This window comes from Salmonella sp. NW722, from assembly GCF_051702785.1.
GTDB lineage: Bacteria > Pseudomonadota > Gammaproteobacteria > Enterobacterales > Enterobacteriaceae > Salmonella > Salmonella enterica.
Genome location: NZ_JAMMIN010000014.1, coordinates 1 through 50,207 on the forward strand (window position 1 = coordinate 1; position 50,207 = coordinate 50,207).

47 protein-coding genes and 2 pseudogenes are annotated in these 50,207 nt (G+C 53.3%); 20 read left to right on the top strand and 29 right to left on the bottom strand.

Annotated elements, in window-relative coordinates:
* From NA330_RS22315 to NA330_RS22330, 4 genes and pseudogenes are all read left to right on the top strand, one after another.
* The coding region (locus NA330_RS22315; protein WP_032483119.1) for a dihydropteroate synthase at positions 1 to 388 on the top strand (388 nt) is incomplete at its 5' end.
* A gap of 127 nt (positions 389 to 515) precedes the next feature.
* Positions 516 to 1,016 (top strand): GNAT family N-acetyltransferase, encoded by a 501-nt coding sequence (locus NA330_RS22320; protein WP_000376623.1) that lies wholly within the window; start codon positions 516 to 518, stop codon positions 1,014 to 1,016.
* A 320-nt stretch (positions 1,017 to 1,336) separates the two neighbouring features.
* A pseudogene (locus NA330_RS22325) lies at positions 1,337 to 1,405 on the top strand (EAL domain-containing protein); the annotation flags it as partial.
* A gap of 117 nt (positions 1,406 to 1,522) precedes the next feature.
* On the top strand, positions 1,523 to 2,287 hold the full coding sequence (locus NA330_RS22330; protein ID WP_001389365.1) for an IS6-like element IS6100 family transposase: 765 nt from the start codon (positions 1,523 to 1,525) through the stop codon (positions 2,285 to 2,287).
* Positions 2,288 to 2,426: 139 nt separating this feature from the next.
* Here the strand turns inward: NA330_RS22330 and NA330_RS22335 are convergent.
* Positions 2,427 to 2,492 (bottom strand): annotated as a pseudogene (locus tag NA330_RS22335) (EAL domain-containing protein); the annotation flags it as partial.
* A gap of 142 nt (positions 2,493 to 2,634) precedes the next feature.
* Here NA330_RS22335 and NA330_RS22340 point away from each other — a divergent pair.
* The 5 genes from NA330_RS22340 to NA330_RS22360 all read left to right on the top strand — a co-directional run bounded on the left by NA330_RS22340 (position 2,635) and on the right by NA330_RS22360 (position 7,186).
* Positions 2,635 to 3,264 (top strand): hypothetical protein, encoded by a 630-nt coding sequence (locus tag NA330_RS22340; protein WP_001145449.1) that lies wholly within the window; start codon positions 2,635 to 2,637, stop codon positions 3,262 to 3,264.
* A gap of 309 nt (positions 3,265 to 3,573) precedes the next feature.
* On the top strand, positions 3,574 to 4,761 hold the full coding sequence (locus NA330_RS22345) for an MFS transporter (RefSeq protein WP_017465850.1): 1,188 nt from the start codon (positions 3,574 to 3,576) through the stop codon (positions 4,759 to 4,761).
* Positions 4,730 to 5,689: an HTH-type transcriptional regulator YidZ gene (gene yidZ / locus NA330_RS22350; protein ID WP_000749365.1), complete on the top strand. Its 960-nt coding sequence runs from the start codon at positions 4,730 to 4,732 to the stop codon at positions 5,687 to 5,689. The genes NA330_RS22345 and yidZ overlap by 32 nt, the downstream gene beginning before the upstream one ends.
* A gap of 157 nt (positions 5,690 to 5,846) precedes the next feature.
* Positions 5,847 to 6,602 carry a 4'-phosphopantetheinyl transferase family protein gene (locus tag NA330_RS22355; protein ID WP_000190678.1) on the top strand — a complete coding sequence of 252 codons (756 nt, stop codon included), beginning with the start codon at positions 5,847 to 5,849 and terminating at the stop codon, positions 6,600 to 6,602.
* Positions 6,602 to 7,186: an NADPH-dependent FMN reductase gene (locus NA330_RS22360; RefSeq protein WP_001527038.1), complete on the top strand. Its 585-nt coding sequence runs from the start codon at positions 6,602 to 6,604 to the stop codon at positions 7,184 to 7,186. Before NA330_RS22355 ends, NA330_RS22360 begins: the two co-directional genes overlap by 1 nt.
* Before the next feature lie 44 nt (positions 7,187 to 7,230).
* Here the strand turns inward: NA330_RS22360 and adeP are convergent, their stop codons facing one another.
* Positions 7,231 to 8,568, bottom strand: coding sequence for an adenine permease AdeP (gene adeP / locus NA330_RS22365; protein WP_023242092.1), 1,338 nt, complete (start codon positions 8,566 to 8,568; stop codon positions 7,231 to 7,233).
* A gap of 205 nt (positions 8,569 to 8,773) precedes the next feature.
* Here adeP and NA330_RS22370 point away from each other — a divergent pair, with 205 nt between their 5' ends.
* Entirely contained in the window at positions 8,774 to 9,583 is an 810-nt protein-coding gene (locus tag NA330_RS22370) for a WG repeat-containing protein (RefSeq protein ID WP_001805485.1), read from the top strand.
* Between the two features lie 12 nt (positions 9,584 to 9,595).
* Complete coding sequence (yieH, locus tag NA330_RS22375; RefSeq protein WP_023242093.1) at positions 9,596 to 10,261, top strand: 6-phosphogluconate phosphatase; 666 nt, start codon at positions 9,596 to 9,598, stop codon at positions 10,259 to 10,261.
* A 94-nt stretch (positions 10,262 to 10,355) separates the two neighbouring features.
* On the opposite strand, the gene phoU is transcribed toward yieH, so the two are convergent.
* The 7 genes from phoU to NA330_RS22410 all read right to left on the bottom strand — a co-directional run bounded on the left by phoU (position 10,356) and on the right by NA330_RS22410 (position 17,388).
* Positions 10,356 to 11,081 (bottom strand): phosphate signaling complex protein PhoU, encoded by a 726-nt coding sequence (phoU, locus tag NA330_RS22380; protein ID WP_000377800.1) that lies wholly within the window; start codon positions 11,079 to 11,081, stop codon positions 10,356 to 10,358.
* Between the two features lie 14 nt (positions 11,082 to 11,095).
* A complete protein-coding gene (gene pstB / locus NA330_RS22385; RefSeq protein ID WP_000063118.1) occupies positions 11,096 to 11,869 on the bottom strand; it encodes a phosphate ABC transporter ATP-binding protein PstB in 774 nt (257 codons plus the stop codon).
* A gap of 86 nt (positions 11,870 to 11,955) precedes the next feature.
* On the bottom strand, positions 11,956 to 12,846 hold the full coding sequence (gene pstA, locus NA330_RS22390) for a phosphate ABC transporter permease PstA (RefSeq protein ID WP_000212197.1): 891 nt from the start codon (positions 12,844 to 12,846) through the stop codon (positions 11,956 to 11,958).
* Entirely contained in the window at positions 12,846 to 13,805 is a 960-nt protein-coding gene (pstC, locus tag NA330_RS22395; RefSeq protein WP_000741630.1) for a phosphate ABC transporter permease PstC, read from the bottom strand. The genes pstA and pstC overlap by 1 nt, the downstream gene beginning before the upstream one ends.
* 135 nt (positions 13,806 to 13,940) lie before the next feature.
* Positions 13,941 to 14,981 (bottom strand): phosphate ABC transporter substrate-binding protein PstS, encoded by a 1,041-nt coding sequence (gene pstS, locus NA330_RS22400; protein ID WP_023242094.1) that lies wholly within the window; start codon positions 14,979 to 14,981, stop codon positions 13,941 to 13,943.
* Positions 14,982 to 15,147: 166 nt separating this feature from the next.
* The gene (locus NA330_RS22405) at positions 15,148 to 16,521 is read right to left on the bottom strand and encodes a fructose-specific PTS transporter subunit EIIC (RefSeq protein WP_023242095.1); all 1,374 of its coding nucleotides are present in this window, start codon (positions 16,519 to 16,521) and stop codon (positions 15,148 to 15,150) included.
* Positions 16,522 to 16,569: 48 nt separating this feature from the next.
* Positions 16,570 to 17,388: a shikimate 5-dehydrogenase gene (locus NA330_RS22410; protein ID WP_000166709.1), complete on the bottom strand. Its 819-nt coding sequence runs from the start codon at positions 17,386 to 17,388 to the stop codon at positions 16,570 to 16,572.
* A gap of 94 nt (positions 17,389 to 17,482) precedes the next feature.
* Between NA330_RS22410 and NA330_RS22415 the strand changes: the two genes are divergently transcribed.
* Positions 17,483 to 19,240, top strand: a complete 1,758-nt coding sequence (locus tag NA330_RS22415) for an SgrR family transcriptional regulator (RefSeq protein WP_023242096.1) — start codon at positions 17,483 to 17,485, stop codon at positions 19,238 to 19,240.
* Between the two features lie 150 nt (positions 19,241 to 19,390).
* Here NA330_RS22415 and glmS read toward each other — a convergent pair whose 3' ends face one another.
* The 16 genes from glmS to asnC all read right to left on the bottom strand — a co-directional run bounded on the left by glmS (position 19,391) and on the right by asnC (position 35,513).
* Positions 19,391 to 21,220, bottom strand: a complete 1,830-nt coding sequence (gene glmS, locus NA330_RS22420) for a glutamine--fructose-6-phosphate transaminase (isomerizing) (protein WP_000334067.1) — start codon at positions 21,218 to 21,220, stop codon at positions 19,391 to 19,393.
* A 188-nt stretch (positions 21,221 to 21,408) separates the two neighbouring features.
* Positions 21,409 to 22,779 carry a bifunctional UDP-N-acetylglucosamine diphosphorylase/glucosamine-1-phosphate N-acetyltransferase GlmU gene (gene glmU, locus NA330_RS22425; protein WP_023242097.1) on the bottom strand — a complete coding sequence of 457 codons (1,371 nt, stop codon included), beginning with the start codon at positions 22,777 to 22,779 and terminating at the stop codon, positions 21,409 to 21,411.
* A gap of 319 nt (positions 22,780 to 23,098) precedes the next feature.
* Positions 23,099 to 23,797: a Bax inhibitor-1/YccA family protein gene (locus tag NA330_RS22430; RefSeq protein ID WP_000009900.1), complete on the bottom strand. Its 699-nt coding sequence runs from the start codon at positions 23,795 to 23,797 to the stop codon at positions 23,099 to 23,101.
* A 229-nt stretch (positions 23,798 to 24,026) separates the two neighbouring features.
* Positions 24,027 to 24,446, bottom strand: coding sequence for a F0F1 ATP synthase subunit epsilon (locus NA330_RS22435; protein ID WP_001251971.1), 420 nt, complete (start codon positions 24,444 to 24,446; stop codon positions 24,027 to 24,029).
* Positions 24,447 to 24,466: 20 nt separating this feature from the next.
* A complete protein-coding gene (gene atpD, locus NA330_RS22440; RefSeq protein WP_000190499.1) occupies positions 24,467 to 25,849 on the bottom strand; it encodes a F0F1 ATP synthase subunit beta in 1,383 nt (460 codons plus the stop codon).
* A 26-nt stretch (positions 25,850 to 25,875) separates the two neighbouring features.
* The gene (gene atpG, locus NA330_RS22445) at positions 25,876 to 26,739 is read right to left on the bottom strand and encodes a F0F1 ATP synthase subunit gamma (protein WP_000896506.1); all 864 of its coding nucleotides are present in this window, start codon (positions 26,737 to 26,739) and stop codon (positions 25,876 to 25,878) included.
* A gap of 50 nt (positions 26,740 to 26,789) precedes the next feature.
* A complete protein-coding gene (gene atpA / locus NA330_RS22450; protein WP_001176751.1) occupies positions 26,790 to 28,331 on the bottom strand; it encodes a F0F1 ATP synthase subunit alpha in 1,542 nt (513 codons plus the stop codon).
* Between the two features lie 12 nt (positions 28,332 to 28,343).
* Positions 28,344 to 28,877: a F0F1 ATP synthase subunit delta gene (gene atpH / locus NA330_RS22455; protein WP_001288957.1), complete on the bottom strand. Its 534-nt coding sequence runs from the start codon at positions 28,875 to 28,877 to the stop codon at positions 28,344 to 28,346.
* A gap of 14 nt (positions 28,878 to 28,891) precedes the next feature.
* A complete protein-coding gene (gene atpF / locus NA330_RS22460; RefSeq protein ID WP_001052212.1) occupies positions 28,892 to 29,362 on the bottom strand; it encodes a F0F1 ATP synthase subunit B in 471 nt (156 codons plus the stop codon).
* Positions 29,363 to 29,421: 59 nt separating this feature from the next.
* Positions 29,422 to 29,661: a F0F1 ATP synthase subunit C gene (gene atpE / locus NA330_RS22465; RefSeq protein WP_000429386.1), complete on the bottom strand. Its 240-nt coding sequence runs from the start codon at positions 29,659 to 29,661 to the stop codon at positions 29,422 to 29,424.
* A gap of 46 nt (positions 29,662 to 29,707) precedes the next feature.
* On the bottom strand, positions 29,708 to 30,523 hold the full coding sequence (atpB, locus tag NA330_RS22470; protein WP_000135632.1) for a F0F1 ATP synthase subunit A: 816 nt from the start codon (positions 30,521 to 30,523) through the stop codon (positions 29,708 to 29,710).
* A gap of 8 nt (positions 30,524 to 30,531) precedes the next feature.
* Positions 30,532 to 30,912, bottom strand: coding sequence for a F0F1 ATP synthase subunit I (gene atpI / locus NA330_RS22475; RefSeq protein WP_000116685.1), 381 nt, complete (start codon positions 30,910 to 30,912; stop codon positions 30,532 to 30,534).
* 615 nt (positions 30,913 to 31,527) lie between these two features.
* Entirely contained in the window at positions 31,528 to 32,151 is a 624-nt protein-coding gene (gene rsmG, locus NA330_RS22480; protein WP_001519938.1) for a 16S rRNA (guanine(527)-N(7))-methyltransferase RsmG, read from the bottom strand.
* Positions 32,152 to 32,253: 102 nt separating this feature from the next.
* Positions 32,254 to 34,143 (bottom strand): tRNA uridine-5-carboxymethylaminomethyl(34) synthesis enzyme MnmG, encoded by a 1,890-nt coding sequence (gene mnmG, locus NA330_RS22485; protein ID WP_001651089.1) that lies wholly within the window; start codon positions 34,141 to 34,143, stop codon positions 32,254 to 32,256.
* A gap of 378 nt (positions 34,144 to 34,521) precedes the next feature.
* Positions 34,522 to 34,965: an FMN-binding protein MioC gene (gene mioC / locus NA330_RS22490; RefSeq protein WP_000763722.1), complete on the bottom strand. Its 444-nt coding sequence runs from the start codon at positions 34,963 to 34,965 to the stop codon at positions 34,522 to 34,524.
* 89 nt (positions 34,966 to 35,054) lie between these two features.
* Positions 35,055 to 35,513 carry a transcriptional regulator AsnC gene (asnC, locus tag NA330_RS22495; protein ID WP_000433018.1) on the bottom strand — a complete coding sequence of 153 codons (459 nt, stop codon included), beginning with the start codon at positions 35,511 to 35,513 and terminating at the stop codon, positions 35,055 to 35,057.
* Between the two features lie 150 nt (positions 35,514 to 35,663).
* Here asnC and asnA point away from each other — a divergent pair, with 150 nt between their 5' ends.
* The gene (gene asnA, locus NA330_RS22500; protein WP_000845123.1) at positions 35,664 to 36,656 is read left to right on the top strand and encodes an aspartate--ammonia ligase; all 993 of its coding nucleotides are present in this window, start codon (positions 35,664 to 35,666) and stop codon (positions 36,654 to 36,656) included.
* A gap of 4 nt (positions 36,657 to 36,660) precedes the next feature.
* Here asnA and viaA read toward each other — a convergent pair whose 3' ends face one another.
* Together viaA and ravA are read right to left on the bottom strand one after the other, a co-directional pair.
* Positions 36,661 to 38,112, bottom strand: a complete 1,452-nt coding sequence (gene viaA / locus NA330_RS22505) for an ATPase RavA stimulator ViaA (protein WP_000956588.1) — start codon at positions 38,110 to 38,112, stop codon at positions 36,661 to 36,663.
* The gene (gene ravA / locus NA330_RS22510) at positions 38,106 to 39,602 is read right to left on the bottom strand and encodes an ATPase RavA (protein ID WP_000940975.1); all 1,497 of its coding nucleotides are present in this window, start codon (positions 39,600 to 39,602) and stop codon (positions 38,106 to 38,108) included. The genes viaA and ravA overlap by 7 nt, the downstream gene beginning before the upstream one ends.
* A gap of 347 nt (positions 39,603 to 39,949) precedes the next feature.
* On the opposite strand from ravA, the gene kup reads away from it, so the two are divergent.
* The 7 genes from kup (at position 39,950) to rbsR (ending at position 47,897) form a co-directional block, all read left to right on the top strand.
* The gene (gene kup, locus NA330_RS22515; protein ID WP_000102338.1) at positions 39,950 to 41,818 is read left to right on the top strand and encodes a low affinity potassium transporter Kup; all 1,869 of its coding nucleotides are present in this window, start codon (positions 39,950 to 39,952) and stop codon (positions 41,816 to 41,818) included.
* Between the two features lie 196 nt (positions 41,819 to 42,014).
* A complete protein-coding gene (gene rbsD, locus NA330_RS22520) occupies positions 42,015 to 42,434 on the top strand; it encodes a D-ribose pyranase (RefSeq protein WP_000715944.1) in 420 nt (139 codons plus the stop codon).
* Positions 42,435 to 42,441: 7 nt separating this feature from the next.
* Positions 42,442 to 43,947 carry a ribose ABC transporter ATP-binding protein RbsA gene (rbsA, locus tag NA330_RS22525; protein ID WP_000339361.1) on the top strand — a complete coding sequence of 502 codons (1,506 nt, stop codon included), beginning with the start codon at positions 42,442 to 42,444 and terminating at the stop codon, positions 43,945 to 43,947.
* A gap of 5 nt (positions 43,948 to 43,952) precedes the next feature.
* Complete coding sequence (gene rbsC, locus NA330_RS22530; protein ID WP_000211345.1) at positions 43,953 to 44,918, top strand: ribose ABC transporter permease; 966 nt, start codon at positions 43,953 to 43,955, stop codon at positions 44,916 to 44,918.
* Positions 44,919 to 44,942: 24 nt separating this feature from the next.
* Entirely contained in the window at positions 44,943 to 45,833 is an 891-nt protein-coding gene (gene rbsB / locus NA330_RS22535; protein WP_001056260.1) for a ribose ABC transporter substrate-binding protein RbsB, read from the top strand.
* A 132-nt stretch (positions 45,834 to 45,965) separates the two neighbouring features.
* Positions 45,966 to 46,895, top strand: coding sequence for a ribokinase (gene rbsK / locus NA330_RS22540; protein WP_000844728.1), 930 nt, complete (start codon positions 45,966 to 45,968; stop codon positions 46,893 to 46,895).
* Between the two features lie 3 nt (positions 46,896 to 46,898).
* Entirely contained in the window at positions 46,899 to 47,897 is a 999-nt protein-coding gene (gene rbsR / locus NA330_RS22545) for a ribose operon transcriptional repressor RbsR (RefSeq protein ID WP_000224487.1), read from the top strand.
* Here the strand turns inward: rbsR and mdtD are convergent.
* Together mdtD and NA330_RS22555 are read right to left on the bottom strand one after the other, a co-directional pair.
* The gene (mdtD, locus tag NA330_RS22550) at positions 47,863 to 49,290 is read right to left on the bottom strand and encodes a multidrug transporter subunit MdtD (protein WP_000202071.1); all 1,428 of its coding nucleotides are present in this window, start codon (positions 49,288 to 49,290) and stop codon (positions 47,863 to 47,865) included. The genes rbsR and mdtD overlap by 35 nt on opposite strands.
* Positions 49,291 to 49,301: 11 nt before the next feature.
* Positions 49,302 to 50,006 carry a FadR/GntR family transcriptional regulator gene (locus NA330_RS22555; protein WP_023242098.1) on the bottom strand — a complete coding sequence of 235 codons (705 nt, stop codon included), beginning with the start codon at positions 50,004 to 50,006 and terminating at the stop codon, positions 49,302 to 49,304.
* Positions 50,007 to 50,207 lie beyond the last annotated feature (201 nt).

Sequence of the window (50,207 nt, forward strand, 5' to 3'; positions counted from 1 at the left end):
GTTCTTCGAGGCGCGGGTTTCCGCCTTGCGACGGAGCGGGGTCGCTGCCGACCGGCTCATCCTCGATCCGGGGATGGGATTTTTCTTGAGCCCCGCACCGGAAACATCGCTGCACGTGCTGTCGAACCTTCAAAAGCTGAAGTCGGCGTTGGGGCTTCCGCTATTGGTCTCGGTGTCGCGGAAATCCTTCTTGGGCGCCACCGTTGGCCTTCCTGTAAAGGATCTGGGTCCAGCGAGCCTTGCGGCGGAACTTCACGCGATCGGCAATGGCGCTGACTACGTCCGCACCCACGCGCCTGGAGATCTGCGAAGCGCAATCACCTTCTCGGAAACCCTCGCGAAATTTCGCAGTCGCGACGCCAGAGACCGAGGGTTAGATCATGCCTAGCATTCACCTTCCGGCCGCCCGCTAGCGGACCCTGGTCAGGTTCCGCGAAGGTGGGCGCAGACATGCTGGGCTCGTCAGGATCAAACTGCACTATGAGGCGGCGGTTCATACCGCGCCAGGGGAGCGAATGGACAGCGAGGAGCCTCCGAACGTTCGGGTCGCCTGCTCGGGTGATATCGACGAGGTTGTGCGGCTGATGCACGACGCTGCGGCGTGGATGTCCGCCAAGGGAACGCCCGCCTGGGACGTCGCGCGGATCGACCGGACATTCGCGGAGACCTTCGTCCTGAGATCCGAGCTCCTAGTCGCGAGTTGCAGCGACGGCATCGTCGGCTGTTGCACCTTGTCGGCCGAGGATCCCGAGTTCTGGCCCGACGCCCTCAAGGGGGAGGCCGCATATCTGCACAAGCTCGCGGTGCGACGGACACATGCGGGCCGGGGTGTCAGCTCCGCGCTGATCGAGGCTTGCCGCCATGCCGCGCGAACGCAGGGGTGCGCCAAGCTGCGGCTCGACTGCCACCCGAACCTGCGTGGCCTATACGAGCGGCTCGGATTCACCCACGTCGACACTTTCAATCCCGGCTGGGATCCAACCTTCATCGCAGAACGCCTAGAACTCGAAATCTAACGTCCGTTCGGGCATCGAGGTCCATGTCGGGGTGGGACGGGCCCGTGGCTTCAAGATCACTTGCAGTCCGACCGCGATGTCTTGGTTGCGCGAGAGGTTGTCGATATCCTCCACTTCCATCATCAACCCTGGATAATGCCGCCGCCGTCATCGCCGCCGACGCCCGTGCCGGGCTTTTCGGGCCTGTCAGGCTTGCTCGGCCTTCAGCCTGCCTGGGCGAGATCTCCGGCGGACGGATTAACGGCGGAGCTTCGCCGCCTTTCGTGCGTGTGAAGGCCGAAGATAGTTCTCTCAAAAACATCCGTTTATGAGAGATACCAAATGTCATTTTCAGAAGACGACTGCACCAGTTGATTGGGCGTAATGGCTGTTGTGCAGCCAGCTCCTGACAGTTCAATATCAGAAGTGATCTGCACCAATCTCGACTATGCTCAATACTCGTGTGGGCTCTGTTGCAAAAATCGTGAAGCTTGAGCATGCTTGGCGGAGATTGGACGGACGGAACGATGACGGATTTCAAGTGGCGCCATTTCCAGGGTGATGTGATCCTGTGGGCGGTGCGCTGGTATTGTCGCTATCCGATCAGCTATCGCGACCTTGAGGAAATGCTGGCGGAACGCGGCATTTCGGTCGACCATACGACGATCTATCGCTGGGTCCAGTGCTACGCCCCGGAGATGGAGAAGCGGCTGCGCTGGTTCTGGCGGCGTGGCTTTGATCCGAGCTGGCGCCTGGATGAAACCTACGTCAAGGTGCGGGGCAAGTGGACCTACCTGTACCGGGCAGTCGACAAGCGGGGCGACACGATCGATTTCTACCTGTCGCCGACCCGCAGCGCCAAGGCAGCGAAGCGGTTCCTGGGCAAGGCCCTGCGAGGCCTGAAGCACTGGGAAAAGCCTGCCACGCTCAATACCGACAAAGCGCCGAGCTATGGTGCAGCGATCACCGAATTGAAGCGCGAAGGAAAGCTGGACCGGGAGACGGCCCACCGGCAGGTGAAGTATCTCAATAACGTGATCGAGGCCGATCACGGAAAGCTCAAGATACTGATCAAGCCGGTGCGCGGTTTCAAATCGATCCCCACGGCCTATGCCACGATCAAGGGATTCGAAGTCATGCGAGCCCTGCGCAAAGGACAGGCTCGCCCCTGGTGCCTGCAGCCCGGCATCAGGGGCGAGGTGCGCCTTGTGGAGAGAGCTTTTGGCATTGGGCCCTCGGCGCTGACGGAGGCCATGGGCATGCTCAACCACCATTTCGCAGCAGCCGCCTGATCGGCGCAGAGCGACAGCCTACCTCTGACTGCCGCCAATCTTTGCAACAGAGCCTCCGTCGCCATGCTCACCTCGCTTTGGTGCACACGAGTATTGAGCATAGTCGAGATTGGTGCAGATCACTTCTGATATTGAACTGTCAGGAGCTGGCTGCACAACAGCCATTACGCCCAATCAACTGGTGCAGTCGTCTTCTGAAAATGACAACTTGCTAAGTTATGAACTGTTAAGAAAATGGTGGTTTGTTGAACAAGAAAATAAAAGCTCGGCTCTTTCTCTGAAAAACTTGATCTATATAAATAATCATATATAGTTCTATATATAGTTAATCCTATGGAGGTATTAAGATGCCAGTCACTATTAGCATTTCCGATGATGTGTACCGCAGATTGGAAGCGTTGGCTGTCGGATTCGACACACCAGAGAGAGTTATCGAGCGATTGCTCGACTCGGTTGAGGAGGGCGGACCCAAGTCAAGCGAAAACAAACCGTCCCTAACCTTTGTCCCTGATGAGACTGCTTTCAAAAATGAGCTGATAGCTCGCAAGAAGGCACAGGTCGTTCTTCATTTGAAAAACGGTGAACGAGATGTCATTCATTGGAATGCGTCTAGATTCCAACCCAGTTCAAATCTTCGAGCTAATTTATGGTCTGGCATTCTGAGAAACTGGAAGGATAAAGGGATCACCTCTGCTGAACTTTCGGTTCTACCCAGGAGCCACAATCATCCCGACGACAATACAGATCTATTAATAGCTATTGCCGGAGAAGTTCATTGGACGCTCGAAGAGGTAGAGCAGTACTTCGTTGATTACGATCTGGTAGGCAGTGACGACGGCCATCCTTACTATTACCTAGCGACGTTCAGTGATGAGACACCTGACGAGCTGAAGCGAATTGCAGGGCTGAACAGCTCAAATCAACTTCACATGGGTCTAAACATAGTTCCGGATGAAGATCAGGGAGAATTCGAGTAGAGTAATATCTTCATATAATCAATACTTTATGTGTTTTGTGATTGGTAAGTTTTACTCCACATTTACTCCAAAAAACATATAATTTATTGATTTAAAATAACTAATTACTTTCTGTATTGGTAAGTAACGTTGTGTAGCCCAGTGGCGCGATGCTTACCGGGCCTACAAAACCCGTAAGCCGGATAAGGCGTTTACGCCGCCATCCGGCAGCAATGATTTCCCATGCGGAAATCACTGTTGTCCAAATGGCAACTCGTCTCGCGCAACGTCGCCCCGTATTCTTAGCGCCACATTTTTCGTGAGGCCGCTATGAAACGTTTTCTACTGTGTAGTTTTGCCCTGGTTTTACTCTATCCTGCCGGTATTGATATGTATCTGGTCGGTTTACCGCGTATAGCCGCCGATCTGAACGCCAGCGAGGCGCAGTTGCATATCGCCTTCTCCGTTTACCTGGCCGGAATGGCGACGGCCATGCTGTTTGCCGGGAAGATAGCCGACCAGTCAGGCCGCAAGCCGGTCGCGATCGTCGGCGCGATCGTCTTTATGATGGCCTCACTGCTTTGTTCACGGGCGTCGGAAGGCTCGCTATTTCTGAGTGGGCGTTTTCTTCAGGGAGTAGGCGCAGGCGGCTGCTATGTGGTGGCGTTCGCCATTCTGCGCGACACGCTTGATGAGCATCGCCGGGCGAAAGTGCTGTCATTATTGAATGGGATTACCTGTATTGTGCCGGTACTCGCCCCGGTGATGGGGCATTTGATTATGCTTCGTTTCCCCTGGCAAAGTCTGTTCTATACGATGTCCGCGATGGGCATTATTGTGGGCCTGTTATCACTGTTTATCCTGCGCGAGACGCGCCCGGCAAGGCTGGCTCCACGCGATTTATCACGATCGTCGCCCGCCGCCGAGTCGCTGGTTAACCGTTTTTTCGTTAGTCGACTAGCGATCACCACCCTTAGCGTGTCGGTGATCCTGACCTTCGTCAATGCCTCTCCAGTGCTGCTGATGGAGGTGATGGGATTTAGTCGTGGCGACTATGCCATTACCATGGCGCTCACCGCAGGCGTCAGTATGGTCGTCTCTTTTTCTACCCCTTTTGCGCTTGGGTTATTTAAGCCGCGAACTTTAATGCTCGTCTCACAGGGGCTGTTTTTGACGGCTGGCGTGACGTTAAGCCTTGCTCATACCAATACCGTCACGCTCTTTGGCCTGACGCTTATCTGCGCCGGATTCTCGGTTGGTTTTGGCGTCGCGATGAGCCAGGCGCTGGGGCCGTTTTCGCTGCGCGCCGGTGTGGCCAGTTCCACGCTGGGTATCGCGCAGGTTTGCGGTTCATCACTGTGGATTTGGCTGGCGGCAATACTCGGTATCAGCGCGATGAATATGCTGATCGGGATTCTGATTGGTTGTAGCATAGTGAGTATTCTGCTGATCTTCTCCGTCGCGCCCAACAGGTCCGTAGCCGAGCATGAAGAAATCCCTTACCAATCTCGATCTTAATCTGCTGTTATGCCTACAGTTACTCATGCAGGAGCGCAGCGTCACTAAAGCTGCAAAACGGATGAACGTAACGCCCTCGGCGGTCAGCAAATCGCTGGCGAAACTCCGGGCATGGTTTGACGATCCGCTGTTCGTCAATACGCCGCTGGGCCTGGCGCCGACGCCGCTGATGGTCAGTATGGAGCAAAGTCTGGCGGACTGGATGCAGATGGGGAACCAACTGCTTGATAAGCCGCATCATCAAACGCCACGCGGTTTAAAATTTGAGTTGGCGGCAGAGTCGCCGCTGATGATGATTATGTTTAATTCACTGTCGCAGCAGATTTATCAGCGCTATCCGCAGGCTACCATTAAGGTTCGCAACTGGGATTATGACTCGCTGGAGGCGATTACGCGCGGGGAAGTCGATATCGGATTTACCGGACGCGAAAGCCATCCCCGCTCGCGAGAATTGCTCAGTCTGTTGCCGCTCGCGATTGATTTTGAGGTACTGTTTAGCGATTTACCGTGGGTCTGGCTGCGGGAAGATCATCCGGCGCTGCGCGAAGCGTGGGATCTGGACACTTTTCTGCGCTACCCGCATATCAGTATTTGCTGGGAGCAAAGCGATACCTGGGCGCTGGATGATGTCCTGCAAGAAATGGGACGCAAACGCCATATTGCGTTGAGCCTGCCGGGGTTCGAGCAGTCGCTCTTTATGGCCGCCCAGCCGGATCACACCCTGATAGCAACCGCGCCGCGCTATTGCCAGCACTACAATCAGCTCCACCAGCTACCGTTAGTGGCGCGCCCCCTGCCTTTTGATGCGCAACAGCGGGAAAAGCTGATGGTGCCGTTTACCCTGTTATGGCACAAACGTAATAGTCATAATCCCAAGATTGTGTGGCTACGACAGGCTATCAACACGCTCTGCCGTCGCCTTATCTGACCACCTGCGTTGATAAATTAACCTTCCTCTTACCAGAAATGTCACCGTCTGATTAAAGAACCTTCTGAAATTGAATTTTTAGCGCGTAAAACCTGTCCATAATTTACGTTAATGTTACTCTCGTCATTATCACGGCCCATTAATCACGGAGCGAAAAATGGCGACTCACTTTGCCAGAGGGATACTTACGGAGGGACAGTTGGTTTCAATTCGTCTCTCTTCGTCTTGCCATATTGAAGCCAGAAACCTGCCTGCTCACCGACGAACGCGTTTTCTCGCCTCCAGAGGCCTTCTTGCCGAACTGATGTTTATGCTGTACGGAATTAGCGAGCTGCCGGAAATCATTATTCAGGCGAAAGGTAAACCCGCGTTTCGTGACAAAAATCTGCCAGGCTTTTCTATCTCCTACGCCGGAAATATGGTTGGCGTGGCGTTGACCACCGAAGGAGAGTGCGGGCTGGATATGGAATTACAGCGCACCTCCCGCGGCTTTCACCATCCGCATTCGCTCGAACGCCACCCTTTCTCCCGTAATGAAAACTTATGGGTAGCCAATCAAAACGATCCCAACGAAGCGCGAGCGCAACTCATTACATTGCGCCAGAGCGTGTTAAAACTCACCGGCGATGTCATGAATGACGATCCGCGGGAGCTGCAACTTTTACCCGTTGCCGGACGCCTGAAGTGCGCGCATGTCACGCAGCTTGAAGCCGTGTGCGATGCGGAAGATGTACTGGTATGGTCCGTAACCGTTACGCCAGCGATAGAAAAATTAAAAGTGTGGGAGTTCGATGGCAAACTGGGCTGGAAAAGCCTGCCCGATATCCAGACGCGCGCCAATGAGCCAACCGGTCGTCTGATGCGATTCGCCCAACTCCCCGCCGCCAAATCGTATACGCTTAATCGTTCATAATGAAAAAAGGGGCACGTATGTCTGAAACGCTGAATGTGGTTACATTGCTGGGAAGTTTACGCAAAGGTTCCTTTAACGGGATGGTGGCGCGTACGCTGCCTAAAGTCGCGCCGGCAGGAATGACGGTATCGCCGCTGCCTTCGATCGGGGATATTCCGCTGTATGACGCCGATATCCAGCAGGAAGAGGGATTTCCAGCCAGCGTAGAGGCGCTGGCGGAGCAGATTCGCAACGCCGACGGCGTCGTCATTGTGACGCCGGAATATAACTATTCCGTTCCCGGCGGCCTGAAAAATGCCATCGACTGGCTATCCCGTCTGCCTGAGCAGCCGCTGGCGGGTAAGCCCGTTCTTATCCAGACCAGTTCAATGGGGGCGATTGGCGGCGCGCGCTGCCAGTATCATCTGCGCCAGATTCTGGTGTTCCTTGATGCGATGGTAATGAATAAACCGGAATTTATGGGTGGCGTGATTCAGAATAAAGTCGACCCGCAGACTGGAGAAGTGGTGGATCAGGGAACGTTAGATCATTTGACCGGTCAGTTGACCGCATTTGGCGAGTTTATTCAGCGCGTTAAAGCGTAAGTTCGTTAAAAACCCTCCCCCCGATGGGGCGAGGGTTCATTTCATCAGTGTGCGTCAATAAACACAATCTTCAGCACAAATAACAGCGCGACAATCACTACGCACGGGCTAAGGTCGCGCAGGCGACCGGTACCGATTTTCATCACGCAGTAAGAGATAAAGCCCAGCGCGATACCTTCGGTGATCGAGAAGCTAAACGGCATCATTACCGCCGTAATAAACGCCGGGACCGATTCGGTTAAATCCTGCCAGTTTACCCGCGCCAGGCTGGAGGTCATCAGCACGCCGACGTAAATCAGCGCGCCCGCCGCCGCGTAAGGCGGCACCATGCCCGCCAGCGGCGAGAGGAAGATAACCAGCAGGAACAAAATACCGACCACCACCGCCGTCAAACCGGTGCGACCGCCCACCGAAACGCCGGAAGACGATTCAATATAAGCGGTCACAGAAGAGGTTCCGACAAATGCGCCAGTGACGGAAGAGATACTATCAACAAACAGCGCCTGCTTCATGCGCGGGAATTTGCCTTTCTCATCCGCCAGGCCGGCTTTATCGGTCACGCCAATCAGCGTACCGGAGGAGTCAAACAGGTTTACCAACATGAAGGAGAAAATAACCCCCGCCAGGCCAAGATTGAACGAGCCTGCCAAATCGACATGCCCTACCACGCTGGTGACGCTTGGCGGCGCGGAGACAATGCCGTTGTAGTGTACATCGCCCATCATCCAGCCAAGCATCGTCGTGACGATGATGGACACCAGCACCGCCGCATGAATGTTGCGCGAAGCGAGAATCGCAATAATAAAGAATCCGAGAACCCCCAGCAGCACGCTGTGCGAGGTCAGGTTGCCGATGCTGACCAGCGTTTCCGGGTTAGCGACAATCACGCCGGCGTTTTTCAGCCCCATCATGCCGATAAACAGGCCGATGCCGCTGGTGATGCCCACGCGCAGGCTGACCGGAATGTTGGCGATCATCCAGTAACGCACGCGGAAGATAGTCAGCAATAAAAGACCAACAGCGCCCCAGAAAATGGCGCCCATGCCTACCTGCCACGGCAGTCCCATTGCCTGCACAACCACGAAGGCAAAGAACGCATTCAGCCCCATCGCGGGCGCCAGCGCCACCGGCAGGTTAGCGAACAGACCCATCAGAATACTGCCAAAGGCCGCAATCAGACAGGTGGTCACAAAGACGGCGCTGGTGTCCATGCCAGCTACGCCCAGAATTTGCGGGTTAACAAAAACGATATAAACCATCGTCAGGAAAGTGGTAAAACCGGCGATCACTTCGGTTCGTGCCGTCGTGCCATGTTCACGCAGTTTAAACACGCGTTCCAGCATACCCTGACCAGAAGCCTGGGTGGTGTGTTGTTGACTCATTATCAATTTCCGGAGAAAGGAGGGAAAATTCGCCGTTATCCTATACCAAAATGCGACACCTGGCGCAGTTGTGTGGTAATTTTTTTCACTCAATTTGTTAGTACGGCAACGATTGCGTCCCCTCATTCAGCATTACGTAAACGTTAAACTAGCGATATGAGACAGGAAATACTGAGGCAGCGACCAGGATATGAAAAGGATTTTTATGTTTACCCGTCTGTTTTTCTTACTCGCGTTGGTTTCTTCAACATCCGGGGCGGCAGGCTCATCCATTCTGAGTCTTATCAACACCATTCAACCAAAAACTTATCTGAACGCACCTGTACCGTTACCGCTAAAACCTGACCAGGTAGAAATATCTGACGTTTCTTTTAGCGCCGACGGCTTAAGACTGCCAGTAACGCGCTTTTACGTCATCTGTCAGGATGAGTTTTGTGGACTCTACAACGCCGCTGGGCAGGCAATCATTCCGTGGCAAAAAATCTATATTGAGCATTATGACAGCGAAACAGATCTGTTTTACGTCTCAACATCGTTCACCGGTAACCATACCGGTTTGTATAGCGCCCGCCAGCAGCAATTTATCTACCCGCCCGTCTATTCCAGCATTGAGTTAGCCGAAAGCAGCGCCATAGTTTTTCTCTCGACTTACCAGAATAGCGCTCAGCTAAGCGGCATGGGCGATGCTTACGGCAATGTGATTATTGCGCCGCAATTTTCGTCGATACAGATGATAAACCAGCGACCCGATGCGTTTGTCGCGGGAAAGCGGATGAACGACAAGATTTTATACGGCCTTCTTGATTTTTCAGGAAACATCATTATTCCCTTTCGCTACGATACTGTCTCTAATACAGATTATCGGTACAATATCAACTTCATCGCCGTTGCTAAAAACGGGCGCTGGGGAGTGATCGATAAAACAGGCAACCTGGTCAGGCCGCTGCGCTACAGCCGGGATGACACAGAAAAATGGTTAACGCAACGCGGCGCGCGTCCACGGTTTGGCGACTAAACAGGAAACATCATGTCCATGATAGAAGCGGTATTTTTCGATTGCGACGGTACGCTGGTCGATAGTGAAGTGATCTGTTCGCGCGCGTATATCGCAATGTTTCAGGAATTTGGCATCACGCTCGATCTCGAAACGGTATTTAAACGCTTTAAGGGCGTAAAACTCTACGAAATTATCGAAACTATCAGCAAGGAGTACGGTGTTACACTAAGACGCGACGTTCTGGAGCCGGTGTACCGCGCGGAAGTGGCGCGCCTGTTCGATACCGAACTGGAAGCGATCACGGGCGCAAATACCCTGCTGGAGAGCATTAAGACGCCGATGTGCGTGGTATCCAACGGGCCGGTCAGTAAGATGCAGCATTCGCTGGGTAAACTGGGCATGTTGCATCATTTTCCCGATTTGCTGTTCAGCGGCTACGATATCCAGCGCTGGAAGCCGGACCCAGCCCTGATGTTCCACGCGGCCAAAGCGATGAACGTAAACGTCGAGAACTGCATTCTGGTGGATGACTCCAGCGCAGGCGCGCAGGCGGGTATTGATGCGGGGATGGAAGTGTTCTATTTCTGCGCCGATCCGCATAACAAGCCGATCGATCACCCTAACGTGACGACGTTTACCGATTTGGCGCAGTTGCCGGGATTGTGGAAAGCGCGCGGGTGGGAGATTACGCGTTAACTGAAATGCCGGATGGCGCTAACGCTTATCCGGCCTACAGCATCTGTACCTGTAGGCCCGGTAAGCGCAGCGCCACCGGGCAAAAGAATGAGATTTACTCTTTCGGATCTTTCCCCGCCAGCAGCTTATCCAGCTCATCGCCGCCGACGTGACGAAAATCCTGCCCCTTCACGAAGTAGAAGATGTATTCGCAGATATTCTGGCAGCGGTCACCGATACGCTCGATAGAACGAGCGCAGAATAACGCGGTCAGCACGCTGGGAATCGTGCGCGAGTCTTCCATCATGTAGGTCATCAGCTGACGCACGATACCTTCGTACTCCTGGTCAACTTTCTTGTCTTCACGGTAGATACGCACCGCTTCGTCGAGATCCATCCGCGCGAACGCATCCAGCACGTCGTGCAGCATCTGCACGGTGTGGCGGCCCAGTGACTCCAGGCTGACCAGCAGCGGCTGGTGCTGCTGGGAGAATTTCTCCAGCGCGGTACGGCAGATTTTATCCGCCACGTCGCCAATGCGCTCCAGTTCGGCGATGGTTTTGATAATCGCCATCACCAGACGCAGATCGCTCGCCGTCGGCTGGCGCTTGGCGATAATACGCACGCAGGCTTCATCGATGGCGACTTCCATCATATTAACCTGATGATCGCCTTCTACCACGCGCTTCGCCAGCTCGCTGTCCTGGTTGTGCATGGCGGTGATAGCGTCAGAAAGCTGCTGCTCCACCATGCCGCCCATGGTCATTACCTGAGTGCGGATGCTTTCCAGTTCGGCGTTGAACTGGCCGGAAATATGTTTATTAAGGTTCAGACTGTCCATTACGCACTCCTGAATTAACCGTAACGACCGGTGATATAGTCTTCTGTTTGTTTCTTCGCGGGCTTGGTGAACAGATCGTCCGTGTTGCTGAACTCAATCAACTCGCCCAGGTACATAAACGCCGTATGATCGGAGCAACGTGCCGCCTGCTGCATGTTGTGGGTCACGATCACCACGGTGTAATCCTGTTTCAGCTCGGTGATCAGCTCTTCAATACGCCCGGTAGAGATCGGGTCCAGAGCTGAACATGGCTCATCCAGCAGCAGCACTTCCGGGCGAATGGCGATACCGCGCGCAATGCACAGACGCTGCTGCTGACCACCGGAGAGAGAGTACCCGCTCTGGTGCAATTTATCTTTGGTTTCGTTCCATAATGCGGCTTTGGTCAACGCCCACTGCACGCGCTCGTCCATATCGGCGCGAGACAGCTTCTCAAACAGACGCACGCCAAAGGCGATATTGTCATAGATGGACATCGGGAACGGCGTCGGCTTCTGGAATACCATCCCCACTTTTGCGCGCAGCAGCGCGATATCCTGGGTGTTGGTGAGAATATTGTCGCCATCCAGCAGAATTTCACCTTCCGCGCGCTGCTCCGGATAAAGCGAATACATTTTATTGAAGGTACGCAGTAGCGTTGATTTACCGCAGCCGGATGGCCCGATAAATGCCGTTACCTGATTCTTCGCGATATCCAGATTAATGTTCTTCAGGGCATGGAATTTGCCGTAGTAGAAGTTCAAATCACGAACCTGAATCTTACTCGGGGCAGTTTCAACCATACTCATTTCACTCTTTTCCTCATCCAGCGCCGCATCCGCCACGCCGTAAAATAATGCCTGATGGCGCTACGCTTATCAGGCCTACAATGTCTTTAACCGTGTTTTTTCTTCGCGAAAACAACACGCGCCAGAATATTCAGCAGCAGTACGCACAGGGTAATAATCAGCACGCCCGCCCAGGCTAATTGTTGCCATTCGGCAAACGGGCTCATCGCGAATTTAAAAATGGTCACCGGCAGGTTGGCGATCGGCTGCATCATGTCGGTGCTCCAGAACTGGTTCGAGAGCGCGGTGAACAGCAGCGGCGCCGTTTCGCCGGCGATACGCGCAATAGCCAGCAGGATACCGGTCATAATGCCGGAGATAGAGGCTTTCAGCGTAATCGCGGAGATCATCTTCCACTTCGGCGTACCCAGCGCATAAGCGGCTTCGCGCAGGCTATCCGGCACCAGCTTGAGCATGTTTTCAGTGGTACGGATAACGATCGGCACCTGCAACAGCGCCAGCGCAATCACCCCTGCCCAGCCGGAGAAGTGCTGCATCTGCGCCACCACGATGGTGTAAACAAACAGCCCCACAACAATTGACGGCGCGGAAAGCAGAATGTCGTTAATAAAACGAATGATTTCCGCCAGCCAGGATTTACGGCCATACTCGGCCAGGTAAATACCCGCCATAATTCCCAGCGGCGTACCCAATACGGTAGCCCAGAGAATCAACAATCCACTCCCCGCCAGGGCGTTCGCCAGCCCGCCGCCCGCCGTGTTCGGCGGCGGCGTCATTTCGGTAAACAGCGCCAGCGACATCCCGTCGATACCACGGGTGATGGTGGACATCAAAATCCAGATCAGCCAGAACAGGCCAAATGCCATCGTCGCCATTGAGAGCGTTAGTGCGATACGGTTCTTCATGCGGCGACGCGCCTGCATCTTGCGACGGGATTCCGCGAGCTGCGCGGTGTTCTGCATATCAAGCGTAGCCATTAACGTGCTCCCTCGTTCTTCGCCAGACGCATAATCATGAACTTAGACGCCGCCAGGACGATAAAGGTGATCACAAACAGGATCAGCCCCAGCTCCATCAACGCTGCCACGTGCAGGCCCGATTCCGCCTCAGCGAATTCGTTCGCCAGCGCGGAAGTGATGCTGTTGCCCGGCATATACAGCGACGCGCTGTCGAGCTGGTAAGTGTTGCCGATGATAAAAGTGACCGCCATCGTTTCACCCAGAGCACGGCCCAGCCCCAGCATAATGCCGCCGATCACGCCATTTTTGGTGAACGGTAGCACGATGCGCCAGATAACTTCCCAGGTAGTACAGCCGATACCGTAAGCGGACTCTTTCATCATTACCGGCGTTTGCTCGAAGACGTCGCGCATAACCGCCGCAATGTAGGGGATGATCATGATGGCGAGGATGACGCCCGCCGCCAGAATGCCGATACCAAAGGCCGGGCCGGAGAACAGCGCGCCGACAAACGGAATGTTGGAAAGAATATTGCCGACCGGCTCCTGGAAGTACGTCGCAAACAGCGGCGCGAAGATAAACAGCCCCCACATGCCGTACACGATACTGGGGATCGCCGCCAGCAGTTCAATGGCGATGCCGAGCGGACGCTTTAGCCAGCCTGGCGCCAGCTCGGTTAAAAACAGGGCAATGCCGAAACTGACCGGAACGGCGATCAGCAGTGCGATAAAGGAGGTCACCAGCGTGCCGTAAATGGGCACCAGCGCGCCGTAGATATCGTTTGGCGCGTCCCATTCCTTAGTCCAAAGAAATGAGAAACCAAATTTCTGAATACTTGGCCAGGAGGAGATGATCAATGAGACGATAATACCGCCCAACATCAATAGCACAATCAGCGCAGCCAGTTTTACCAGCGCGCTGAAAATCATGTCGCCTTTTTTACCCGGCGGGTTAAAAGCAGGCTTGGTTGCAGCCATAAATTACTCTTTCCATTAAACGCGTTTTACGACGTTGCCCCTGCCGGATGGCGCTACGCTTATCCGGCCTACAACGTGGGCCTGCGGTCGAAACCGTAGGGCGGATAAGCGTAGCGCCATCCGCCAATTCGTTAATTAATACAGCGCCTTACCGTTGCTGTCTTTTATACTGGTCTTCCAGGCAGTACGAACCTGCTCAACGACGTTATCCGGCAGGCTGGCGTAGTCCAGATCATTCGCCTGCTTAGCGCCATTTTTGTAGGCCCAGTCGAAGAACTTCAGCACTTCAGCACCCTGCTCAGGTTTCTTCTGCGCTTTGTGGACCAGGATAAAGGTGGTGGAGGTGATTGGCCACACATCGTCACCTTTCTGGTTGGTCAGATCCTGCGCGAAGGTTTTGCTCCAGTCTGCGCCTTTCGCCGCATTAGAGAAGCTCTCTTCCGTCGGGCTTACCGGTTTGCCGTCGGCTGAAACCAGTTTGGTGTAGGCCAGGTTGTTCTGCTTGGCATACGCATACTCAACGTAGCCAATAGCGCCTGGCAGACGCTGTACAAATGCCGCGATGCCGTCGTTACCTTTACCGCCCAGACCGGTTGGCCAGTTCACGGTAGAACCCGCGCCCACTTTCGATTTCCACTCGTCGTTGACTTTCGCCAGGTAACTGGTGAACACGAAGGAGGTACCGGAACCGTCAGCGCGACGCACCACAGCGATGTTCTGAGAAGGCAGCTTCAAGCCTGGGTTCAGTTTGGTGATGGCTTCATCATCCCACTTTTTGATTTTACCGAGGTAGATGTCACCCAGTGTTTTACCATCCAGCACCAGTTCGCCGGATTTGAGGCCTGGAATATTCACCGCCAGCACCACGCCGCCGATCACCGTCGGGAACTGGAACAGGCCTTCCTGATTCAGTTTTTCGTCAGACAGCGGCGCATCGGAAGCGCCAAAATCAACGGTATTCGCGGTGATTTGTTTCACGCCGCCGGAAGAGCCTATCCCCTGGTAATTGACTTTGTTACCGGTTTCTTTCTGGTAGGTATCCGCCCATTTGGCATACACCGGTGCAGGAAACGTTGCACCGGCACCTGTCAGGCTTGCTGCTGCAAAGGCAGAGAACGCGCTCATCGATAAGGTCGCGGCGACAACAGTTGCGACAGTGGTACGCATAACTTTCATAATGTCTCCTGCACGGTTTCGGTAAATCGTTGTTTGAGTTGCTACGATGAGCAAAATAGGACAAATTGATGACAGTTATATGTCTTGATTATGACGGTTTGATGACAATGGAAATAAAAAAAGCTGGCCCGGGGAGACACCAGACCAGCCTGCAGGGGGAGATGAATTAGACTGTTTGCGCAACCGCAGACGGTTTCAACAGCGCGTACATCAGGCCGCAGACAATCGTGCCCAGGGCAATCGAGAGCAGATATTGCATCACATGTTCTACCGCATGCGGGATCGCCAGGACAAAGAGGCCACCGTGTGGCGCCATCAGTGTACAACCGAAATACATGGATAGTCCCCCGGCGATTGCGCCACCGACCATCGTGGAAGGGATGACGCGCATCGGGTCACGCGCGGCGAAGGGAATCGCCCCTTCAGAGATAAAGCACAGCCCCAGGATAAAAGATGCATTACCCGCTTCATGCTCAGCGGCATTGAATTTCGCTCTGGCCGCCCAGGTTGCGACGCCCATTCCTAATGCCGGTACCATCCCTGCCGCCATAATAGCCGCCATTGGCATATAAGAATGAGAAGCCAGTAAACCGACGCCGAAGGTATACGCAGCTTTATTCACCGGCCCGCCAAGGTCAAAACCTTGCATTGCGCCCAGCAACATTCCCAGCAAGATAGCATTCGTTGAGGTCATATTCCCCAGGAACGTCGTCAGCCCTTCCATCACCGCAGAAACGGGGCCACCCACCACGTAAATCATGATTAGGCCGGTAATCAGCGTAGACAGTAGCGGCAGAACCAGCACAGGCTTAAGTGCTTCCATTGACGCTGGCAGCTTAATATTTTGCGCCAGAAACCGTACGCTGTAACCGGCCAGAAAACCGGCCACAATCCCTCCCAGGAAACCAGCGCCGCACAGGCTGGCCAACATCCCGCCAATAAGCCCCGGGGCCAGACCCGGACGATCGGCAATTGAGAAGGCAATAAACCCAGCCAGTACCGGCACCATCAGCGCAAAGGCCACCTTACCACCAATTTGAAATAGCGCAGCCGCCAGCGTGCCCGGCTCATTGAAGGCCTGGATACCGAAGACAAAAGAGAGCGCGATACACAACCCTCCCGCCACCACCAAAGGAAGCATATGGGATACGCCGGTCATTAAATGCTTATAAACGCCGGGTAGCTCTGTTTTACCAGCTGAAGAAGAGCGCCCGGCACTCCCCTGATAGACCTCGGCGCTATTGAAAGCATTATCCATTTCCTGCGCACTCTTTTTTAGCGCCGCGCCGGTACTGGTGCGATAGAGTCTTTTGCCAACAAAGCCTGACAGATCCAGTTCAATATCCGCCGCGATAATCACCACATCCGCCTGCGCTATCTCTTCCGCGGTCAGCGTGTTCTTCGCCCCGACGGAACCGCGGGTTTCAACCTTGATCCAGTCACCACGCTTGCGGGCTTCAATTTCCAACGCTTCTGCCGCCATAAAGGTATGGGCGACGCCCGTCGGACAGGCCGTCACAGCAACAATTTTTTTAGTCATAGTAGGGTACCCTGTTCTTTTAATTTAAAGAAAAAGCGGGAAAAAATGTTACAGGCGTGACCAGGCCGCTGCTTTCTGGAACAGCGCGTCATCCGGGCGAATCCCGGTATAAAGGACAAATTGCTCCACGGCCTGAATAGCAAACACTTCGGAACCGGTAATCACGGTTTTACCGCGTTCACGGGCGTAGCGGATCAGCGGCGTGACGGGCGGTAGCGCCACCACATCAAAGATAACGCTCGCCTTATCCACTTCCTGTTCGGAATAAGAGAGTTTGTCGGCATCATTACCGCCAGCCATTCCGATAGGCGTGGCGTTAATTAACAAATCGGCTTCAATACCGTCGGTATCCGGGCGCCATTCATAGCCATAGAGTTCGGCCAGTTGTTTACCTGACGCTTCATCAATCGCGACAATATAACCACGGGTAAACCCCGCATCCTTCAGCGCGCAGGCCACCGCCTTTGCCATACCACCGCTGCCACGCAAAGCAAACACCAGGTCGGGAGAGACCTTGTAATTCGCCAGCAAGCGAGCTATTGCAATGTAATCGGTGTTGTACGCCTTCAGATGGCCATTGGTATTCACAATGGTATTAACTGAGTGAATGGCCTGAGCGGAAGCATCCAGTTCATCCACCAGCGGAATGCAGGCTTCTTTAAACGGCATAGAGATCGCGCACCCACGGATCCCCAGACCGCGCACGCCGCTAATGGCCTGCGTAAGATCGGTCGGCGAAAAGGCTTTGTAGAGATAATTGAGATCCAGCGCTTCGTACAGATAGTTGTGAAAGCGTGTACCGAAGTTACTTGGGCGTGCCGCCAGGGACATGCAGACCTGAGTGTCCTTATTAATGCGCTTTGTCATGATGAATCCTCATAGAAGTTGCGATAGAGAAAATCATCGGCTAAAAAGGGGATATTAAAAATTGCTCATTCCCGTTAGGGAAATTTCACCTTTTATGGCAACCCGGCACACTGAACAAAAATACTTAAAGCTACTCCAGCACTATGGCGACAAGCCTGTTAGCGTGACGCTACAGGAGCTGGCGGATGTGTTGTTCTGCACCCGGCGACATATGCGTAATCTGTTGCTTCAGATGCAGGAGGCAAAGTGGCTCATCTGGCAATCACAGGCCGGACGTGGGCATCGCGCCCGGCTTCACCTGCGCTATAAACCAGAACAGCTGTTAAGCGAAAAGGCGGAGCAGTTACTGGAGTCTGGTCATATTGATCAGGCCATTCAGCTGCTGGGTAAAAATAAGCACCAGGTGGCGCAACTGCTGCGCTCAAAACTGGGCTATAGCGTGCGGGCAGACTATCAGCGGCTGTGCATCCCCTATTACCGGACAATGCCGTCGCTGTGCCCCGGCACGCCGTTGCGCCGCTCTGAACAGCATCTGGTCAGGCAGATTTTTAGCGGCCTGACGCGCATAAATGAGGAAAAAGGTGAAGTCGAAGCCGATCTTGCCCACCACTGGCGGCAGATTGATCCACTGCGCTGGCGTTTTTATCTGCGCCCCGCCGTCCTCTGGCATGATGGTCAGGAGCTGACGATCGACGCGGTTATCGCTTCACTGACCCGCAGCGCTAAGCTGCCGTTGTTCTCGCACTTGCAGACCATTCAGGCCACCGGGCCGCTGAGCCTTGAAATTACGCTGGCGCACCCGGATAACCGACTGCCTCTGCTGCTCAGCCATATTGATGCCATGATCCTACCGCCTGACCATACACAACGCGCTGATTTCCCGGTACATCCTGTGGGGACTGGCCCTTATGAGGTGGTGGAAAACAATGGCTTTCATCTGCAAATGAAGGCCTTTGACCACTATTTCGGTTTGCGCGGGCTGCTGGATGAAGTGGAGGTCTTTATCTGGCCGAATTTAACGGAGACAGACAACCTGGCGGAATCGCTGTCGGATAACGACACGGCAGCCTGGCTCAGTTCCAGCCTGAGCGATGAGGATTACGTTTCCGGACGGCTTAGCCAGGTATCAGGCAAACCTTCTGACAACCTGCGCGAGATGTTTCTTGAGCGTGGAGGCTATTTTTTATTATGCGACAGTCGCTCTCCGCACTGGCATACCGCCGAACATCGCCGCTGGCTGCGGGAAACACTCAGCCCTTACGCCATACTCCAGCATCTGAGTGAGGCAATTCGCCCCTTCTGGGTACCGGGCGGCAGCCTGCTGTCCTCCTGGTTTCATACTATTGAGGCGGGCCCGGCCTGTTCACCTTTTATCTCGTCGTCGCCCTACGCAAAACTGCGTCTGGCCTATCACGATCAGCACCCTGAATTTCCAATGCTCCTGGATATCATGCAAGAGATCATGCGCCAGCAGGGCATTTTACTTGAGGGCGTTGAGCTGAATTATGATGACTGGGCGAATGGCAAAGCCAATGTGGATCTCTGGCTGGGGACGGTCAATTTCCCCATTCCCGAAGAGTGGAACGTCGGTACATGGCTACTGGGCTCCCCTTTACTGCGCCACGCCATCAGCGGTGGGGATGATGCGCTGCTGGCCCAATGGGAAACCCAGTGGCATGCCGAAACCATCAGCGCGGAACAACTGGTCAGGGAAACCACCCGTTCAGGCTGGCTACAACCGCTTTTTCACCACTGGATGCGACTCAAAAGCCCCGACCGGGCCAGGGGGATCCACCTGAATAACCTGGGATGGTTTGATTTCCGATCCACCTGGATTGAGCCAGGGCCTTAAAGAAGAGAATGTGACCGGGTGCCCGTAGCGCAGGCAGGCGTAGCACCTCTTAGTCGCTCTTCAGCCACCATAGAGAAAGAACAGCGCCTGTCACAGCGCACAAAAAAAGGCCGTCTGTCGACGGCCTTCTGCCTGGTGCAACATTTGTACTTACTCTACCGTCACCGATTTCGCCAGGTTACGCGGCTGGTCAACGTCGGTGCCTTTAATCAGCGCCACGTGATACGCCAGCAGTTGCAGCGGAACGGTGTAGAAGATAGGCGCGATCACTTCTTCCACATGCGGCATCTCGATGATGTGCATGTTGTCACTGCTCACAAAACCCGCATCCTGATCGGCGAAGACGTACAACTGACCGCCACGCGCGCGAACTTCTTCGATGTTGGATTTCAGTTTCTCCAGCAGTTCGTTGTTCGGCGCCACCACAATCACCGGCATGTCGGCGTCAATCAGCGCCAACGGCCCGTGTTTCAGCTCGCCTGCAGCATAGGCTTCCGCGTGAATGTAAGAGATCTCTTTCAGCTTCAGCGCGCCTTCGAGCGCAATCGGATATTGATCGCCACGCCCCAGGAATAGCGCGTGATGCTTGTCGGAGAAATCTTCTGCAAGCAGCTCGATGCGTTTGTCCTGCGACAGCATCTGCTCAATACGGCTCGGCAGCGCCTGTAGGCCATGAACGATATCATGCTCAATGGACGCATCCAGACCTTTCAGGCGAGACAGTTTCGCCACCAGCATCAACAGCACGGTTAACTGGGTGGTGAAGGCTTTGGTAGATGCTACGCCAATTTCCGTACCCGCGTTGGTCATCAGCGCCAGATCGGATTCACGCACCAGCGAAGAGCCCGGCACGTTACAAATTGCCAGAGAGCCCAAATATCCCAGCTCTTTCGACAGACGCAGGCCAGCCAGGGTATCTGCGGTTTCGCCAGACTGTGACAGGGTGATCATCAGGCTGTTACGGCGCACGGCAGATTTGCGATAACGGAATTCAGAGGCGATTTCAACGTCGCACGGAATACCTGCCAGCGATTCAAACCAGTAACGGGAAACCATACCGGAGTTGTAAGACGTACCGCAGGCGAGGATCTGAATATGCTCAACCTTCGACAGCAGTTCATCGGCGTTCGGTCCCAGCTCGCTTAAATCCACCTGACCGTGGCTGATGCGCCCGGTAAGGGTGTTTTTAATCGCGTTCGGCTGTTCGTAGATCTCTTTCTGCATGTAGTGGCGGTAAATACCTTTATCGCCCGCATCATATTGCAGATTGGATTCGATATCCTGACGTTTTACTTCCGCGCCGGTGTTATCGAAGATATTTACCGAACGGCGAGTGATTTCAGCGATATCGCCCTCTTCAAGGAAGATAAAGCGACGAGTCACTGGCAACAGCGCCAGTTGGTCAGAAGCGATAAAGTTTTCGCCCATACCCAGGCCAATCACCAGCGGGCTACCTGAACGGGCAGCCAGCAGCGTATCCGGATGGCGGGTATCCATGATCACCGTACCGTACGCACCACGCAGTTGCGGGATAGCACGCAGAACAGCCTCACGCAGAGTACCGCCCTGTTTCAGTTCCCAGTTTACCAGGTGTGCAATCACTTCGGTGTCGGTTTCAGAAACGAAGGTATAGCCACGCGCTTTTAACGCTTCACGCAGCGGTTCATGGTTTTCGATGATGCCGTTATGCACCACCACAATGTGTTCAGAAACATGCGGATGCGCGTTAGCTTCTGAAGGTTCACCGTGCGTCGCCCAGCGAGTGTGAGCAATACCGGTGCCGCCATGCAGAGGATGTTCTTCCGCTGCCTGAGCCAGCATCTGGACTTTACCGAGGCGACGCAGGCGGGTCATATGACCTTCTGCATCAACCACGGCCAGACCGGCAGAGTCATATCCGCGATATTCCAGACGACGTAAACCTTCGAGAAGGATTTCAGCTACATCACGCTGCGCGATAGCGCCAACAATTCCACACATAGTTTTATTTCCTGATTATGGCATTACGCCATGCGTTGTCGCTGACCTGTATGCCCGTCGTTGCGGGCGCCCCGAGCCTTGTAGAGAGTGGGGTTATTTTTATAAGTACTGCTCATGGAGCGGAGGATTATTTTATCCTCTCATCTCCGGTCTGCCGGATGGCGCTGACGCTTACCCGGCCTACAAAATCACTTTTTCTTCACCGGACGCTGCCAGCCTTGCTTATGCACCTGCGGCACGCGGCTTAATACCAGTTCATTGTCAGCTACGTTACGGGTGACGGTAGTCCCTGCGGCGATGGTGGCCCCTTTACCAACAGTAACCGGCGCCACCAGTTGGGTATCGGAGCCGACAAACACATCGTCGCCAATAACCGTTTTGAATTTGTTCGCGCCATCATAGTTACAGGTGATGGTCCCCGCGCCGATATTCACGTTGTCGCCAATTTCCGCATCGCCCAGGTAGGTCAGATGGCCGGCTTTAGAACCTTTACCGAGACGCACTTTTTTCATTTCAACGAAATTGCCGACGTGAGCGCCCGCTAACAGCTCCGCGCCGGGACGCAGGCGAGCAAACGGGCCGATGGTGCAGGCCGCTTCCAGATGCGCATCTTCCACCACGCTGTATGGGCTAATTTCGCAGTCATCGCCAATAACGCTGTTTTTAATAATGCAGCCCGCGCCGATCTTCACGCGGTGACCGAGCGTTACATAACCTTCGATGATAACGTTAGCGTCAATTTCGACATCCATTCCACAATGAAGGGTGCCGCGGAGATCAAAACGTGCCGGATCGCGCAACATAACGCCGGATAACAGCAGTTTCTCCGCCTGTTCGGCCTGGTAAATACGCTCCAGACGAGAAAGCTGTAGACGGTTATTCACGCCGTCCGTTTCGCTGATGCGAGCCGGATGCACCGCGGCGATTTCCCGTCCTTCCTGATAAGCCAGCGCGATGATATCAGTGATGTAATATTCACCCTGTGCATTATTGTTAGTCAGCTTAGACAACCAGCGTTTCAGGTCCGCGCCGTTGGCGATCAGAATACCGGTGTTAATTTCCTGGATCTGACGCTGTTCATCAGTGGCGTCTTTATGTTCAACGATGCCGGTCACTTTACCGTTTTCACGCGTAATACGGCCATAGCCGCTCGGATCGTCCAGCTTCACGGTTAATAACCCAATACCACCCTGCGGTTTGGCATCGCGCAGGCGCTGTAAGGTTTCAACCGAAATCAGCGGCACGTCGCCGTAAAGCATTAAAATATCTTCATCGTCGCTAAAGAAGGGCGCGGCCTGCTGCATTGCGTGACCTGTTCCCAACTGTTCCGCCTGAAGCACCCAGTTTAGCTTGTCATCTTTCAGGGTCTGTTTTAACAACTCGCCACCGTGGCCATAGACCAGATGAACCTGTGCGGCCCCTAATTTAGTAGCTGCATCAATGACATGCTGCACCATGGGTTTACCCGCCAGCGTGTGCAGCACTTTAGGAATATCGGAATACATGCGCGTGCCTTTACCTGCGGCAAGGATCACTACGCTCATAGCACTATTTAACATACGCGTCCTGACTGTAATTTGAGAACGAATTTATACTGTTTCACGTTGAAAATACTACATTTTTTTCATCGTAAAATGGAAGAAGGATAAAACGCTCACCGGGATAAAATCCCCGCCTGCTAATGAATCATTTTCGTTCATTACCGCGCCTCTTGTCTCCTGAAAAGTAAAAACACCCGCGTATTGGCAACGTAGTCCGATGTTTTTGCTTTTTTTTTACTCCATAAATAAAGAAGATAACGTAATAAAGCGCAGGGGAGTCAGAAAAGCAAAAACCAGCGACAGAGGCCGCTGGTTTTCCGTTGCGCGTATTTTTTACTTAATTACGCGACATAAAAATCCGCAAAATATACCAGAACATGGTCGCGATAGAAGCGAACAGATGTAATGCCGCGCCAGCAGGGCGATCGGTAGGGTAATGGTGAATAATGTTAGAAGTATCGTAAAGTATAAACCCGGCGCACAGCAGTACCATTAGCGCAGAAAACCAGACGCCCAGCGAGAAACCGCAGATGACGCTGGCAATAATCGCGCCAAAAGCAATGAACCCAGCCATAGTCAGAAACGAGCGCAGAAAAGAAAAGTCTTTTTTTATGGAAAAAGCGGTAAACGTCAGACCGCCAACCAGCAACAGAGTCGTTATTGCCGCCGCGCCAATGCTCGACGGGTTAATATACGCCGCCACCGTTAACAGGGGGGCAAAAATCAGGGATTCTGCCAACACATAAATCCCCAGCCCGATAAGTTGCGTTTGATTATTCCCCGCATTATCCGCCAGACGGGTCGCCAGCATTCCCACCAGCATAAAAGCGCCGAGAACAACCAACCAGCTATATCTTCCACCAGCCAGCAGCACATCAAGCGCATACTCCCCGACCCCTATAAAACTCCACGCCGCGCTCAATACGATAAAACCGACGATGGCGCCGGCGAGATGAAGATAAGCGCGACGGATAAAGGTAGTACGATCAATCCTTGAGTCGGGTTGTGGACCCGCAAAGGATGGCTGAAATGACATAGTAATAATCCCTCATTTTATGCAATAAAAACGCATCCATTCCTTCCTTCTTCGCACAATGTGCAGATGCCAATGACAGAAAGAAGGATTTAATGAAAACAGCGCTGTCGCTGAAAACGCGTCGCCTTCAGCCGCTTGTTTTTGTCGTTGCTAGTTTATCGAATAAAAATTGAGAGGATAAAAAAAAACCAGTCCGCAATCAGACTGGTTTTATGCTTTCAAGCCGGTGTTACATCGCTTTTTTGGTCAACTCGATAACGCGCAGTTTAGCGATCGCTTTGGCCAGTTCCGCAGACGCCTGAGCGTAATCCACGTCACCGTGCGAGCTCTTAATGTGCTCTTCGGCTTTACGCTTCGCTTCCAGGGCTCGCGCTTCGTCGAGATCCTGACCGCGAATCGCGGTATCCGCCAGAACGGTCACGCTGCCAGGCTGCACTTCCAGAATGCCGCCGGATAGATAGATAAACTCTTCATGACCGTGCTGCTTAACGATGCGAATCATACCAGGCTTAATGGCGGTGAGTAGCGGCGCGTGCCCCGGGTAAATCCCCAGTTCGCCTTCGCTACCCGTAACCTGGATTTTCTCGACCAGACCGGAGAACATTTGTTGCTCCGCGCTGACGACATCCAGGTGGTAAGTCATTGCCATATCACCCTCCGATTAAGGCGTTAAAGTTTTTTGGCTTTTTCCACGGCTTCGTCGATGGAACCGACCATGTAGAACGCCTGCTCCGGCAGGTGATCGTATTCGCCTTCCATGATGCCTTTAAAGCCACGGATGGTGTCTTTCAGGGAGACGTATTTGCCCGGAGAACCGGTAAATACTTCCGCCACGAAGAACGGCTGGGACAGGAAGCGCTGAATTTTACGCGCGCGTGCTACCACCAGTTTATCTTCTTCAGACAGTTCATCCATACCGAGGATGGCGATGATGTCTTTCAGTTCCTGATAACGCTGCAGGATGGACTGAACGCCACGCGCGGTGTCGTAGTGTTCCTGACCAACAACCAGCGGATCCAGCTGACGGCTGGTGGAGTCCAGCGGGTCAACGGCCGGGTAGATACCCAGGGATGCGATCTGACGGCTCAGTACCACGGTTGCATCTAAGTGCGCAAAGGTGGTGGCTGGAGACGGGTCAGTCAAGTCATCCGCCGGTACGTATACCGCCTGTACGGAGGTGATAGAACCGGTTTTGGTGGAGGTGATACGTTCCTGCAGAACGCCCATCTCTTCCGCCAGAGTCGGCTGGTAACCTACTGCGGAAGGCATACGGCCCAGCAGTGCGGATACTTCCGTACCGGCCAGGGTGTAACGATAGATGTTATCGACGAACAGCAGTACGTCACGACCTTCGTCACGGAATTTCTCCGCCATGGTCAGACCGGTCAATGCAACGCGCAGACGGTTTCCCGGCGGCTCGTTCATCTGGCCATACACCAGGGATACTTTATCGATAACGTTGGAGTCGGTCATTTCGTGGTAGAAGTCGTTACCCTCACGAGTACGTTCCCCTACGCCCGCAAACACAGAGTAACCGGAGTGCTCGATCGCGATGTTACGAATAAGCTCCATCATGTTTACGGTTTTACCTACACCCGCACCACCGAACAGACCGACTTTACCGCCCTTCGCGAACGGACACATCAGGTCGATAACTTTGATACCGGTTTCCAGCAGTTCCTGAGAGTTTGACAACTCTTCGTAGGAAGGTGCTGCGCGGTGAATCGCCCAACGCTCTTCTTCGCCGATCTCGCCTTTCATGTCGACCGGTTCGCCCAGGACGTTCATGATACGACCCAGCGTGGCTTTACCTACCGGGACTTCGATCGGGTGTTCGAGATCTTTTACATCCAGACCGCGACGCAGACCGTCAGAAGACCCCATCGCGATGGTACGCACGATACCGCCGCCAAGCTGCTGCTGAACTTCCAGCACCAGCTTCTCATTACCATTCTGCACCTCAAGGGCATCGTACACGCGTGGTACGGCATCCTGAGGGAACTCGACGTCGACCACGGCGCCGATTACCTGGACAATCTTTCCAGTAGCCATCTTAAATCCTCTACGAAATAACCTGGTTAAACCGCGGCGGCCCCCGAGACGATCTCGGTGAGTTCCTGAGTAATGCTGGCCTGACGAGCTTTGTTGTATACCAACTGCAGCTCTTTAATCAGGCTGCCGCCATTATCGGTTGCGGCTTTCATCGCCACCATTCGGGCGGCCTGCTCGCTGGCCAGGTTTTCTACCACGCCCTGATAAACCTGAGACTCCACATAACGACGCAGGAGAGTATCCAGCAGCGCTTTCGGGTCGGGTTCATACAGGTAATCCCAGGCTTTACGCTTCAGATCATCATCTTCTGACGCCGGCAGCGGCAGCAGTTGAGTGATCGTCGGCACCTGAGACATGGTGTTAATAAATTTGTTGCTGACAATGTAAAGCTTGTCCAGACGGCCTTCGTCGTAGGCCTGCAACATCACTTTAACCGGACCGATCAGTTCGGACAGAGAAGGGTTATCCCCCATACCTGTCACCTGAGCGACAACGTTGCCGCCTACGGAATTAAAGAATGACACGCCCTTAGAGCCGATCATTGCGAGTTCGCACTGAACGCCTTTATCGGACCATGCCTTCATATCCGCCAGCAGCTTTTTGAACAGGTTAATGTTCAAGCCACCGCACAAACCACGGTCGGTCGACACTACCAGGTAGCCCACGCGTTTAACGTCGCGCTCTTCCAGGTAGGGGTGCTTATATTCCAGATTACCGTTCGCAAGGTGACCAATCACTTTGCGCATGGTCTCTGCATAAGGACGGCTGGCCGCCATGCGATCCTGCGATTTACGCATTTTGGAAGCGGCGACCATCTCCATCGCTTTAGTGATCTTCTGCGTGTTCTGGACGCTTGCGATCTTACTACGTATCTCTTTTGCGCCGGCCATGAGCTTCTCCTCAATGCCTTACGGCCTGCCCTAAGGCAAGCCGCCAGACGTTACCAGGACTGGGTTGCTTTGAAGGAATCGAGGATGCCTTTCAGCTTGCCTTCGATTTCGTCGTTATAGCCACCGGACTGGTTGATCTCTTGCATCAGCGGAGCGTGATCACGGTCGACGTAAGCCAGCAGTGCGGCTTCGAAGCTACCGATTTTCGCCAGTTCGACATCCGCCAGATAACCACGTTCTGCTGCGAACAGAACCAGAGACTGCTGCGCGACGGACATCGGCGCATACTGTTTCTGTTTCAGCAGTTCGGTCACTTTCTGACCGTGGTCAAGCTGTTTACGGGTGGCATCGTCAAGGTCGGATGCAAACTGAGAGAACGCCGCCAGTTCACGATACTGCGCCAGCGCGGTACGAATACCACCGGACAGTTTTTTCATGATCTTGGTCTGGGCTGCGCCACCTACACGGGATACCGAGATACCCGGGTTAACCGCAGGACGAATACCGGCGTTAAACAGGTTAGATTCCAGGAAGATCTGACCATCGGTAATGGAAATTACGTTGGTCGGAACGAACGCGGAAACGTCACCTGCCTGCGTTTCGATAATCGGCAGCGCGGTCAGAGAGCCGGTTTTCCCTTTAACTTCACCTTTGGTGAAGGCTTCGACGTAGTCGGCGTTAACACGCGCAGCACGCTCCAGCAGACGAGAGTGGAGGTAGAATACGTCGCCCGGGAATGCTTCACGTCCTGGCGGACGACGGAGCAGCAGGGAGATCTGACGGTAAGCAACAGCCTGTTTAGACAGGTCATCGTAAATGATCAGCGCATCTTCGCCGCGGTCGCGGAAGTATTCGCCCATTGCGCAACCGGCATACGGCGCCAGATATTGCAGCGCAGCGGATTCGGACGCGGTAGCCACCACAACAATGGTGTTAGCCAGCGCGCCGTGTTCTTCCAGTTTACGCACCACGTTAGAGATGGTGGACGCTTTCTGGCCGATAGCGACATAGATACATTTGATGCCGGAGTCGCGCTGGTTGATGATGGCATCGATAGCCAGTGCGGTTTTACCGGTCTGACGGTCACCGATGATCAGTTCACGCTGACCACGACCGATTGGGATCATGGAGTCAACGGCTTTATAGCCGGTCTGCACCGGCTGATCGACAGACTGACGATCGATAACGCCCGGCGCAATCGCTTCAACGGCAGAGAAGCCGTCATTATCAACCGGACCTTTACCGTCAATTGGCGCACCCAGGGTGTTCACCACACGTCCCAGCAGGCCGCGGCCAACCGGAACTTCCAGGATACGACCCGTACATTTAACCTTCATGCCTTCGGCAAGGTCAGCGTATGGACCCATGACTACCGCCCCCACGGAGTCGCGCTCCAGGTTCAGTGCGATAGCGTAACGGTTACCCGGCAGGGAGATCATTTCACCCTGCATACAATCGGCCAGGCCGTGAATGCGGATAACACCGTCACTGACAGAAACAATAGTACCTTCGTTGTGAGCTTCGCTCACCACATTGAACTGAGCAATGCGCTGCTTGATCAGTTCGCTGATTTCGGTGGAATTCAGTTGCATGCTCCAGTCCCCTTAAGACTGCAAGACGTCTGCAAGGCGCTCAAGACGGCCGCGTACGCTGCCATCAATGACCATATCACCCGCCCGGATGATAACGCCTGCCATTACAGACTTATCGATTTTGCAATTCAGCTTCACTTTGCGTGACAGACGTTTTTCCATCGCGGCGCTGATTTTCGAAAGCTGCTCTTCACTCAATGCGGTTGCCGACGTAACTTCTACCTCGGAGGTAGCTTCACTGGCTGCACGCAGATGAATAAACTGCTCCAGAACATCCGGGAGCGCGTTCAGACGATTATTTTCAGCCATCACCCGAATCAGGTTCTGACCGTTTTCGTCTAACTGCTCACCGCAGACTGCGATAAACGACTCAGCGAGCGTTTCCGGCGCCAGCGCGCCAGAGAGAAGCTCTGCCATTTGTTCGTTCTTGGTTACCTCGGCGGCAAACGCCAGCATATCCTGCCAGCGCTCTACACTTTGGTGTTCAACGGCAAAGTCAAAAGCTGCTTTGGCGTAGGGGCGAGCTACCGTAACAAATTCAGACATCAGCCCCTCCCTCCTTACAGTTCAGCGACAAGTTTATCCACGATGTCGCTGTTAGCAGCTTCATCCACGGAACGTTCGATGATCTTCTCGGCGCCAGCAACAGCCAGGATAGCAACTTGCTTACGCAGCTCTTCACGGGCGCGTTTACGCTCGGCTTCAATTTCCGCCTGCGCCTGCGCCACGATTTTAGTACGTTCCTGCTCTGCTTCAGTTTTGGCTTCGTCCAGGATCTGAGCGCGGCGTTTATTTGCCTGCTCAATGATTACCTGAGCTTCCGCTTTCGCTTTTTTCAGCTGGTCGGTCGCGCTGGCCTTTGCAAGGTCAAGATCCTTATGTGCTCGTTCAGCAGAAGCGAGACCGTCAGCAATTTCTTTCTGACGTTTCTCGATGGCTGCCATTAACGGCGGCCATACGTACTTCATGCAAAACCAGACAAAGAGAATAAACGCGATGGCCTGGCCGAGGATTGTTGCGTTAAGATTCACAGCACAATGCCTCTATCTAGTTAACCTTCTGATATTGCTCTTAATTCAAGCAACGCTTACTACGCGACAGCGAACATCACGTACAGACCCAGACCTACAGCGATCATCGGGATAGCATCCACCAGACCCATAACGATAAAGAACTGAGTACGCAGCAGAGGAATCAGATCAGGTTGACGCGCCGCGCCTTCCAGGAATTTACCCCCGAGGATGCCGATACCGATCGCAGCACCGATTGCCGCCAGACCCATCATCACAGCGGCAGCCATGTACAGCAGATCCATATTCAGGTTTTCCATGACAGTCTCCAGTTTGTTTCAGTTAAAACGTAGTAGTGTTGGTAAATTAATGCTCTTCGGACGCCATCGACAGATAGACAATCGTCAGAACCATGAAAATGAAGGCTTGCAGCGTAATAATCAGGATGTGGAAAATGGCCCACGGCACATTCAGAATCCACTGTGACCACCACGGCAACAGACCAGCAATCAGAATGAAAATCAGCTCACCGGCATACATGTTGCCGAACAGTCGCAGACCGAGAGAAACCGGTTTGGACAGCAGACTTACCCCTTCAAGGATTAAGTTGACAGGAATGAACGCCCAGTGATTGAACGGCTGCAGCGTCAACTCTTTAGCGAAGCCGCCGATGCCTTTCATTTTGATGCTGTAGAACAGAATAAGGATGAATACGCCCAGCGCCATCGACAGGGTGATGTTGACGTCAGCAGACGGCACCACGCGCGTTGCCGGCAGACCCAGCCAATGCTCAGCGATATATGGCAGCAGGTCGATAGGCAGTAAGTCCATCAGGTTCATAAGGAATACCCAGACGAAAATCGTCAGGGCCAGCGGCGCAATCAGCTTGCTTTTGCCATGGTACATGTCTTTGACGCTGCCATGCACAAAGCCGACTATCAGCTCAATCGCGGTCTGAAACTTGCCTGGCACGCCGCTGGTCGCTTTTTTAGCAACGCTACGGAACATCACCAGAAACAACAGACCCAGCACCACCGAGAAGAACATGGAGTCAATATTGAGCGTCCAGAAGGTGGCTGGGGGGTTCTGCGGATCCACCAGCGAGAAAGTACGCAGGTCCAGCTGAAGGTTATTCAGATGGTGTCCTATGTATTCCTGCGGCGTCATATTTTCTGAAGCCATGATGCCTTTTACCCTTTGTTGTTAATTACAGCCGGCGCCAGTATCTGAACCACCAGCACCAAAACCCACGTAACGATCAGCGGCAAAAACACCGCCTTTAAAACCGCCAACGCCACCACCAGTAAAACCAGCATCGCTAACACCTTGAAGGCTTCACCGAAGGCGAAAGTCCAGGACACGCGGCCCTTAGCAGGTGTATGCGCCTGGTGACGCCAGGCAAATATCATAAACAACATATTAGGCAGTGCCACTGCCAATCCCCCACATACTGCGGAGATGCCCCAGAAGGGGTCTTTGAGGCAAAACAGCAATCCACTTGCTATTACCGCCAGAAACTGAATGAACAGAAGCTTACGAGCAACGTTTCGACTCACGAGCGACACAGACATCACGTTTTTACTCCTGCTCACTTCGAGGTATGCCGCGTGTCGTATAAAACGTTCTTTAAGACTTAGAGTCAAGCATCAAAAAGCGGTCAAATTATACGGTGCGCACCCGTGATTTCAAACAATAAGTAGCCAAAAGGTGAATAAATGTTTAAATATTTTTCTCTGGCCCGCATTTTTAACTTTTAGCCAAAGTGTGAACGATCGTACAAAACTGCAAATAGCGCGAAAACACTGGCGATAAAGCGTGCACCAGATCACACATTAAACATATTCATGCTTACGCAATTCATTTACGTGTCAATTCATGCCTTTTCATCTTTTTGATATTTAAGCGTAAAACCAGGTACTGTTTTAAAAATACCAGCTTACACCTTAAAAACGCCCCATTGACATTTATAATAAAAATTTAACAAGCAAAAGTGATTTTTCGATTCGATTTTTAGCAGACTGATATTTACAAAGTTGATTACTCTCTGTTTTAACAAAAGAAGCGACGTTGTCATGTTGAAACGAAACCGTAAATCCAGAGTTAAATGTAACAACGCTTAAATGCGTTATACCTGTCGATTTTTAACACAAGCCGCGTCGTTTTTTTTCTATTTTTTTTGATAAAAATTAAACTTTGTTTGACTTAATAATCACCAGATGCCGCTCGCCTTCCAGTTGCGGAACGCGTAATTTTTCAACAGATTCGACGCTAAAATTGTCAGGTAGTGAGGCAATTTCATCCCCTGGCAATTGCCCTTTTAAGGCATAAAAACGCCCTTTCTCTCCCGGCAGATGGTGACACCAGCTCACCATATCATTCAACGATGCGAAAGCGCGGCTGATAACGCCATCAAACGGCGGTTCGGAGGGATAGGCTTCAACGCGGCTTTGAACCGGCGTGATGTTTTCCAGTTTCAGTTCGTGCTGGACCTGACGCAGAAAACGTACCCGCTTGCCCAGGCTGTCGAGTAAGGTGAAATGCGCGTCAGGGAGAACAATAGCCAGCGGGATGCCCGGCAGCCCCGGTCCTGTTCCTACGTCGATAAAACGCTGTCCCTGAAGATACGGCGCAACGACTATGCTGTCGAGAATATGGCGTACCAACATTTCGTTGGGATCCCGCACTGACGTCAGGTTGTATGCTTTGTTCCATTTGTGCAGCATATCAACGTAGGCGACCAGCAGCGTTTTCTGGTGATCGGTAAGAGAAATACCGGCATCAGCCAGCAGACGAGAGAGTTTGTTGAGCACGGTCATTACCTGTTAATAATCAAATGCCCGATGCGCTTTCGCTTATCGGGCCTACAAATTTGTAGGGCGGGCAAGCGAAGCGCCCCCGCCAAATTAGTGTTATCAAGCGCTACGACGCAGCATACCTTGTTTTTTCAGCCATACCAGCAGAATGGAGATTGCCGCTGGCGTAACGCCGGAGATACGCGATGCCTGGCCGATAGACGCCGGTTTATGATCGTTCAGCTTGGCGATAACTTCGTTCGACAGACCGGAAACCTGACGATAATCCAGCGTGGCAGGTAGCAACGTATTCTCGTTACGTAGTTGTTTTTCAATCTCATCCTGCTGGCGAGCGATATAGCCTTCGTATTTGACCTGGATTTCCACCTGCTCAGCGGCTTGCTCATCTTCAAGCGCAGGCGCGAATGCGGCAAGCGAAGTGAGCTGCGCGTAGGTCATTTCCGGACGACGCAACAGATCTTCGCCGCTGGCCTCACGGGAGAGAGGCGTGGTCAAATGCGCATTCACTTCATCGGCGGATTCCGCAGACGGCGTTACCCATGTCGATTTCAGCCGCTGACGTTCTCGTTCGATATTTTCCAGCTTCTCGTTGAATCGCGCCCAGCGTTCATCATCCACCAGACCCAGCTCGCGGCCCATTTCGGTCAGACGCAGATCGGCGTTGTCCTCACGCAGCATCAGGCGATATTCGGCGCGGGAGGTAAACATGCGATACGGCTCTTTGGTGCCCAGCGTACAGAGATCGTCCACCAGCACGCCGAGATAAGCCTGAGAACGCGCAGGCGACCAGCCCTCTTTGTCGGCGGAAAGACGCGCGGCATTCAGACCAGCGAGCAAGCCCTGCGCCGCAGCCTCTTCATAGCCGGTAGTACCGTTGATTTGACCAGCAAAGAACAGGCCGTGAATAAATTTACTTTCCAGAGTCGGTTTCAGATCGCGCGGGTCGAAGAAATCGTACTCAATCGCGTAACCAGGACGAACGATCTTCGCGTTCTCCATGCCCTGCATGGAACGGACAATCTGCATCTGCACGTCAAACGGCAGGCTGGTGGAGATACCGTTAGGGTAAATCTCGTTAGAGGTCAGTCCTTCCGGCTCAAGGAAGATCTGATGCTGGTTACGATCGGCAAAACGCATCACCTTGTCTTCGATCGAAGGACAGTAGCGTGGGCCGATCCCTTCGATCACGCCAGCGTACATTGGGCTACGATCGAGGTTATTACGAATCACGTCATGGGTTTTCTCATTGGTATGCGTGATGTAACACGGCACCTGTTGCGGATGCTGAGAAGCATTCCCCATAAACGAGAAAACCGGCATCGGGTTATCGCCATGCTGTTGAGCCAACACGCTGAAATCGATAGTACGCGCATCAATACGCGGCGGTGTGCCGGTTTTCAGGCGACTGACGCGTAGCGGAAGCTCACGCAGACGGCGAGACAGCGGGATGGATGGCGGATCGCCAGCACGACCGCCGCTGTAGTTATCCAGACCAATATGAATTTTGCCGTCCAGGAAGGTCCCGACGGTCAGTACCACCGCTTTCGCGCGGAATTTGAGCCCCATTTGGGTCACGGCGCCGACAACGCGATCGTTTTCGACAATCAGATCTTCAACCGCTTGCTGGAAGATCATCAGATTCGGCTGATTCTCCAGCGCGGTACGCACCGCCTGGCGGTATAAGACTCGATCCGCCTGAGCCCGGGTAGCGCGAACGGCCGGACCTTTGCTGGCGTTTAGTATCCTAAACTGAATACCTGCCTGATCGATCGCTTTCGCCATCAAACCGCCGAGCGCATCCACCTCTTTTACCAGATGTCCCTTTCCAATACCGCCGATCGCCGGGTTGCAGCTCATCTGTCCCAACGTGTCAATATTGTGTGTCAAAAGCAGAGTCTGTTGACCCATACGCGCTGCGGCCATCGCGGCCTCAGTGCCTGCATGACCCCCGCCAATAATAATGACGTCAAAAGGATCCTGATAAAACATGGTAATTGCCTCGCATAACGCGGTGTGAAAATGGATTGAAGCCCGGGCGGTGGATTCTACTCAACTTTAGCCGATGGAGAAAGCCCCGGGATCCGGGCTATTAAAAAGAAGATCTTTTTATTTAGAGATCTGTTCTATTGTGATCTCTTATTAGGATCGCACCAGGCTGTGGATAACCCGGATCCTGTAATAAAGATCAATGCGTTGGAAAGGATCATTAGCTGTGAATGATCGGTGATCGTGGTCCGTATAAGCTGGGATCAAAACGGGTACTTATACACAACTCAAAAAGTGAACAACGGTTATTCTTTGGATAACTACCGTTTGATCCAAGCTTTCCACCAGATTTATCCACAATGGATCGCACGATCTTTACACTTATTTGAGTAAATTAATCCAGGATCCGAGCCAAATCTCCGCTGGATCTTCCGGAATCTCATGTTCAAGGATGTTGATCTTCAGTGTTTCCCCAACCTGTTTTGCGCCAGCGCCTTTCAGTTCCGCTTCTATTTTCTCAATCGCGCCGCAAAACGTGTCGTATTCTCGACTACCAATGCCAATTGCGCCGAAACGTACCGCGGAAAGATCGGGTTTCTGCGTCTGAAGGTCTTCATAGAAAGGGGTCAGGTTGTCCGGAATGTCTCCGGCGCCGTGCGTTGAGCTGATTATCAGCCAGATCCCGGAAGTTGACAGATCCTCTAATAACGGACCGTGCACCGTTTCGGTTGAAAAACCGGCAGCTTCCAGCTTTTCCGCCAGATGTTCCGCGACGTATTCGGCGCCGCCCAGGGTGCTGCCGCTGATAAGAGTAATGTCTGCCATTGATCGCTCGCTCAGGTAAAGAGGCTGCATTGTACTCTGTGAACGAGCTGGGATCTACCTGTGGAAAAATGTGGGATTAAAAAAGCCGATCATGGCTTGATGGTGCGCATGATCGGGTTCTGCAAGACGATCAGTGTCTCAGTGGACTGAATTTCATCAATTGTTTGGATCTTGTTGATAAGTACGTGCTGAAGCGCGTCGATTGATTTGCACATCACTTTTATAAAGATGCTGTAGTGACCGGTAGTGTAATACGCTTCCGTCACCTCATCCAGGCTTTCCAGCCGGGCCAGTGCGGAGGGATAGTCTTTGGCGCTTTTGAGGATGATGCCAATAAAGCAGCCCACATCGTAGCCCAGCTGTTTAGGGCTGACGTCAATCCGTGCGCCCGTAATGATCCCGGCCTGCTTCATTTTCTCGACGCGAACGTGAATGGTTCCAGGGCTAACGCCAAATTGTTTGGCCAGTTCGGCGTAGGCGGTGCGGGCATTTCCCATTAAGGCGTCAAGGATGCCGCGGTCCAGATTGTCGATCTGATAATTTTCCATCGCTTTTTCTTATGCAGATTAATGATTATCTCTATTTTAGCCATTATTTTTAACGAATCAAAACCGAAGTTAGCTTTTTATCTGTTGATTATTGAATAGTGCTCTCGTTTTGTTGCTTAATCATAGGCAACAGGACGCAGGAGTAAAAAAATGAAAACCGCTTACATTGCCAAACAACGTCAAATTAGCTTCGTGAAATCACATTTCTCTCGCCAGCTGGAGGAGCGTCTGGGTCTGATTGAGGTCCAGGCGCCGATCCTGAGTCGCGTAGGGGATGGTACGCAGGATAATTTGTCCGGCTGTGAAAAAGCGGTGCAGGTAAAAGTGAAAGCGTTGCCTGACGCCCAGTTCGAAGTGGTGCATTCACTGGCGAAGTGGAAACGTCAAACCCTGGGGCAACATGACTTCAGCGCGGGCGAAGGGCTGTACACGCACATGAAAGCCCTTCGCCCCGATGAAGACCGACTCTCTCCGCTCCACTCGGTCTATGTGGATCAGTGGGACTGGGAGCGTGTCATGGGCGATGGCGAGCGCCAATTTTCCACCCTGAAAAGCACAGTAGAGGCTATATGGGCAGGAATTAAGGCGACGGAAGCAGAAGTGCATAAACAGTTTGGTCTGGCGCCGTTCCTGCCAGAGCAAATTCAGTTTGTTCACAGCCAGGAGCTGTTGTCTCGCTATCCGGATCTGGATGCGAAAGGGCGCGAACGCGCGATCGCCAAAGAACTTGGCGCCGTTTTTCTGGTGGGGATCGGCGGTAAACTGAGCGATGGCCACCGCCATGATGTACGCGCGCCGGATTATGATGACTGGAGCTCCGCATCTGAGCTGGGCTACGCCGGTCTGAACGGCGATATCCTGGTGTGGAACCCGGTGCTGGAAGATGCGTTTGAGCTTTCCTCTATGGGTATCCGTGTAGATGCCGATACGCTGATGCGCCAGCTGGCGTTGACCGGTGATGAAGATCGCCTGCAACTGGAGTGGCATCAGGCGCTGCTGCGCGGCGAAATGCCGCAGACCATCGGCGGCGGGATTGGGCAGTCGCGTCTGACGATGTTGCTGCTGCAATTGCCGCATATTGGTCAGGTGCAGTGCGGCGTATGGCCCGCGCAGGTTCGCGAAAGCATTCCTGCTATTTTATAAGCCGTTAGCGCCGCCAGCGTCTCAGCAGGCGGCTTCGCATCCCGGTGTCAAAGCGCCAGATATGATCGAAAATGCGCATGATGCCGGGTTTGCCGTGCGCCGACATCGCCACCGCGTGGAATCGATGCTGGTGAAGACGCTGCAACTCTCCCACTTTGCTCACCACGTCATCCGGCAAGCGCTGGGCGATAAAATCCGAAATGACCACCGCATCGGCATCAAACCATTCCCGTCCCTGCATTCTTTCAATAATGGCGCGAAAACAGCTGGCGATATCCGTGCCGCCGCGAAAACGTTGACTTAAAAAGCGGATGGCCTGCTCAATACCTTCCGGGCCGGAGAGTTCATAACGCACAACGTCAGTGGAAAACAGCATAATAAAGCAGCGGCGGTTATCCGCCAGCGCAACGCGCATCAACGCCAGGCAGAACGCTTTTGCGCACTGCTCGTTAAATCCTCCCATCGAGCCTGAAGTATCGACGCAGACAATAAACGGTCCGCGCGGCTGCTCGTCGACATCCTGGTGTACTACCGGCCGTTCGGTTACTTTCTCACGCCATGCTTCGCCATGCAGGCGATAGGTGAGGAGCTGTTTTTCCACTAACCGGCGGTAGAATTCATATTCCAGCTCGGTGATGCCAAGCGTCGCCAGCTCTGGCGGCAACAGGCGCAGAATATCATCGCCTTGCTGTATACCGTCAACCTGCTCCGGCACCGTTGCGGGTTCGCGTACCAGTGTACGAAAGGTTTCCATCGGCGCGTCTTTTTTCGGTACCGATTTGGCTTCCCGCGAACGTCCCAGTTGTTCCGCCAGTTGCATTAGCTCCGGCTGGGCGGCGAGAAATTCGCCGTATTTTACGATCAGTTGATAATCACCACGTTTAAGCTGGCCCGCGCTCATATCCCACAGGCGGCCTGCGGCATTATCATTTTCCGCCAGCGTCGGTTCCAGTTGCCCGCTCAGCGTCATCCGTTCCTGAACGTCACTCAGCAACTGCTCGCGCTCTTCTTCCAGTAGTTGCTGGTTTAACGTGGTGGCCTGCACGACCAGACTTAACCGCCAGCGTTGCAAAAAAAGCGTGTGTAGCGCAGGGGTAAAGGTACTGTTGCTCTCCGTCAACTGCTTCGCCTGCGCGGCATACGGTGAATGCAGGCGATGAAGCAACGCCAGTATTTGCGGCAGTTGCACGATGAACTGTGGGGTAGAGAGAAGTTGGCTTTGCTGATAACACATGACCTCTTCCGTGAGTTCCGGCGGAACGCGAGCGTCTTTAAGACGGCTGCGTAGCGCTTCCCGCCAGCGCGGGAGATCGGCGGTCACGGCGTTTTTTAAACGCGGAAACTTTTCAAAGAAAATGACCAGCTGTGGGGAAGCCAGTAGCGCGAGGATCATCTCTTCGACCATTCCCTCTTCGCTGACGGCCAGCATGGTATTTAGCGTATCCAGCGTCAGCATTGTTGCGCCTGGCGGATCTGTTCTCCTACATCCTGCAGGCTGGCCTCAATGCGCCCTAACCAGTCGCTGTGAATAAACAGGCAATGTTGCTGCTCGCTGAAGCGGGTATGCTGCTGGCGCCAGTCGTTTTCTAACGTTTCCAGCTGCTGTTTGATCTCCGCAGGCATACTGTCTTCAGCCGCTCCCGGTAACGCCAGACGGGTACCTTGTAGACTGATGTCGCGCACCACCAGATGTTGAGCGTTATCGACTTCCATATTCAACGTTTGGGCAAAGCCGATCCCGTTCAGTTTGCCGCGGATCTCGCCGCCTTTGGTCAGCCAAAGTTCCAGCGCGCTGCGGTCAAAGGTAATATGGATCACTTCCATATCATGCAGTTTTAGCGGTTTTTGTAGCAATAACGTCAACGTTGACGCACTGGCTTCCGGCGGTAAAGTGTAATGCGGGCGGCGGCTGAACATACCGCCTTCTTTAATGACGGTGAAGGCGGTTTTATCGCTTTGCTGTTGCTGCAACTGGAGGCGGCGCTGGACAATACCGCCGAGGCGAGTCAGCATGGCCTGCTGCTGCCAGGCGTGTCCGGTCATCAATATTTCCAGTTGCTGTTGCATGAGATTCAGACTCTGCGCGTCATACCACAAGCAATCTTTTAGCAGGATAAGGTCAATCGGCGCAACCGCGTCGCGTCCGCTAAAGAAGGCGCTGGCCTGTAACAGGCGGATGGCTTTCTTCCAGCGACGGTCGGAGACATAAGGCGCATTCGGCAAATTATCCAGCTGTTGGCGCAGAGTAAATATCAGCTCAAAGACCGGATCAGGGAGTGAAATCGCGCCGATATCTTTTTGCCACTGTTGATATTCTTCGTCGCTAACCTGTAACGAGGCGGGGACCGGGTTATCACTCTCATCCTGCTGACTAATCAGCATGGAGCGGAAATTGGCTTTATCCTGAACTTTATCCAGCCACAGGCGAATCAACATTCGGTCGTACAAGGCTTCCAGGCTGCTGTCCGCTTCGGGCAGTTCGTTGGAGGCCGCCACCAGCAGCCGCATCGGAATTTTTTCCTCAAATGCGCCGTTGCGGAAATGGCGTTCGTTAATGGCGGTCAGCAATGTGTTCAGGATAGCGGGCCCGGCTTTCCAGATTTCATCCAGAAAAACGATTTCGGCTTCGGGAAGATAGCCGGTCGTTAAGCGTTCATAGCGACCTTCATCTTTCAGCGCCTGAATAGAGAGCGGGCCAAACACCTCTTCCGGCGTGGAAAAGCGTGTCATCAGATATTCAAAAGCGCGGGCGCGCTGGAAAGCAAACTTCAGGCGGCGGGCAATCAGACTCTTGGCGATACCGGGCGGGCCCAACAAAAAGACGCTCTCACCGCTTAACGCTGCCAGTAGGCAAAGGCGTATGGCGTGACTACGTTCATACAGCCCCTTCTCAAGGGCGCTGCTCAGACGGGAAATTCTTTCCGCTAATAAATGTGGGTGAGCCATAATAAAGAGGCGTCCTTTCGACAAATGGATCATGCTAATTGCGAGTATAGACGTTTCACCACCGGGGCTGTAATCGTCTGACGCGCTGTTTATTTTTCTTTGAGCCAGGTTAATCTGGCTTCATTTAGGGGTACGATTTTATGATTAATCGTGCATACTGTGCGCTTTTTTGTGGGCCAAGGGACTAAGCACACATTTCATATCTATACACTCATTCATTCAAACTACATCAAGGCGGCAAAGGAGTGAATCCCCTGGCACTGACTTAAACGTGTGACTGGGGTAAGCGAATGCAGCCGACAAGGAGGTAGTGTGAAGGGTGACGTGTATAAACGAAAGATGAGTCTATGAGCACTGATAATAAGCAATCGTTGCCTGCGATTACCCTCGCAGCTATTGGGGTTGTCTACGGTGATATTGGCACCAGCCCGCTTTATACGCTTCGTGAATGTTTGTCCGGTCAGTTTGGTTTTGGCGTTGAACGAGATGCCGTGTTTGGTTTTCTGTCGCTGATCTTCTGGCTACTCATCTTTGTGGTTTCCATCAAATATCTCACTTTTGTGATGCGCGCCGATAACGCGGGTGAAGGTGGAATTTTGACGCTGATGTCGCTTGCCGGGCGTAATACCTCGGCGCGCACCACATCCATGTTAGTTATCATGGGACTGATAGGCGGCAGCTTTTTCTATGGCGAAGTGGTGATTACGCCGGCGATTTCGGTGATGTCGGCGATTGAAGGCCTGGAGATTGTCGCGCCGCAGCTGGATACCTGGATTGTCCCGCTCTCCATTATTGTGCTGACTCTGTTGTTTATGATTCAGAAGCACGGTACGGGAATGGTAGGGAAACTCTTTGCGCCGATCATGCTGACCTGGTTTTTAATCCTGGCGGTACTTGGCCTGCGCAGTATTATCGCCAATCCTGAAGTGTTACATGCGCTGAATCCTGTCTGGGCGGTACGTTTTTTCCTTGAATATAAAACCGTATCATTTATTGCGTTGGGCGCGGTGGTGCTGTCGATTACCGGCGTAGAGGCGTTGTACGCCGATATGGGACACTTCGGTAAGTTCCCGATTCGCCTGGCGTGGTTTACCGTGGTATTGCCGTCGTTAGTACTGAACTACTTTGGTCAGGGCGCATTGCTACTTAAACATCCGGAAGCGATTAAAAACCCCTTCTTCCTGTTGGCGCCGGACTGGGCGTTAATTCCGCTGCTGATTCTGGCCGCGCTGGCGACGGTGATCGCCTCCCAGGCGGTTATTTCTGGTGTCTTTTCGCTGACGCGTCAGGCCGTGCGTCTTGGCTATTTGTCGCCGATGCGCATTATCCATACCTCCGAGATGGAATCCGGTCAGATCTATATCCCTTTCGTTAACTGGCTGCTTTATTTCGCGGTCGTGGTTGTTATTGTTAGCTTTGAGCACTCCAGCAACCTGGCGGCGGCCTATGGTATCGCCGTGACCGGCACGATGGTGCTGACATCTATTCTTTCTACGACCGTGGCGCGTAAGAACTGGCACTGGAACAAATATTTTGTCGCGCTGATCCTCATCGCGTTCCTGTGCGTGGATATCCCGCTGTTCTCGGCTAACCTCGATAAATTGTTGTCCGGTGGTTGGCTGCCGCTGAGCCTGGGCCTGATCATGTTCACGATCATGACCACCTGGAAGAGCGAGCGTTTCCGTCTGTTGCGTCGTATGCATGAACACGGTAATTCGCTGGAAGCGATGATTGCTTCGCTGGAGAAGTCACCGCCGGTTCGGGTGCCGGGTACTGCCGTATACATGTCGCGTGCGCTCAGTGTGATCCCTTTTGCTTTATTGCATAACCTGAAGCACAACAAAGTGTTGCATGAGCGCGTAATCTTACTGACGTTGCGTACGGAAGATGCGCCTTATGTGCATAACGTTCGCCGGGTGCAGATTGAGCAGTTGTCTCCGACATTCTGGCGCGTGGTGGCCAGCTACGGCTGGCGCGAAACGCCAAACGTTGAAGAGGTGTTCCACCGCTGCGGTCTGGAAGGGCTTAGCTGTCGGATGATGGAAACGTCGTTCTTTATGTCGCACGAGTCGTTGATTGTCGGCAAACGCCCGTGGTATTTGCGTCTGCGCGGCAAGCTGTATTTGTTGCTGCAACGCAACGCCCTGCGCGCGCCGGATCAGTTCGAGATCCCGCCTAACCGCGTGATTGAGTTAGGAACTCAGGTCGAGATTTAACCTCTCATCAACATGCCGGGGGCCGCGTTGGCTTGCCCGGCTTGGCCAATCCGTAGATTCCCACACGATAATCGCCTGATTTCCGCTAGCGAAACGTTTCGACGGCGATCACAATTCTGTTACGTCATGATGGTTTTATGAACACATCCAGGGTTACACTGCGGCCAGCGAAACGTTTCGCTAGTGGAGCAGAAAAATGAAGAAAGGCACCGTACTCAACTCTGAAATCTCGTCGGTCATTTCCCGTCTGGGGCATACTGATACTCTGGTGGTCTGTGATGCGGGTTTACCTATCCCGAATAGCACCGCGCGTATCGATATGGCACTAACCCAGGGCGTACCTTCTTTTATGCAGGTGGTGGATGTTGTGACCCGGGAAATGCAGGTTGAGGCGGCGATTCTTGCAACGGAAATCAAACAACAGAATCCGCAGCTCCACGAAACGTTGCTCACTCACCTTGAGCAACTGCAGCAACACCAGGGAAACACCATAAAAATTAGTTATACGACACACGAACAATTCAAAAAATTGACTGCAGACAGTCAGGCAGTGATTCGCAGCGGGGAGTGTTCCCCGTATGCGAACGTCATTCTTTGCGCTGGCGTCACTTTCTGAGGCCGCTATGGACGCATTACTGCAACTCAAAGGGATCGATAAAGCGTTCCCCGGCGTGAAGGCTCTCTCCGGCGCCGCGTTAAACGTTTATCCTGGCCGCGTTATGGCGCTGGTGGGGGAAAACGGCGCCGGAAAATCCACCATGATGAAAGTATTAACCGGCATCTATACGCGAGATGCGGGATCGTTGTTATGGCTGGGTAAAGAGACCACCTTTAACGGGCCTAAATCGTCTCAGGAAGCCGGGATCGGCATTATTCATCAGGAACTGAACCTGATCCCGCAGTTGACCATTGCGGAAAACATCTTCCTGGGCCGTGAGTTTGTGAATCGCTTTGGCAAAATCGACTGGAAAAAGATGTATGCCGAAGCCGACCACCTCTTAGCCAAACTCAATCTGCGCTTTAAGAGCGATAAGCTGGTGGGCGAACTCTCTATCGGCGATCAGCAAATGGTGGAAATCGCCAAAGTGCTGAGCTTCGAATCCAAAGTCATCATTATGGATGAACCGACCGATGCGCTGACTGACACTGAAACCGAATCGCTGTTCCGCGTTATCCGCGAATTAAAATCGCAGGGGCGCGGCATTGTCTATATCTCCCACCGTATGAAAGAGATCTTCGAAATTTGCGATGACGTGACGGTCTTCCGCGATGGGCAATTTATCGCCGAGCGTGAAGTGGCCACGTTGACCGAAGATTCTCTTATCGAAATGATGGTGGGACGTAAGCTGGAAGATCAGTACCCGCATCTGGATAACGCGCCGGGTGAGATTCGCCTCAAGGTCGATAATCTGTGCGGACCGGGCGTGAATGATGTCTCTTTTGTGCTGCGAAAAGGCGAGATTCTTGGCATCTCCGGCCTGATGGGCGCCGGTCGCACCGAGCTGATGAAAGTATTGTACGGCGCGATGCCGCGAACCAGCGGTTATGTGACGCTTGATGGACACGAAGTGGTGACGCGTTCTCCGCAGGACGGGCTGGCCAATGGCATCGTTTATATCTCTGAAGACCGTAAGCGCGATGGACTGGTGCTCGGCATGTCAGTTAAAGAGAATATGTCGCTGACGGCGCTGGACTATTTCAGCCGCGCTGGCGGAAGCCTGAAACACAAAGATGAGCAGCAGGCGGTGGGGGATTTTATCCGTCTGTTCAACGTCAAGACACCGTCAATGGAACAGGCGATAGGCCTGCTTTCCGGTGGTAATCAGCAAAAAGTGGCGATTGCCCGCGGGTTGATGACGCGCCCGAAAGTGCTCATTCTCGACGAGCCGACCCGCGGCGTGGACGTCGGCGCCAAGAAAGAGATTTACCAGCTTATCAACCAGTTTAAGGCCGACGGCCTGAGCATCATTCTGGTCTCATCTGAGATGCCAGAAGTATTAGGCATGAGCGATCGCATCATCGTCATGCATGAAGGGCATCTCAGCGGTGAATTTACTCGCGAGCAGGCCACCCAGGAAGTGTTAATGGCTGCCGCAGTGGGCAAGCTTAATCGCGTGAATCAGGAGTAAAAAAGATGACAACCCAGGCTGTTTCTGGTCGCCGTTATTTCACTAAAGCGTGGCTTCTTGAGCAGAAGTCGCTCATTGCCCTGCTGGTGTTGATCGCGATTGTTTCGACGTTGAGCCCCAACTTTTTTACCGTTAATAATCTGTTCAATATTCTTCAACAGACCTCCGTTAACGCCATTATGGCGGTGGGGATGACGTTGGTGATTCTGACATCGGGGATCGATCTGTCCGTCGGTTCCCTGCTGGCGCTCACCGGCGCGGTTGCCGCTTCAATCGTCGGCGTTGAAGTGAATGCGCTGGTCGCGGTTGCCGCCGCGCTGGCGCTGGGCGCTGCGATTGGCGCCGTCACTGGCGTTATCGTCGCGAAAGGCCGCGTACAGGCGTTTATCGCTACGCTGGTGATGATGCTGCTACTGCGCGGCGTGACGATGGTTTACACCGACGGTAGCCCAGTCAACACTGGCTTTACCGATAACGCCGATCTGTTTGGCTGGTTCGGTATCGGCCGTCCGCTGGGCGTTCCTACGCCGGTCTGGATCATGGCTATCGTCTTTATCGCCGCCTGGTATATGCTGCATCACACCCGTCTGGGACGCTATATCTACGCGCTGGGTGGTAACGAAGCGGCGACGCGCCTGTCTGGCATTAGCGTGAGCAAAGTGAAAATTATCGTCTATTCACTTTGCGGCCTGACAGCGTCGCTGGCGGGCATCATTGAAGTGGCGCGCCTCTCTTCCGCGCAGCCGACGGCGGGTACCGGCTATGAGCTGGATGCTATTGCCGCCGTGGTGCTGGGCGGCACCAGCCTTGCAGGTGGTAAAGGGCGCATTGTTGGGACATTGATCGGCGCATTGATTCTCGGCTTCCTTAATAATGGTTTGAATTTGTTAGGTGTTTCCTCCTATTACCAGATGATCGTCAAAGCGGTGGTGATTTTGCTGGCGGTACTGGTAGACAACAAAAAGCAGTAACAACGACTACAGGACATCTGAAATATGAACATGAAAAAACTGGCTACCCTGGTATCTGCTGTTGCGCTGAGCGCCACCGTGAGCGCGAATGCAATGGCGAAAGACACCATTGCGCTGGTGATCTCTACCCTCAATAATCCCTTCTTCGTGTCGTTAAAAGACGGGGCGCAAAAAGAGGCGGATAAACTGGGTTATAACCTGGTGGTGCTGGACTCCCAGAACAACCCTGCCAAAGAGCTGGCGAACGTGCAGGATTTAACCGTTCGCGGGACCAAAATTCTGCTGATCAACCCGACTGACTCCGATGCGGTGGGTAACGCGGTGAAGATGGCGAACCAGGCGAAGATTCCGGTTATCACGCTTGACCGCCAGGCAACCAAAGGCGATGTCGTCAGCCATATCGCGTCTGATAACGTGCTGGGCGGTAAGATCGCTGGCGACTATATCGCGAAAAAAGCTGGCGAAGGCGCCAAAGTGATTGAGTTGCAAGGCATTGCCGGAACATCTGCGGCGCGTGAGCGTGGCGAAGGTTTCCAGCAGGCGGTAGCCGCCCACAAATTTAATGTCCTGGCCAGCCAGCCTGCTGATTTCGACCGTACTAAGGGTCTGAACGTCATGCAGAACCTGCTGACCGCGCATCCGGATGTTCAGGCTGTCTTCGCCCAGAATGATGAAATGGCGCTGGGCGCACTGCGCGCGCTGCAAACTGCCGGTAAAGCAGATGTGATGGTGGTTGGATTTGACGGTACGCCGGATGGCGAAAAGGCCGTAAAAGATGGCAAACTGGCAGCGACTATCGCTCAGTTACCGGATCAAATCGGCGCCAAAGGCGTTGAAGTGGCGGATAAGGTGCTGAAAGGCGAAAAAGTTCAGGCCAAATATCCGGTTGACCTGAAACTGGTCATCAAGCAGTAATAAACGACACGGGTCAACTATGGCCTGATGGCGACAGAAATACGCGAGCCTCCGCTGAGGTGAACGTAAAAAAAGAAAAGCAGGGCACGCGCCACCCTAACCGGTGGCGCACTTTGACGTGGAACCCCGAATATGAAAACCGCAGGTAATCTCATCGTCCTTGGCAGCATTAATGCCGATCATATCCTTAATCTTGAGTCCTTCCCTACCCCGGGTGAAACGGTAACCGGTAGCCATTATCAGGTCGCGTTTGGCGGGAAAGGCGCGAATCAGGCGGTTGCTGCGGGACGTAGCGGGGCAAATATTGCGTTTATCGCCTGCACGGGCGATGACGATATTGGCGACAGTATTCGTAAACAATTAGTCAGCGATCGTATTGATATCGCGCCAGTTAGCGTTATTAAAGGCGAGTCTACCGGGGTGGCGCTGATTTTCGTTAACGGCGAAGGCGAGAACGTCATCGGTATTCATGCCGGAGCGAATGCCGCGTTATCGCCGGCGTTGGTTGATGCGCAACGTGAACGTATCGCGCAGGCGGATGCGTTACTGATGCAGCTGGAATCGCCGCTGGAAAGCGTACTGGCGGCGGCGAAAATCGCCCATCAACATCATACTACTGTTGCGCTTAACCCGGCGCCTGCCCGTGAGTTACCGGATGAACTGCTGGCGCTGGTGGACATCATCACGCCAAATGAAACGGAAGCTGAAAAGCTGACGGGCGTGCGTGTGGAAAATGACGACGATGCCGCGAAAGCTGCGCAGGTTTTGCATGATAAAGGCATTCGAACCGTATTAATTACCTTAGGAAGCCGTGGCGTCTGGGCCAGCGTAGACGGCGAGGGCCGCCGCGTTCCTGGATTTAGCGTTGAGGCTGTCGATACCATTGCCGCCGGAGATACGTTTAACGGCGCCTTTATCACCGCGATACTGGAGGAGACGCCGTTGCCGGAAGCGATTCGCTTTGCCCATGCCGCCGCCGCGATTGCCGTAACGCGTAAAGGCGCGCAACCGTCCGTTCCGTGGCGCGAAGAGATAGAAGCGTTTTTACATCAGCAGGGGTAACGCTTGGCTACTATGAAAGATGTTGCCCGCCTGGCGGGAGTCTCTACATCGACGGTCTCTCACGTTATTAACAAAGATCGCTTTGTGAGTGAGACGATAACCGAAAAAGTTGAAGCGGCGATTAAATCACTTAACTATGCGCCTTCTGCGCTGGCGCGAAGCCTCAAGTTAAACCAGACCCGCACGATTGGTATGCTAATTACCGCCAGTACCAACCCTTTTTATTCCGAACTGGTGCGCGGCGTTGAGCGAAGCTGTTTTGAGCGCGGTTATAGTCTGGTGCTGTGCAATACCGAAGGCGACGAGCAACGGATGAACCGCAACCTGGAGACGCTGATGCAAAAACGGGTAGACGGTTTACTGCTGCTGTGTACCGAAACGCATCAGCCTTCTCGTGAAATCATGGAGCGTTATCCGTCTATTCCTACCGTCATGATGGACTGGTCGCCGTTTGATGGCGAGGGCGATAGCGATCTCATTCAGGATAATTCGTTGTTAGGCGGCGATCTTGCCACCCAACACCTTATCGATAAAGGATTTACCCGAATAGCCTGTATTACCGGCCCGCTGGACAAAACGCCAGCGCGTTTACGGCTGGAAGGGTATCGGGCGGCGATGAAACGCGCAGGGCTGGCTATTCCGCAAGGCTATGAGATCACCGGCGATTTTGAATTTGGCGGCGGCTTTGACGCCATGCAGGCGTTACTCGCCCATCAACAGCGACCGCAAGCGGTTTTTACCGGAAACGATGCGATGGCTGTCGGCGCCTATCAGGCGCTATATCAGGCGGGGCTTCGTATTCCGCAGGATATGGCAGTCATTGGCTATGATGATATTGAGCTGGCGCGCTATATGACGCCGCCGCTGACGACTATCCATCAGCCGAAAGATGAATTGGGCGAGCTGGCTATTGATGTGTTGATTCATCGGATGGCGCAGCCCGCCTTGCAACAACAGCGACTTCAGCTTACTCCGGTTTTGACGGTGCGTGGGTCGGTTTAGATTTATGCCGTTCTTTAATCAGATTGTTGCCGTCTTTGGCTCTTAGCAGCATAAACATCAGCGCGGACACGATAGTGATCGCCCCCATCGTGATAAAGGTATAGTGGAACTGTTCCACGGTACTGGTGCCCGCAAAACCTTCATAAATACGTAACACCGCCGCGCTGATCGCCACGCCTAAACTGATAGACAATTGCTGCGTAACCGCCAGAACGCTGTTGCCGCTGCTGGCGTTATCGTCCGTCAGATCCGCAAGAGTAATCGTATTCATTGCCGTAAATTGAGTGGACATCGCCATTCCAAGAATGAATAGCGGCAGTACGAGCATCCAGATCGGCATGGCGGGAGATTGAAACGAAAACTGGGCAATCATCAGACCGATAAATACCGTAATGCCGACCAGAGTCTTCCGGTATCCCAAACGTCGTAAAACCTGCGTTACGGTCGATTTCGCGATAATAGAACCCAAAGCTGTCGGCGCCATCATGCAGCCGGCGATCAGAGCCGGGTAGCCAAAACCAACCTGTAGCATTAACGGCATCAAAAAAGGTACGCAGCCTGTCCCCAGACGCGTGGCGAGGTTGCCGGCAATACCGACGGAAAATGTGCGTGTCTTAAACAGCGATAGTGATATTAACGGTGTCGGATGACGGCGGGCGTGGCGGATATAGGCCAATAGTAGAACGATACTGCAAAAAATAATGGCGGATGCGATCCATGTCGCCACAATCTTTTCGCCAAACAGTTCCATTCCGCTGGAAAATAAAACCAGACTTAACCCAAAAAGAAAGAAGCCGGTCATGTCAAACTTGCGACGCGGCGTGGTGAAGTTGGGCATATATTTGCGGGCATACAGAATGCCTGCAACACCAATGGGAATATTAATCAGGAAGATCCAGTGCCAGCTTGCCCAGGTCACCAGTACGCCGCCTAATACCGGCCCCAGAATCGGACCTACCAGCCCCGGCATAGTGACAAAGTTAAGAACGGGCAGCAGCTCACTACGCGGATAGGCTCGCAATAACGCCAGACGCGCCACTGGCATCATCATCGCTCCGCCGACGCCTTGTACGACGCGAAAAATAACCAATTCAGATAGTGAACTGGAGAGCGCGCAGGCCAGCGAGCCTAACGTAAACAGGCTTACGGCGACCATAAAGACGCGACGCGTACCGAAGCGGTCAGCCAGCCAGCCGCTTACCGGAATTAACATGGCTACTGTCAGGGTATAACTGATAATAGCGGACTGCATGGCGAGTGGGGAACGGTTAAGGCTATGCGCAATAGCCGGTAAAGCGGTATTCAAAATGGTGGCGTCTAGCGCCTGCATAAAGAAGGCCATCGCCGCGATCCACGGCAGGCCAGCCATACTGCGCGCTTTTTTGCTGGTCATTCAATATCCTGTTAATTATCTGGTCTCTCATTGGGCGCTATTAACAACGCCTGGCAGGCCTGGAAAGCGCGTTCGCCGTCGCCATCAGCGATGGCATCAACAATGGCCTGGTGCAAATCCAGCTTTACCACCTCGTTATAGGTGATTGAGGTAAAGTAAGTGTGATAAACCGAATGAAATAGCGTAGCAAAAGAGATTAGAAAGGGATTGGCGCTCATTTCGTAGATATGTTCGTGCCACGCCATATCCACTTCAATCCAGCGTTCACGCTTAAAATGCTTTTTCAGCGCGACCATCTCTTCCATTAAGGCATTAAGCCGCGCTTTCTGCTCCGGTGTGCCAAGAGTCGCCGCCAGCAGGCAGGCTTGCGGCTCCAGGCTAATACGCATCACCAAAAAATGATCTACCACCTGATGAAAATTTTCTTCCGTCATCCACCAGGTCAGCAGCTCTTGATCCAGAAAGTTCCAGTTTCCCTGCGGCATCACCCGCGTACCAATGCGCGGACGGGGTAGCACCATACCTTTAGCCGTCAACGTTTTCACCGCTTCGCGAACTGCCGTTCGACTTACGCCGTACTGCTCGCCCAGTTCTATTTCGCCGGGAAGAATCGTACCGGGGGCGTAGTCACCCTTTAATATCTGCTGCGCCAGCTTTTCAGCCAGAACATAGGATAGATTTTTTTGTGCGGCTAATTGTTGTGCGCTTAAAGGCATGAATGTTCTTCCTTTCTCTTTCGTTTGGTTATTAGTATGCCACCTGGAAGTGTGATTGCAGTTGCAATAACGGCAATTTGCTTATTTTATGGCACGTTAAGCACGCTGTTGATGAAAAAAGAGACACTCAGAAAATTATTTTAAATTTCCTCTTGTCAGGCAGAAATAACTCCCTATAATGCGCCACCACTGACACGGAAC

Excerpts from the sequence above, each read along its gene's own strand:
- NA330_RS22345 (WP_017465850.1), top strand. The coding sequence starts at position 3,574 with ATGAAACGTTTTCTACTGTGTAGTTTTGCCCTGGTTTTACTCTATCCT.
- glmS (WP_000334067.1), bottom strand. The coding sequence starts at position 21,220 with ATGTGTGGAATTGTTGGCGCTATCGCGCAGCGTGATGTAGCTGAAATC.
- pstB (WP_000063118.1), bottom strand. The coding sequence starts at position 11,869 with ATGAGTATGGTTGAAACTGCCCCGAGTAAGATTCAGGTTCGTGATTTG.
- atpI (WP_000116685.1), bottom strand. The coding sequence starts at position 30,912 with ATGTCTGTGTCGCTCGTGAGTCGAAACGTTGCTCGTAAGCTTCTGTTC.
- atpE (WP_000429386.1), bottom strand. The coding sequence starts at position 29,661 with ATGGAAAACCTGAATATGGATCTGCTGTACATGGCTGCCGCTGTGATG.
- rbsK (WP_000844728.1), top strand. The coding sequence starts at position 45,966 with ATGAAAACCGCAGGTAATCTCATCGTCCTTGGCAGCATTAATGCCGAT.
- mnmG (WP_001651089.1), bottom strand. The coding sequence starts at position 34,143 with ATGTTTTATCAGGATCCTTTTGACGTCATTATTATTGGCGGGGGTCAT.
- NA330_RS22555 (WP_023242098.1), bottom strand. The coding sequence starts at position 50,006 with ATGCCTTTAAGCGCACAACAATTAGCCGCACAAAAAAATCTATCCTAT.
- pstC (WP_000741630.1), bottom strand. The coding sequence starts at position 13,805 with ATGGCTGCAACCAAGCCTGCTTTTAACCCGCCGGGTAAAAAAGGCGAC.
- rbsD (WP_000715944.1), top strand. The coding sequence starts at position 42,015 with ATGAAGAAAGGCACCGTACTCAACTCTGAAATCTCGTCGGTCATTTCC.
- NA330_RS22360 (WP_001527038.1), top strand. The coding sequence starts at position 6,602 with ATGAAAAAAGGGGCACGTATGTCTGAAACGCTGAATGTGGTTACATTG.
- NA330_RS22405 (WP_023242095.1), bottom strand. The coding sequence starts at position 16,521 with ATGACTAAAAAAATTGTTGCTGTGACGGCCTGTCCGACGGGCGTCGCC.
- glmU (WP_023242097.1), bottom strand. The coding sequence starts at position 22,779 with ATGTTAAATAGTGCTATGAGCGTAGTGATCCTTGCCGCAGGTAAAGGC.
- atpH (WP_001288957.1), bottom strand. The coding sequence starts at position 28,877 with ATGTCTGAATTTGTTACGGTAGCTCGCCCCTACGCCAAAGCAGCTTTT.
- kup (WP_000102338.1), top strand. The coding sequence starts at position 39,950 with ATGAGCACTGATAATAAGCAATCGTTGCCTGCGATTACCCTCGCAGCT.
- rbsC (WP_000211345.1), top strand. The coding sequence starts at position 43,953 with ATGACAACCCAGGCTGTTTCTGGTCGCCGTTATTTCACTAAAGCGTGG.
- pstA (WP_000212197.1), bottom strand. The coding sequence starts at position 12,846 with ATGGCTACGCTTGATATGCAGAACACCGCGCAGCTCGCGGAATCCCGT.
- atpA (WP_001176751.1), bottom strand. The coding sequence starts at position 28,331 with ATGCAACTGAATTCCACCGAAATCAGCGAACTGATCAAGCAGCGCATT.
- mdtD (WP_000202071.1), bottom strand. The coding sequence starts at position 49,290 with ATGACCAGCAAAAAAGCGCGCAGTATGGCTGGCCTGCCGTGGATCGCG.
- NA330_RS22435 (WP_001251971.1), bottom strand. The coding sequence starts at position 24,446 with ATGGCAATGACTTACCACCTGGATGTCGTCAGCGCGGAGCAACAAATG.
- NA330_RS22355 (WP_000190678.1), top strand. The coding sequence starts at position 5,847 with ATGGCGACTCACTTTGCCAGAGGGATACTTACGGAGGGACAGTTGGTT.
- atpB (WP_000135632.1), bottom strand. The coding sequence starts at position 30,523 with ATGGCTTCAGAAAATATGACGCCGCAGGAATACATAGGACACCATCTG.
- atpD (WP_000190499.1), bottom strand. The coding sequence starts at position 25,849 with ATGGCTACTGGAAAGATTGTCCAGGTAATCGGCGCCGTGGTCGACGTC.
- NA330_RS22430 (WP_000009900.1), bottom strand. The coding sequence starts at position 23,797 with ATGTCATTTCAGCCATCCTTTGCGGGTCCACAACCCGACTCAAGGATT.
- asnC (WP_000433018.1), bottom strand. The coding sequence starts at position 35,513 with ATGGAAAATTATCAGATCGACAATCTGGACCGCGGCATCCTTGACGCC.
- NA330_RS22320 (WP_000376623.1), top strand. The coding sequence starts at position 516 with ATGGACAGCGAGGAGCCTCCGAACGTTCGGGTCGCCTGCTCGGGTGAT.
- mioC (WP_000763722.1), bottom strand. The coding sequence starts at position 34,965 with ATGGCAGACATTACTCTTATCAGCGGCAGCACCCTGGGCGGCGCCGAA.
- ravA (WP_000940975.1), bottom strand. The coding sequence starts at position 39,602 with ATGGCTCACCCACATTTATTAGCGGAAAGAATTTCCCGTCTGAGCAGC.
- NA330_RS22415 (WP_023242096.1), top strand. The coding sequence starts at position 17,483 with ATGGCAACCCGGCACACTGAACAAAAATACTTAAAGCTACTCCAGCAC.
- rbsB (WP_001056260.1), top strand. The coding sequence starts at position 44,943 with ATGAACATGAAAAAACTGGCTACCCTGGTATCTGCTGTTGCGCTGAGC.
- adeP (WP_023242092.1), bottom strand. The coding sequence starts at position 8,568 with ATGAGTCAACAACACACCACCCAGGCTTCTGGTCAGGGTATGCTGGAA.
- NA330_RS22410 (WP_000166709.1), bottom strand. The coding sequence starts at position 17,388 with ATGACAAAGCGCATTAATAAGGACACTCAGGTCTGCATGTCCCTGGCG.
- NA330_RS22340 (WP_001145449.1), top strand. The coding sequence starts at position 2,635 with ATGCCAGTCACTATTAGCATTTCCGATGATGTGTACCGCAGATTGGAA.
- yidZ (WP_000749365.1), top strand. The coding sequence starts at position 4,730 with ATGAAGAAATCCCTTACCAATCTCGATCTTAATCTGCTGTTATGCCTA.
- NA330_RS22370 (WP_001805485.1), top strand. The coding sequence starts at position 8,774 with ATGTTTACCCGTCTGTTTTTCTTACTCGCGTTGGTTTCTTCAACATCC.
- NA330_RS22330 (WP_001389365.1), top strand. The coding sequence starts at position 1,523 with ATGACGGATTTCAAGTGGCGCCATTTCCAGGGTGATGTGATCCTGTGG.
- yieH (WP_023242093.1), top strand. The coding sequence starts at position 9,596 with ATGTCCATGATAGAAGCGGTATTTTTCGATTGCGACGGTACGCTGGTC.
- pstS (WP_023242094.1), bottom strand. The coding sequence starts at position 14,981 with ATGAAAGTTATGCGTACCACTGTCGCAACTGTTGTCGCCGCGACCTTA.
- asnA (WP_000845123.1), top strand. The coding sequence starts at position 35,664 with ATGAAAACCGCTTACATTGCCAAACAACGTCAAATTAGCTTCGTGAAA.
- viaA (WP_000956588.1), bottom strand. The coding sequence starts at position 38,112 with ATGCTGACGCTGGATACGCTAAATACCATGCTGGCCGTCAGCGAAGAG.
- rbsA (WP_000339361.1), top strand. The coding sequence starts at position 42,442 with ATGGACGCATTACTGCAACTCAAAGGGATCGATAAAGCGTTCCCCGGC.
- atpG (WP_000896506.1), bottom strand. The coding sequence starts at position 26,739 with ATGGCCGGCGCAAAAGAGATACGTAGTAAGATCGCAAGCGTCCAGAAC.
- phoU (WP_000377800.1), bottom strand. The coding sequence starts at position 11,081 with ATGGACAGTCTGAACCTTAATAAACATATTTCCGGCCAGTTCAACGCC.